The 57671-nt window shown below is 45.4% G+C and carries 56 protein-coding genes (2 of these 56 running past the window's edge); 33 read left to right on the forward strand and 23 right to left on the reverse strand.

Features of this window, described 5'->3' with window-relative positions:
* The 3 genes in view from OJ16_RS16715 to OJ16_RS16725 are tightly spaced (at most 9 nt apart) and all read right to left on the reverse strand, a layout consistent with a single transcriptional unit that may run on beyond the window.
* On the reverse strand, positions 1–125 hold the 5' portion of the coding sequence (locus OJ16_RS16715) for a lysophospholipid acyltransferase family protein (protein ID WP_040992368.1). Its footprint begins 523 nt before the window's first position; only the first 125 of its 648 coding nucleotides appear in the window; it begins with the start codon at positions 123–125; the stop codon falls past the left edge of the window.
* Between the two features lie 9 nt (positions 126–134).
* Entirely contained in the window at positions 135–1067 is a 933-nt protein-coding gene (locus OJ16_RS16720; RefSeq protein ID WP_040992369.1) for a phosphatidate cytidylyltransferase, read from the reverse strand.
* Positions 1060–1797 (reverse strand): CDP-alcohol phosphatidyltransferase family protein, encoded by a 738-nt coding sequence (locus OJ16_RS16725; RefSeq protein WP_040992370.1) that lies wholly within the window; start codon positions 1795–1797, stop codon positions 1060–1062. The genes OJ16_RS16720 and OJ16_RS16725 overlap by 8 nt, the downstream gene beginning before the upstream one ends.
* Positions 1798–2254: 457 nt before the next feature.
* Between OJ16_RS16725 and OJ16_RS16730 the strand changes: the two genes are divergently transcribed.
* Together OJ16_RS16730 and OJ16_RS16735 are read left to right on the forward strand one after the other, a co-directional pair.
* Positions 2255–2614, forward strand: coding sequence for a hypothetical protein (locus OJ16_RS16730; RefSeq protein ID WP_040992371.1), 360 nt, complete (start codon positions 2255–2257; stop codon positions 2612–2614).
* A 232-nt stretch (positions 2615–2846) separates the two neighbouring features.
* Positions 2847–3272 (forward strand): lipoprotein, encoded by a 426-nt coding sequence (locus tag OJ16_RS16735; RefSeq protein WP_040992372.1) that lies wholly within the window; start codon positions 2847–2849, stop codon positions 3270–3272.
* Positions 3273–3677: 405 nt separating this feature from the next.
* Here OJ16_RS16735 and OJ16_RS16740 read toward each other — a convergent pair whose 3' ends face one another.
* Positions 3678–3953, reverse strand: coding sequence for a nitrogenase-stabilizing/protective protein NifW (locus OJ16_RS16740; protein ID WP_040992373.1), 276 nt, complete (start codon positions 3951–3953; stop codon positions 3678–3680).
* Positions 3954–4373: 420 nt separating this feature from the next.
* On the opposite strand from OJ16_RS16740, the gene OJ16_RS16745 reads away from it, so the two are divergent.
* The 5 genes from OJ16_RS16745 (at position 4374) to OJ16_RS20140 (ending at position 9457) form a co-directional block, all read left to right on the forward strand.
* Positions 4374–6050 (forward strand): DUF342 domain-containing protein, encoded by a 1677-nt coding sequence (locus tag OJ16_RS16745; protein WP_040992374.1) that lies wholly within the window; start codon positions 4374–4376, stop codon positions 6048–6050.
* Between the two features lie 61 nt (positions 6051–6111).
* Positions 6112–6648, forward strand: coding sequence for a dihydrofolate reductase family protein (locus tag OJ16_RS16750; RefSeq protein WP_040992375.1), 537 nt, complete (start codon positions 6112–6114; stop codon positions 6646–6648).
* A 382-nt stretch (positions 6649–7030) separates the two neighbouring features.
* A complete protein-coding gene (locus OJ16_RS16755; protein ID WP_040992376.1) occupies positions 7031–7756 on the forward strand; it encodes an IclR family transcriptional regulator in 726 nt (241 codons plus the stop codon).
* 5 nt (positions 7757–7761) lie between these two features.
* Positions 7762–8595 carry an arginase family protein gene (locus OJ16_RS16760; RefSeq protein WP_040992377.1) on the forward strand — a complete coding sequence of 278 codons (834 nt, stop codon included), beginning with the start codon at positions 7762–7764 and terminating at the stop codon, positions 8593–8595.
* A gap of 709 nt (positions 8596–9304) precedes the next feature.
* Positions 9305–9457, forward strand: coding sequence for a hypothetical protein (locus OJ16_RS20140; protein WP_173425021.1), 153 nt, complete (start codon positions 9305–9307; stop codon positions 9455–9457).
* A gap of 106 nt (positions 9458–9563) precedes the next feature.
* Here the strand turns inward: OJ16_RS20140 and OJ16_RS16765 are convergent, their stop codons facing one another.
* The gene (locus tag OJ16_RS16765; RefSeq protein ID WP_040992378.1) at positions 9564–10481 is read right to left on the reverse strand and encodes a LysR family transcriptional regulator; all 918 of its coding nucleotides are present in this window, start codon (positions 10479–10481) and stop codon (positions 9564–9566) included.
* A 313-nt stretch (positions 10482–10794) separates the two neighbouring features.
* Between OJ16_RS16765 and OJ16_RS16770 the strand changes: the two genes are divergently transcribed.
* A complete protein-coding gene (locus OJ16_RS16770) occupies positions 10795–11550 on the forward strand; it encodes a phosphatase PAP2 family protein (RefSeq protein WP_040992379.1) in 756 nt (251 codons plus the stop codon).
* Between the two features lie 125 nt (positions 11551–11675).
* On the opposite strand, the gene OJ16_RS16775 is transcribed toward OJ16_RS16770, so the two are convergent.
* Positions 11676–12758, reverse strand: a complete 1083-nt coding sequence (locus OJ16_RS16775; RefSeq protein WP_040992380.1) for a permease — start codon at positions 12756–12758, stop codon at positions 11676–11678.
* Between the two features lie 195 nt (positions 12759–12953).
* Between OJ16_RS16775 and OJ16_RS16780 the strand changes: the two genes are divergently transcribed.
* From OJ16_RS16780 to OJ16_RS16790, 3 genes are all read left to right on the forward strand, one after another.
* A complete protein-coding gene (locus tag OJ16_RS16780) occupies positions 12954–13247 on the forward strand; it encodes an ArsR/SmtB family transcription factor (protein ID WP_040992381.1) in 294 nt (97 codons plus the stop codon).
* The gene (sigZ, locus tag OJ16_RS16785) at positions 13234–13806 is read left to right on the forward strand and encodes an RNA polymerase sigma factor SigZ (protein WP_040992382.1); all 573 of its coding nucleotides are present in this window, start codon (positions 13234–13236) and stop codon (positions 13804–13806) included. Before OJ16_RS16780 ends, sigZ begins: the two co-directional genes overlap by 14 nt.
* A 229-nt stretch (positions 13807–14035) precedes the next feature.
* Positions 14036–14953, forward strand: coding sequence for an ROK family protein (locus tag OJ16_RS16790; protein ID WP_040992383.1), 918 nt, complete (start codon positions 14036–14038; stop codon positions 14951–14953).
* Between the two features lie 139 nt (positions 14954–15092).
* On the opposite strand, the gene OJ16_RS16795 is transcribed toward OJ16_RS16790, so the two are convergent.
* Positions 15093–17006 (reverse strand): methyl-accepting chemotaxis protein, encoded by a 1914-nt coding sequence (locus OJ16_RS16795; RefSeq protein ID WP_040992384.1) that lies wholly within the window; start codon positions 17004–17006, stop codon positions 15093–15095.
* Positions 17007–17467: 461 nt separating this feature from the next.
* Here OJ16_RS16795 and OJ16_RS16800 point away from each other — a divergent pair, with 461 nt between their 5' ends.
* From OJ16_RS16800 to OJ16_RS16810, 3 genes are all read left to right on the forward strand, one after another.
* A complete protein-coding gene (locus OJ16_RS16800; protein WP_040992385.1) occupies positions 17468–17947 on the forward strand; it encodes a GNAT family N-acetyltransferase in 480 nt (159 codons plus the stop codon).
* A gap of 69 nt (positions 17948–18016) precedes the next feature.
* Positions 18017–18277, forward strand: a complete 261-nt coding sequence (locus tag OJ16_RS16805; protein ID WP_040992386.1) for a DUF5062 family protein — start codon at positions 18017–18019, stop codon at positions 18275–18277.
* A gap of 336 nt (positions 18278–18613) precedes the next feature.
* Entirely contained in the window at positions 18614–19030 is a 417-nt protein-coding gene (locus tag OJ16_RS16810) for a GFA family protein (protein ID WP_040992387.1), read from the forward strand.
* Positions 19031–19173: 143 nt separating this feature from the next.
* On the opposite strand, the gene OJ16_RS16815 is transcribed toward OJ16_RS16810, so the two are convergent.
* Complete coding sequence (locus OJ16_RS16815) at positions 19174–19491, reverse strand: hypothetical protein (protein WP_040992388.1); 318 nt, start codon at positions 19489–19491, stop codon at positions 19174–19176.
* Between the two features lie 139 nt (positions 19492–19630).
* Here OJ16_RS16815 and OJ16_RS16820 point away from each other — a divergent pair, with 139 nt between their 5' ends.
* From OJ16_RS16820 to nqrM, 5 genes are all read left to right on the forward strand, one after another.
* Positions 19631–19948, forward strand: coding sequence for a helix-turn-helix domain-containing protein (locus OJ16_RS16820; RefSeq protein ID WP_040992389.1), 318 nt, complete (start codon positions 19631–19633; stop codon positions 19946–19948).
* Positions 19949–20028: 80 nt separating this feature from the next.
* Positions 20029–20625, forward strand: coding sequence for a hypothetical protein (locus OJ16_RS16825; RefSeq protein ID WP_040992390.1), 597 nt, complete (start codon positions 20029–20031; stop codon positions 20623–20625).
* A gap of 180 nt (positions 20626–20805) precedes the next feature.
* Entirely contained in the window at positions 20806–21417 is a 612-nt protein-coding gene (locus OJ16_RS16830) for a 3'-5' exonuclease (RefSeq protein WP_040992391.1), read from the forward strand.
* 113 nt (positions 21418–21530) lie between these two features.
* The gene (locus tag OJ16_RS16835; RefSeq protein ID WP_040992392.1) at positions 21531–21998 is read left to right on the forward strand and encodes a NifB/NifX family molybdenum-iron cluster-binding protein; all 468 of its coding nucleotides are present in this window, start codon (positions 21531–21533) and stop codon (positions 21996–21998) included.
* Positions 21995–22210, forward strand: a complete 216-nt coding sequence (gene nqrM / locus OJ16_RS16840) for a (Na+)-NQR maturation NqrM (RefSeq protein WP_040992393.1) — start codon at positions 21995–21997, stop codon at positions 22208–22210. Before OJ16_RS16835 ends, nqrM begins: the two co-directional genes overlap by 4 nt.
* A gap of 18 nt (positions 22211–22228) precedes the next feature.
* Here nqrM and OJ16_RS16845 read toward each other — a convergent pair whose 3' ends face one another.
* Positions 22229–22516: a DUF134 domain-containing protein gene (locus OJ16_RS16845; protein WP_040992394.1), complete on the reverse strand. Its 288-nt coding sequence runs from the start codon at positions 22514–22516 to the stop codon at positions 22229–22231.
* Between the two features lie 65 nt (positions 22517–22581).
* Here OJ16_RS16845 and OJ16_RS16850 point away from each other — a divergent pair, with 65 nt between their 5' ends.
* Both OJ16_RS16850 and OJ16_RS16855 read left to right on the forward strand, forming a co-directional pair.
* Positions 22582–22992, forward strand: a complete 411-nt coding sequence (locus OJ16_RS16850) for a PaaI family thioesterase (protein WP_040992395.1) — start codon at positions 22582–22584, stop codon at positions 22990–22992.
* 105 nt (positions 22993–23097) lie between these two features.
* Positions 23098–23784 (forward strand): MOSC domain-containing protein, encoded by a 687-nt coding sequence (locus OJ16_RS16855; RefSeq protein WP_040992396.1) that lies wholly within the window; start codon positions 23098–23100, stop codon positions 23782–23784.
* Positions 23785–23870: 86 nt separating this feature from the next.
* On the opposite strand, the gene OJ16_RS16860 is transcribed toward OJ16_RS16855, so the two are convergent.
* The 3 genes from OJ16_RS16860 to OJ16_RS16870 are packed head-to-tail and all read right to left on the reverse strand — an operon-like array spanning position 23871 to position 27736.
* Entirely contained in the window at positions 23871–24878 is a 1008-nt protein-coding gene (locus OJ16_RS16860; protein ID WP_040992397.1) for a LacI family DNA-binding transcriptional regulator, read from the reverse strand.
* 33 nt (positions 24879–24911) lie between these two features.
* A complete protein-coding gene (locus OJ16_RS16865; RefSeq protein WP_040992398.1) occupies positions 24912–26354 on the reverse strand; it encodes a glycoside hydrolase family 32 protein in 1443 nt (480 codons plus the stop codon).
* A 38-nt stretch (positions 26355–26392) separates the two neighbouring features.
* Positions 26393–27736 carry a PTS transporter subunit EIIC gene (locus OJ16_RS16870; protein ID WP_040992399.1) on the reverse strand — a complete coding sequence of 448 codons (1344 nt, stop codon included), beginning with the start codon at positions 27734–27736 and terminating at the stop codon, positions 26393–26395.
* 226 nt (positions 27737–27962) lie between these two features.
* Here OJ16_RS16870 and OJ16_RS20080 point away from each other — a divergent pair, with 226 nt between their 5' ends.
* Positions 27963–28100, forward strand: coding sequence for a hypothetical protein (locus tag OJ16_RS20080; RefSeq protein WP_160289872.1), 138 nt, complete (start codon positions 27963–27965; stop codon positions 28098–28100).
* 102 nt (positions 28101–28202) lie between these two features.
* Here the strand turns inward: OJ16_RS20080 and OJ16_RS16880 are convergent, their stop codons facing one another.
* On the reverse strand, positions 28203–29105 hold the full coding sequence (locus OJ16_RS16880; RefSeq protein WP_040992401.1) for a LysR family transcriptional regulator: 903 nt from the start codon (positions 29103–29105) through the stop codon (positions 28203–28205).
* 131 nt (positions 29106–29236) lie between these two features.
* A complete protein-coding gene (locus OJ16_RS16885) occupies positions 29237–29956 on the reverse strand; it encodes a GntR family transcriptional regulator (protein ID WP_040992749.1) in 720 nt (239 codons plus the stop codon).
* Between the two features lie 325 nt (positions 29957–30281).
* Between OJ16_RS16885 and mngA the strand changes: the two genes are divergently transcribed.
* From mngA to manA, 4 genes are all read left to right on the forward strand, one after another.
* Complete coding sequence (mngA, locus tag OJ16_RS16890; RefSeq protein WP_040992750.1) at positions 30282–32222, forward strand: PTS 2-O-a-mannosyl-D-glycerate transporter subunit IIABC; 1941 nt, start codon at positions 30282–30284, stop codon at positions 32220–32222.
* A 169-nt stretch (positions 32223–32391) separates the two neighbouring features.
* Positions 32392–35031, forward strand: coding sequence for a mannosylglycerate hydrolase (gene mngB / locus OJ16_RS16895; RefSeq protein WP_040992402.1), 2640 nt, complete (start codon positions 32392–32394; stop codon positions 35029–35031).
* 123 nt (positions 35032–35154) lie between these two features.
* A complete protein-coding gene (locus OJ16_RS16900) occupies positions 35155–36315 on the forward strand; it encodes a glycerate kinase (protein ID WP_040992403.1) in 1161 nt (386 codons plus the stop codon).
* Positions 36308–37501, forward strand: a complete 1194-nt coding sequence (manA, locus tag OJ16_RS16905; RefSeq protein ID WP_040992404.1) for a mannose-6-phosphate isomerase, class I — start codon at positions 36308–36310, stop codon at positions 37499–37501. The genes OJ16_RS16900 and manA overlap by 8 nt, the downstream gene beginning before the upstream one ends.
* 211 nt (positions 37502–37712) lie before the next feature.
* Here the strand turns inward: manA and OJ16_RS16910 are convergent, their stop codons facing one another.
* Both OJ16_RS16910 and OJ16_RS16915 read right to left on the reverse strand, forming a co-directional pair.
* Positions 37713–38948: a sensor histidine kinase gene (locus tag OJ16_RS16910; protein WP_082030285.1), complete on the reverse strand. Its 1236-nt coding sequence runs from the start codon at positions 38946–38948 to the stop codon at positions 37713–37715.
* Between the two features lie 81 nt (positions 38949–39029).
* On the reverse strand, positions 39030–39725 hold the full coding sequence (locus OJ16_RS16915; RefSeq protein ID WP_040992407.1) for a response regulator transcription factor: 696 nt from the start codon (positions 39723–39725) through the stop codon (positions 39030–39032).
* Positions 39726–40005: 280 nt separating this feature from the next.
* Between OJ16_RS16915 and OJ16_RS16920 the strand changes: the two genes are divergently transcribed.
* Together OJ16_RS16920 and OJ16_RS16925 are read left to right on the forward strand one after the other, a co-directional pair.
* Complete coding sequence (locus OJ16_RS16920) at positions 40006–40791, forward strand: efflux RND transporter periplasmic adaptor subunit (protein WP_040992408.1); 786 nt, start codon at positions 40006–40008, stop codon at positions 40789–40791.
* The gene (locus OJ16_RS16925) at positions 40791–43808 is read left to right on the forward strand and encodes an efflux RND transporter permease subunit (protein WP_040992409.1); all 3018 of its coding nucleotides are present in this window, start codon (positions 40791–40793) and stop codon (positions 43806–43808) included. The genes OJ16_RS16920 and OJ16_RS16925 overlap by 1 nt, the downstream gene beginning before the upstream one ends.
* A 107-nt stretch (positions 43809–43915) precedes the next feature.
* On the opposite strand, the gene OJ16_RS16930 is transcribed toward OJ16_RS16925, so the two are convergent.
* On the reverse strand, positions 43916–45217 hold the full coding sequence (locus OJ16_RS16930) for a serine hydrolase domain-containing protein (RefSeq protein WP_040992410.1): 1302 nt from the start codon (positions 45215–45217) through the stop codon (positions 43916–43918).
* Between the two features lie 103 nt (positions 45218–45320).
* Here OJ16_RS16930 and OJ16_RS16935 point away from each other — a divergent pair, with 103 nt between their 5' ends.
* Positions 45321–46208 carry a LysR family transcriptional regulator gene (locus tag OJ16_RS16935; RefSeq protein WP_040992411.1) on the forward strand — a complete coding sequence of 296 codons (888 nt, stop codon included), beginning with the start codon at positions 45321–45323 and terminating at the stop codon, positions 46206–46208.
* A gap of 158 nt (positions 46209–46366) precedes the next feature.
* Positions 46367–47758 carry an MATE family efflux transporter gene (locus OJ16_RS16940; protein WP_040992412.1) on the forward strand — a complete coding sequence of 464 codons (1392 nt, stop codon included), beginning with the start codon at positions 46367–46369 and terminating at the stop codon, positions 47756–47758.
* Between the two features lie 176 nt (positions 47759–47934).
* Here OJ16_RS16940 and OJ16_RS16945 read toward each other — a convergent pair whose 3' ends face one another.
* The 5 genes from OJ16_RS16945 to OJ16_RS16965 all read right to left on the reverse strand — a co-directional run bounded on the left by OJ16_RS16945 (position 47935) and on the right by OJ16_RS16965 (position 52652).
* Positions 47935–48684, reverse strand: coding sequence for a DeoR/GlpR family DNA-binding transcription regulator (locus OJ16_RS16945; RefSeq protein WP_152613863.1), 750 nt, complete (start codon positions 48682–48684; stop codon positions 47935–47937).
* A 43-nt stretch (positions 48685–48727) separates the two neighbouring features.
* Positions 48728–49123, reverse strand: coding sequence for a VOC family protein (locus OJ16_RS16950; RefSeq protein ID WP_040992413.1), 396 nt, complete (start codon positions 49121–49123; stop codon positions 48728–48730).
* Between the two features lie 17 nt (positions 49124–49140).
* The gene (locus OJ16_RS16955) at positions 49141–50652 is read right to left on the reverse strand and encodes a xylulokinase (protein WP_040992414.1); all 1512 of its coding nucleotides are present in this window, start codon (positions 50650–50652) and stop codon (positions 49141–49143) included.
* 56 nt (positions 50653–50708) lie between these two features.
* Positions 50709–51416 (reverse strand): deoxyribose-phosphate aldolase, encoded by a 708-nt coding sequence (gene deoC, locus OJ16_RS16960; protein WP_040992415.1) that lies wholly within the window; start codon positions 51414–51416, stop codon positions 50709–50711.
* A 252-nt stretch (positions 51417–51668) separates the two neighbouring features.
* Positions 51669–52652, reverse strand: a complete 984-nt coding sequence (locus tag OJ16_RS16965; protein ID WP_040992416.1) for an aldo/keto reductase — start codon at positions 52650–52652, stop codon at positions 51669–51671.
* Between the two features lie 352 nt (positions 52653–53004).
* On the opposite strand from OJ16_RS16965, the gene fucP reads away from it, so the two are divergent.
* A complete protein-coding gene (gene fucP / locus OJ16_RS16970; protein ID WP_040992417.1) occupies positions 53005–54339 on the forward strand; it encodes an L-fucose:H+ symporter permease in 1335 nt (444 codons plus the stop codon).
* Between the two features lie 81 nt (positions 54340–54420).
* On the opposite strand, the gene OJ16_RS16975 is transcribed toward fucP, so the two are convergent.
* On the reverse strand, positions 54421–55068 hold the full coding sequence (locus OJ16_RS16975) for a MurR/RpiR family transcriptional regulator (RefSeq protein ID WP_040992419.1): 648 nt from the start codon (positions 55066–55068) through the stop codon (positions 54421–54423).
* Positions 55069–55242: 174 nt separating this feature from the next.
* Between OJ16_RS16975 and OJ16_RS16980 the strand changes: the two genes are divergently transcribed.
* Positions 55243–56646 (forward strand): PTS fructose transporter subunit IIC, encoded by a 1404-nt coding sequence (locus tag OJ16_RS16980; protein ID WP_040992420.1) that lies wholly within the window; start codon positions 55243–55245, stop codon positions 56644–56646.
* Between the two features lie 96 nt (positions 56647–56742).
* Positions 56743–57671 carry the start of a glycoside hydrolase family 38 N-terminal domain-containing protein gene (locus OJ16_RS16985; protein ID WP_040992422.1) on the forward strand. The gene runs 1720 nt beyond the window's last position, so only the first 929 of its 2649 coding nucleotides appear in the window; it begins with the start codon at positions 56743–56745; its stop codon lies beyond the right edge, outside the window.

Here is a 57671-nt window from a genome sequence, read left to right on the forward strand (position 1 = left end):
TTGGCGGCGACCACCATCGGACCATTAAGCGGTAGATTTTGTCGATTAATCACATTAAGGCCCAGCCCAACAAAGACCAGTGGCTTTACAAACAGCAGTACGAATAACACCTTGAATATTTTCATGTTATCCCCTTAATAGTACAGGTAATAGATATAGTGGAAAAACAAGGGGGCGGTGAACATCAGGCTATCAATACGATCAAGAATGCCCCCATGACCTGGGATAAACTGACTGGTGTCTTTGATGTTCAGGTCGCGTTTTACCGATGAAATAACCAAGTCACCAATAAAACCACTAAAAGCGATGATCATACCTGCGACAAGTCCTTGCATGGCCGTCAGTGGGGTGAGGTAAGGTGCAACAAAATAGCTGGTGATGATGATCGTTGCGGCCCCGCCAATGAATCCTTCCCAGGTTTTATTCGGGCTGACTTTAGGCACAATCTTGTGCTTGCCAAAACTCTTACCCCAAACGTATTGGCAGACATCGTTAAATTGCGTAAAGACCAATAAGAACAACAGCATTCCCATCGAACCCGCTTCAGGATTCTTACTCGGTAGTACCAAGAGATACGCCATATGACTGACGCAAAAGACCGTTAACATCAGCGCCCAGTGAACGATCCCTGCAGACCGTATAAAGCCTTTGGTATCGCCAATCAGTACAGCCACCATCGGCAGGTAAAGGAACATGTAGACCGGGATAAAGATGATGTACATGCCATACCAGCCGATCGAGAGCCAGTAGTAATGGAAGGGGATCGATAGATAAGCCCAAAAGATCACGCGTCTATCCGTCATACGGATCGGTACGATCGAGAGAAACTCTTTGAGTGCCATAAAACTTAAGAAGGCGACAAAGATCAGCGTGTATTGGGTGGGCAGATAGAGCACCACAAAGACGATCCCAATCATCCACCACCAAGAGCGGATACGCAGTTTTAGCTCATGGTAATCTTTATTCGGATGGCGACGCGATAAGTAGAGGTAGACTAAGGTACCGATAATCAGCACTAAGGTGATTGCGGCCATCATGTGCAGTGAGTGGATTGGAATACTAGTCATGGTTGTGCTCACTCACGATGGATTCGCGGGTAGGGGCTGAGGGGCTGGCGGGGGCGATTTGGGATTCTTGCTCTTGTTGTGCTTTGGTATTGAAAATAAACACCAAGCGACGCCAACAGGTTAACACACAGCCGAGTACCATTAGCACGAGCGTACCATCCATCAGGTACAAGCTTAGGCTAGGCAACCACTCAAACCACTGACTAAACGCCATGACAACTAATGTGATGGTTAGCAGTGCCATGCGATGTTGCTTGGCCATTGGGCCTCGAAAATCAGCAGGGCAACCCATACTGAAACCCAGCACACGTATATAGGCACTCAATATTGCCAGCGAGGCTGCAACCCAAGCGAATGAAAGCCCAAGTTCTGAGCCCGTCACGAAACCGGCCCCCACGATTAAGAGCGGATCGGCAACTCTATCGGGCACATCGTTAAACAATTCGCCAGCCGGGGTTTTCTTGCCTCCTTCAACAGCCACCATGCCATCAAACAGATTACACAACAGACGCATTTGAATCGCCGTAGCGAACAAGATTAACCAGATTGGGGTGGGCCAAAAATGCTCACCCGTAGCAAAGGCGAATCCCATTGCGGCGAAGGCGATGCTCATAAGTGAAATTTGATTGGGGGTGATGTTTTTCTGGCTAAGCCAAACGGCAATACGTTTGGCCACCGGTATATTGCGCACCGCGAGTGGGCGGCGATTTGATTCTTCTTGATGCTCCATGCAATCACAGTCCTTTTTGAATGAAATTGCATTATAACGACTCGGAACTAATTGAAAATAAAGTCACAAGAGTTTGATTTATGAACACCAAATATGCGGGTCACCCCTAGAAAATTTGATGCATTTACCTAGCGCGAGGCTAGGAAATATGAATAGCCTCTCTTGGAAGGCAGAGGCCTTTCATTGCCACCTTATGGAGTGTGATATTGGGCAAAGTTCTTACTGATGAAGTGCGTTATTTCCTTTAAAGATCGGCGTTATGAGATGCAGGTCTGTGCTGTGACCGAACCGGTTAAGTATAATTACAACCTCTCTAGGTTTATGTTTTTATTAAAATTTAAAGAAATTGATTAAACCAGTCAGTTCACTCTATTTCGGTAACGTGAACACATGTTGTTATTGGTTGTAGGCTGACCTTTTAGGTCTCATTGACGCCTTATGCTCTAGGAATTGGCATATGAAAACATCACTTTTCTACCACTGCCCAAAATGCGCAGCGAACACGGTTTTACCCGCGAAAATCATTAATAAAATTACTGATGATGGCTGTTTCAGTTGTCATTGTTGCCACTCTGTACTGCGTCTAAACGACGAGGGCATGAAATCATTGAATGGTCGACGCGCTGAGCTGAAAACGTTAATGCCCTATCAAGTTGGCGGAGTTGCCATGATGATTATCGCGACGTTTATTCATCTATTTGGTGGCATGGCCGCCGATACATTATTGCTGTGTAGCATTATTGCCACTACCGCTATTCTTAAAGCCCATTCAACGTTCTTCCTTGACTCTCATCTTGCCTTCGATGAAAAAGCCTAACCGTTGAACGGTTCGAGAGTTGGGATGAGCCTACGAGATCCCAACTCTCCTGAGCGGTTTACCGAATACATTTGTGACGTTGTCACCTTGATCGTCTTGATAATGTAGACGTCGGCCCGAACCCTTAGCTTCTGGCTAGCGCTGAACTTTTCATTTGCGGGCTGCATTGGTTGATTTAAAATAGAGATAGGGCATATCCGATTATGTCACTCATTCTTTTTAAGAGGTCAATATGAAAAAATATCTTACGGCACTGATGTTAGTGGCTGCTTTAACGGGTTGTGATGATGCCAGCAAAGCTATTGAACAAGCACAAGACGCGGCAAACGATGCAGTAGATAGCCTTCAAGAAAAAATTGAATCGGTTGATCTTAATGCGCTGAATCTTGATCAGTTTGGGGAAGCGGCAGATTCAGCCGAAAAACTGGCTGAATCGGTACAAGCAGCGTTAGAAGCGGATTTTAGTAACCCTCAAGCGCTCAATGATGTGAAAGAACACATTGCCAATGCCTACAGCTGCCTAGTTGATGTTTCATCTGAGTCTGCAGCAGAGAAATTAATGGATAAAGTGATGGAAAGCATCAGCAATGAAGAAGCGCAGTCTTTGATTGAGCGTGGGGTTGAGAAGGCTAAGGAAGCCCAAGAGTGTGTCATGTAAACACCCTGCTTACTTGAAACGGTGGCGTTGTTGGCTGCGTTCTCTCACTCTAATCACATAGTAACCTATGCTCATAGAGATTCGCTCATTTGCCGCCTAGCCACCGTTCCAATTAATTTGGGTGTTGATGGATTTATCGCTACATGGATGAGAGTCGTACTTGAAGCGGTGGTGTTGTTGGCTGCGTTCTCTCGCTCTAATCACATCGTGACCTATGCTCTAGAGATTCGCTTATTTGCCGCCTAGCCACCGTTCCAATTAATTTGGGTGTTGATGGGTTTATCGCTACATGGATGAGCGCGACTTGAACGAGTCGTACTTGAAACGGTGGCGTTGTTGGCGGTATTTTGCCGCAGCCGCTTCGCCATCGGTTCTTTTATCTAGTCCGTTTCAATAAAAATCGATTTAACGCCGTTGGCAGGTTGTACAGCCACGGCATGCTTGCCTTGTCATCTTATCTAAACGTGAACGCTGAACCTTGCAATAGGCGTTTTTCAATGCTCTTCGTGCTTCAAACCAATCCTCAGGTTTTTGTAAAATCAAATAGCCATTGAAACGCTTAACGATTTGCGTGCCGTACTGCGCAATGAATTGGCTGTCATAACCAATATCAAAATAAGTCAGTGCTTGTTCGATGGAAGTGAAGCTGGCAATGGTTTTTTGAATGTCTGTCTGGCTCATATCTCTGTCCTACTTGAAGTGGCAGCAGTGTTGGCTGGCACTCTTAAACCTCATCACATAGCGCATTGATACTCAGAGGCTTTGTATGCTTTTCGCCGACCGGCATCTTCAAGTTGTTTGGGTATCGCTGTGATATTTTTAGTTTAAAGAGTGCGTGCAGGCCTTGAGCTAAAATATCAAAAAATGGTTGTGTTTGTCGTGATTTCACCACGCTTCAAATGGAAAACCCATTCATTCGCGCCGCGGTGAATAACCTCCCCCGTAGAAGCGCTACGCAGGATGACTTCGTTCGTTATCACATTTAATGTATTTTTTTTAAGATCTGTCTCTTGTTCTAATCAGAAAGTGCTAGCTCATTCATACTTCCAAAATATGAATTTATATACACTAGCACGGAGAATTGACCAGGATTGATACGCTATGTGGAAGGATATCGTCTCGTTGTCTGACGATAAAAATCAGGTGATTGCACGCTTACCAAAAGATATGACGTTAAAGCGTGATTTTAACCAAAATGGACTCCGTGCCATCTTATCTGAACTTAATGCAGGCGCGTATTTCGTAAAGGAAGACGCCGTACAGCGTTTTGTTGCACTGGCAAAAGAAGGGAAGTCGGAATCTTTCCATGGGATTGTCATTGCTGAAATACGGGATGCCAGCGTTGAAGTCGTTGTGACAGACAACGATATGCTCGCCAGTATGATCGTGACGGGTGCTTATGGCGGCAAAGCGCCTCAAGGTCTGCAACTTATCCATGCGCTTGCCCGAGCTTCAGTGACAAAAGGCATCAATAAACTGGCTCTAAAAAAAGCGTTAGCGATGGGAGCAAAATTGTCCGCAGGTGAGCAATTTACTCAAGCTGTCGCGATAGGACGAAAGCCGATTGAAGGTAAAAACGCCAAATTTATTGCTCTAGTAAAAGATATTTCCAAACAAGTGCTGGCCCCGGTTGAAGATGCGACAGGGAAGGTTGATATGCTCAACCTGGGTGAAACGATTAACGTCGCGGTAGGGCAACCTCTCATGCGTCGAATTCCCCCAACAGCAGGCACTCCGGGTCTGACGGTTCAGGGAAAAGTACTCCCTGCCGGTGACGGTAAAGATGCCCCTCTTCGAGAGGGTAAAAATTCGGCGATTTCAGACAGTGATCCTGACGTGCTGGTGGCCCTTATTTCGGGCATGCCTATTTTGCATGCCGCGACGGTGGATGTGGACGAAGTGTTGGTCATGAATTCGATTGGTGTCGCGACTGGGCATGTCAAATTCAAAGGCAATGTGATCGTTCGAGGCAATATTGAGTCAGACATGATTGTGCGAGCGACGGGTAATATCGTCGTCTCAGGTTTCATTGAATCGGCCAATGTACAAGCGCAAGGCGATATTGAAGTAGCAAAGGGAATCATCGGGCACAATGTCTCTGATGGAAAGCCAAAATCATGTTCGGTGAAAGCGGGTGGGTGTATCAAAGCAAACTATGCCCAGTTTAGCGAACTTCAAGCGGGCAATGATATTCTGCTCGCCCAGTACGGCATGAATAATGAAATGCGTTGTGGCCAGAATTTAACGATTAGAGATGAGACCGGGCGAACGGGCACATTGAGTGGGGGCACAACAAAAGTTGGTGGAAAGGTTTCCTGCGTCAATTTAGGTGTTGAAGGGGACACCGCCACACATGTCCATGCTTTTGCTCGTTACAAGATGTACAAAGATCGCCAAAACAAATACAAAGCCCACTATTTAATGGCGCAAGAAGCCACGATGAATGCGGTGCGTAAAGAGCTCGAATTTAAAAAGCGGCCAAAGGCGGAAAGAAGCGAAGAAGAGCAAGATCAAATCGCACGGTGTAAATTGGCCGCCAATGCCAATCTAGAAAAAATTCGCCTAGCTCGTGATGAATATAGTGCGGAGTTCACGCGTCAACTCGATGAAAATGTCATTGAAGTCACCAGCAAAGTATTCACACACGTAACGATACAATTTGGGGAAGAACGAATCACCACAAAGCGCTCGCATGGCGCGAGTTTTTTCCGCTTTAATCAATTTGAAATTAAGTGCTCAACAACGTTGAATGAAGATGCGTTAACGCAAGATTTCTGATCTAGAATAGAGGCTTGTAACAGACGAATATTTTAAACGACGTAACTGGCGAGCAATTCACATGACAAATACCGTTTATATAGCAACGAGCCTAGATGGCTACATTGCGGATAAAAACAATCAAATCGATTGGCTACATGATATCCCTAACCCTGATGGGCTTGATTTTGGTTTTAGCCAGTTTATGGCAGGCATCGATGCCTTAATCATGGGAAGAAACACACTGGAGATAGTACTCAGTTTCGACTGTGAGTGGCCATACAATAAACCGGTGTTTGTCCTTAGCAATACCATGACAAAAGTGCCGTCAGGTTATGAAGATAAAGTCTTTTTAATCCAAGGCGATCTTTCTACGATTCTTTCTGATCTTCATCAGCAGGGCTATCAAAACCTCTATATTGATGGCGGCGTTACGATCCAAAACTTTTTGCGAGCCGATCTGATTGATCAGCTGATCATCACGACTATTCCGGTTTTGCTTGGCGGAGGAATCCCTCTGTTTGCAGATTTGGAGGCGCCACTTAAATTTAGACACGTTAAGTCTGAGCAATTCGTTGATTGCCTAGTCCAGAACCACTTTGTGCGAGAAAGAGAATAAAACAGGCTTGGGATGAAACCTTATGCATCTATAAAGGTTTCATCTTGATTCTCGTTGAGATTCAAACATTATTTTTCTTACCAGAAAAGAAAAGTAGCAAGAAAATTCCCGCTATTAGAACCATTCCGCAATACCCGCAATAAATCACTACGAATCCCGTTATTCGCTAGATAAATCACTCATAAATGCATAATAAACCTTTCTAAATCTAAGTTATACGATCATAAACGCACAGATTGTATAAAAACGTCTAGGGTTTTGAGTTTTTTAACATTCTCACTCGGTGGTAATTAGTAAACTTTATTGTTTATAATTTCTCATCGTTTAGGAATACAATTTGCGCAACTCTTCTAGGAAAAGATAAAACATAAGTGTGAACTCGATGAAGCAGAACTCAGGACAGGTTAACGAAAAGCTCCTACAGCTTTTAATGCAAGTTGCAGTGAATGAAGAGCCGGTAACAGCGAAGACGCTGAGTGAGCAGCTAGGCACGCCGATTAGTAGTCTATATCGTCATCTAAAGTTGCTTAAAGAATGGAACTTGATCGAAGAAAGTCCAAGTGACAAAACCTTGATCATCGGTCCGGCAGCTTTGTTGCTTATGCGCAGCTATGAAACCAGTCAACATGATTTAGATTCTGTTGATGCGGTACTCAACCGTTTGCAAAAACAAACGGGTGAAATGGCGGCTTATATGGTGCCTGTAGGCTACCGCGCGTTGTGCGTCAGTCGCAAAGAGAGCATGCAAGCACTGCGTTGTAGCTATGTCCAAGGGCAAAGCCAGCCTTTACTTAGAGGTGCGTCTTCTAAAGTGATGCTTGCGTTTATGCCAGCACAGCGCCGAGAAAAGATTTTACGCTATTTTGGTGAAGCTCATCTGATTAACGAATGGCAACAAGAGTTTGATGTAATTCGCTCGCAAGGATATGCGGTGAGTACATCTGAAATTGATCCGGGGGTTTCCGGTATCAGTGCTCCTGTTATGAAAGGATCAAAGCTCGTGGGAGCAATCTCTGTGATGGCGCCAGCACACCGAGTGCAGCAAAATCAACAACGGATCATTCTCCACGTGCTTCAAGCTGCGAGGGCTCTGCCCCCAGAAAGGTGATACGTATGTTTGGCCTATTTCGACGTAATAAAATGCTTAATCCAGTGGCTTTACCTCCGCACTCAATGATTTTGATGAGTGCGTGCCAATCTATTAAGCCTATGAAACGTATTGAGTTCGAAATGGCTGACCAAAGTTTAGAAGACGTCTTTGAGTGGCTCACCGAGCAAGACCATAATCAATGGTGTAACGGTGGCCACTATTCACTTTCCGATCAAATGATCGCGCACTATCAATTAAACTTGAGCCGTTATTTAGACTCAAGCAACCTCCCTGTTGTGTTTTCCAATTGTACTGAGACTCTCTTGCATGCTTTGCCTTTGCTGCACGCTAAGCGTAAAGAGCTTGGTATCGTGCATGTTGGCAATCAATTTGAAATTAAGCCGACATTAGAGCCCGAAGCGGGGTCGGTTTATCATTTTTCCTTGGCCAGATTCAACGAATGTCGTTTATTTTGTATGGGAATTGATGCGACTTCTCAGACGGAAAAAACATTCGAGTACGCGGAAGATTTAGGTTTGAATTGGCTCACTCTGTCAGAGTGTCAGTTTGGGCATCGTCTACATGTTAAACAGCAATTGGCGAACTACCTTTCTCATTGCGATGAAATTGTGCTGAATATTGATCTCGCTTCTCTATGCCCTAAATCTCGTCTAGAAAGTGAGCATTACTTAGAGGTGCAAATGGTGACGCGGATCATTCGCCAGTGTTTGCTGTCAGAAAAAGTGAAATTGGTCCAATTGGTCGGTTGGAAAGATAAGCATATCTTCGCCAAATCAACACTGAGTGTATTGCAAGAGTTGGTAAGCTTGATCCCTCACAATGACAAGGTTGCCTGATACACTGCGCTGTACATTAGAGGGGCGCAGTAGAGTAAACCTTTGTGATGGGACCTAAAAATTCAAAAGCTGGCTAATGAGCCAGCTTAGACGTTTAAAACAGCACATTAATCAGCTTTATTTGCCTGTTTATTCGTATCTTTCCAATATTGGATACGAACTCGATGTAATTGTGCCTTTCTCATTTTCTTCATGACATTTCCTCACGAAATGGCGCTCTCATATGAGCATGTTTGAATACGTTCTTCATGAACTCTTTGAATGTAGCGTTGATTGCTTTACATAGCTAGGACCTTGGTCACATTTTCATGCTCAAAGCCTGTTACTTAAAATCGGTAATGTGGATGACATATCACTTTAATTTTTTTGACAATTAAACGTCAGAAAAAGTTCACAAAAACCAAGTTTAATTAAAACAATGTGTTAACTTTATTTTAATGCTCAATATTGTTTAAGCATGTTTGATGCCAACAATGTGCTTCAGAAAAAACCGTACCATCGCTTGTAAACAGTGACTTAACGCAAGATTAAGCCTGATTATGTGATAAATTTCTAATCTAATGAAATTGGTTAAAAAGTGAGCCCTCTTTAAATTGAGTATTGGCATAATTTTTGTGACATTGTATCGATTTTGTTATTCACTTGGTTGACTAATGCGGTGTTGAGGCATAAATTTAAAGCATCAATCCCACTCAAGAGAGGTAATGCTATGTTTATGCTGGCAATTTTTTCAGTCGCTATTGCGGTTTTTTTAGGCTCTTGGGTATGTCATCACGGTTTGCCGATGATGGGGTTACATGTTGATATTGAAGACGCTTTGCTGCTGTGTGAAGTGACCGGACAAGGCGTGCTAGAAGCATAACTTCTGATTTATCCCTTTTTTATCCCTTTTCAATTTCGACGAAAGAGCCCTAAGGCTCTTTTTTGTTTTCTACCACCCATTTCTTTACTGGCTTAGCCCATTTCCATTACGATTTTTTACGCGCAAGTGCTTGTTCTATCTCATTTATCACAGTGTTGAAGCGTTTTGGCATACATGGACGCTGCTTTGCAATTAAATACAATGTTTCAGTAATTGCCTGCTTAGGTTGATAGATAGCAATCTGCTCTTTATGAGGAAAATTCTCTAACGCACTCAACGGGAGAATGGTAAAGCCCAACCCTTTTGCGACCGGTAATAAGATCTGGCTGAGCTGGTTGACGTAACCGGTGATCGGTAATTGATCAAAACGTAAATCCACAAAATCAGGATCGTCGCTATGGGCGCAAAATCGGGCGAGGTAGTGCTCGGCATCCGGATGATTGATCAAGCCCAATTGCTGTAAATCGGATTTTTTCAGTTCGCCTATTTTCAGCTTGATGAGCGGTGCGTATTGGGCTGGGTACATTAAGCATAAGGGCTCTTCGCTTAATGGTTGGCTAAAATAGCGTCGATCATTTGTTTGACTGGTGACGATGCCAAGATCTGCGACGCCGCTGAGTATGTCCGCTTTAATTTTGCGATTGGGTGCCGCTTCGACGTGGGTGATGAGCTTTGGGCATTTACATTGTAAATCTAGTAAGCGGGGATAGAGTAGAAGCGCAAGTGAACCAGAGCATGCCAGTTTGATGTTGCCATGGTAGGCAGAATCCGGTTCAAGGCTGGCTAATAACTGTGCTTCACGGTTTTGTGACTCTTTTGCATAATCAAACAGCATCTTACCTTGTGGTGTGATTTCAAAACTCTTTTTATTACGTTCAATCAGTGGGTGACCACAGGCTTGTTCAAGTTTTTTGATATGTTGACTGACGCCTGGCTGTGTCATAAATAAGCGTTCTGCAGTGCGCGTAAAATGACCCGTTTCAATTAAGGTCATAAAGGTTTTTAGCCACAGTGGGTTAAGCATGCTATTTCTCTCGGATTCTCTCGGAACAATAATAACGAAATATTATTAACACTAAGTTAAATGATAATTTATCACAACATAATATGGGTGCCATTCTTTTTGCGACTCGTCGAGGCGAGATAGGGATAAATTTTCGCCAAATTGACAGCAACTTGATAATTTAGTTATATCGGTTCGGCTAGTATATCGTCAGCCGTGACAAGGAGTGATTCTACTCTTTGCCGATTCCCTGCCTATTCTATCCAGTTGACACGCATGTAAAGGTTATCTCTTTCCTGCGTTGGTGGTTGCTGACAATAGAGAGCTGAATTTTATGAAAGATTATCTATGTGCTAAGCGCGATGGCCTTACCGTATTGGCTGTGTTTCTTTTGCTGATCGCTCCAATGAGCTTGTTCGTGAGTCATATTGAACTGTTAGATTCAGTGAGTGATAGTGAAGGGATGTTCTACGGTGTACTGACAAATTCAGCGGGTACGCAAGGCTTCCTGATGACCCTTGCTGTGCTGCTTATCGGCAGCATGACCATCGGTATGACGCCAAAACAGCGTTGGGAAAAATTCGTGCAGCTCGGTATTATTTTGGTTATCGGCTTTGCTGCTAAAACAGGATTAAAGCATGTGACGGAAAGTCCTCGCCCTTACACCGAAGTGCTTACCCATCAATTGTTGATTCCGAAACCTGCCCATTTTTATCAATTGACGTCCAGTCAGCAAGATCAACTGATCGAACAAGTCTCAGAACAAGTCAGCCCGTGGCGAACTCAACATTGGCTTGGCGAAACGGATTACTCTTTTCCTTCAGGGCACACCATGTTTGTCGCGATCTGCTTAGTCTGTTTTGGGGGGGTGTTCATGGAAAACAAGCGTTATGGCTTAGTGGGGATATTGCTTATATGGGGCGTGGGTGTCGCGTATAGCCGTTTGTGGATTGGTATGCATCGGCCTATTGATTTGGTGGGGTCAGTGCTATTCATCGGGTTGGTTTATGCCGCGATGCCCAATCTTTCTATTTGGTCAGATCGCGTCTTTGAATGGCTAAAACTCCACAAACGATTATCGACACAGTAAGAGTCAATGAGAACAAAAAAGCGAACCGATAGGGTTCGCTTTTTGCTTTTTGCTTTATGCTCTATATCGAGCTTGGCGTTATCAATTAACGCATTGATTTATAACAGTCTATTTTATGGGATGAGTTACCCAAAAATAATGGTGTAAAGGTAGCCCGCCCCCATTGCCATGGTGAGGATCACCACCAAGAATGCCGCAATCATCTGATTCTTGAAGATTGATTTCAGCAAGATCACTTCGGTCAAACTTGCGCCCGCGCTACCAATGATCAAAGCCATTACCGAGCCAAGAGCCATCCCTTTTTGTACCAGCGCTGCGCTGAGTGGGATAACCGCTTCTGCACGAATGTACAATGGAATACCAATCACCGCCGCAACTGGGATTGCGTACCACTTACCTGCACCTGCGTATTCAGCAATCAGTTCCGTTGGAATGAAACCGTAGATGAATGAGCCGATCGCGATACCTAGCATTAGGTAAGGCAGAACTTGTTTAAAATCTTTCCATGTTGAAAGCCAGATACGCATCCAACGGCTTGGTTCTTTTGTCTCGACTACTGTCGCCGTTGCGGTGCCGTCAGTTGAGCAGCAAGAGATGTTCACTTCTGGCTCTTTCTTCGTACTTGTGCAGCAGCTTGTTGGTGCAGCAACCGGTTCTGGTTTCGTGCAGCATGAGGTTGCAGCAGGCGCTTCGACAGCGGGTTTGCTATCACCACAGCTTGATTTGCTTGAACAGCTTGATGCATTTGCTGATTCATACGCTTCTGGTTTTACGTAACGCTCAAAGCCCAGCTTTTCAAGTACAAAGCCTGCAATTACTGACACTGCCATTGCAATCGCAAAGTAGAACAAGGCGACTTGCCAGCCAAATGTCACCACAAATAGACCAATAATCACAGGGTTAAGCAGTGGGCTGGCAAATAGGAATACCATCATAGGGCCAAAGCCAGCACGAGCACGAAGTAGACCTTTTAAGAAAGGAATGGTCGAGCACGAACAAAATGGCGTGATAGAACCTAGCAGCGCTGCCACAAAGTACCCTTTACCGTTACGCGAGCTCAAGATCGACTGAATCTTTTCTGGCGTTAGGAACTCTTGCAAAACCCCCACGATATAGCTGATTGCGAGAAATAGAATGATCAATTCCACCGCTAAGAATGCGAACATGTCTAAGGCTTCGCGTGCCATTGTCATTAATTCATTACTCATGTGTACCTCAAAGATGCCTTTAATTTCGAATATTCTCGAATTATAGAAACATCTGAGTGAGGATCAAGTTTTATTTCCATAAATGTCGAAATATTTTTTCCGTCGCTTTTGCCCGACTCGAATGGAGAAGGAATGAGATTGATCTTTTTTCACATTTCCATTATTTTGGAAATATATATTTAGTGGGAGAATATAATGGAATTAGAATCCGTTGCTAAGGCACTCAAAGAGCTTGGGCATCCGACACGTCTATCTATCTACAAAAGCGTGGTAAAAGCGGGCTACCAAGGCATTGCCGTTGGTGGGTTACAAGAGCAGTTAGATATCCCGGGCTCAACGCTATCACACCATATAGCGAGTCTTGCTTCTGCGGGTTTGATTAGCCAGCGTCGTGAAGGACGTACTCTTTTTTGTGTTGCCGAGTTTCAATGCCTGGACAATGTGATTGGGTTTCTTCAAGACGAGTGTTGCGCTGATGAAGCCTGCTAATAACGCCCTCAATTTCGATGAGGTTTGGGGACAATACCAACATTCATTGAAAGCGTTCCTACGCAGTAAAGTGTCAAATGAGGCGGATGTTGAAGATCTTCAGCAAGAAATTTTGCTTAAGACTTATCAAAATCTCGCGGAAGTGCAAAATAGCGGCAGTATCAAAGCGTGGCTATTTCAACTCGCTCAGCGCACGATCATTGATTTTTATCGCAAGCGTGCGCGTGTTAAACGTGATCATGAGTTATTGGCGGAAGACCTTTGGTTTGATGAGCCTTCTGAGAGCATTGAACAAGAGATGGCCAGTTGTATCGCCCCATTTATTCAGGCGTTGCCTGAAAAAAGTGCCGATCTGTTGAGTTCTGTCGAGTTGGAAGGCATCAGTCAAAAAACACTGGCAGAGCAGCAAGGTGTGAGTTATTCCACCCTGAAATCACGTGTTCAGAAGAGCCGTGGAGAATTAAGAAAGCTGTTTGAAGAATGTTGTGATCTGACATTAGACAAACATGGTTACGTGATCGATTATCAGAAAAAGCCGGAAGGGTGTTCGCGCTGCTAAGTGGCGAGAGAGCCGTCGTGTTCGGTGCCAACGTCACACTGCAAAGTGCCTCACAGAGCCAAGCGAGATTTGTAAAATGAGTGCGTGGTTTATGGCGGTTAACTCGTTTTTGAACTCTTGGCAGTGATATCATGCCATTGTTATTAAACGTGATTTTAACTGTCATTCAGATGCGCTCAATGAATCCATTAGCGCTCTAGAATCAATCGAAATTTGTTGAGGTAGGCTCATGTTAATCGGTCTGGATATCGGCGGAACTAAAATAGAGGGGGTCATTGTTGCCCCTAACACTGCCCAGGTGGTTCATCGCTTACGTGTTGATACACCAAAAACAAACTACATGGCGTTTTTGGTCGCAGTCAAAGAAGTCATTGCCACATTATTGGAAAAAGAAGCAGTTCAATCAATTGGTGTTGGTTGTTGTGGTTCGATTAACCGCGCTACGGGTAAGATGCAAGGCGCGAATATTCTCTACCTTAATGGACAAGATTTCTTAGGGGATTTACGTGCAAGCTATGCCATTCCAGTGGCTTTAACCAATGACGCGAACTGTTTAGCAATCTCAGAATTTAAATCTGGGGCCGCCAAAGAAGCGACGAACTCATGCTTAGCCGTCATTATTGGCACCGGTTGTGGTGGCGGTGTTGTCATTCATGGCGATATTGTCGATGGTCAACACGGTTTAGGTGGCGAGATTGGCCATAATCCACTACCGGGTTTTGATTCGCGCATCGATGGGCCAGCGGTTAAATGCTATTGTGGTTCAACTAACTGCAATGAGTCTTTTGTTTCAGGAACGGGGTTTGAGCGTACTTGGGCCATTAAACATGCGCCATTATCAGCCAAAGAGATCTTTGCCGCGTATGCTGGTGGTGATGCTGAGGCAATCCAACACGTTGAGTATTACGCCGATTGCTTAGCTCGCGTGCTGGGTACCATCGTCAATATTATCGACCCTGAAGTGATTGTGCTTGGTGGTGGTGTATCCAATCAAGATGTGATTTATCCATTAGTCACCCAAAAATTGGCTGAACATACCTTTAGCAACAGCATTACCACGCCAATTCGCAAGGCCTTGCACGGTGATTCGAGTGGGGTGTTGGGGGCAGCTTATTTGCCTGTCATGAAGGGATTAGTTGAGTGCTAACACGCTAGATTATGCACGCGTAATGTTTTCGCGCAGTGTTTTCGCGTAGTGTTTTCGAAAAATGTATCCGTAATTCATTTCATGGTACTCAATTAGGCTCTGCCCGAAGGAGTACCATGAAACTCTTATGCTCTATCTCTTACAGCTTAAAGCTGCCTACCATGGTATCTAAGCGCTGTGACAAGTCTTTCAGCTCAGCACTGGCGAGTGCCAATTCTTCTGCTGTACTGGTTGTGGCTTCATTAATCGCGTTGATTTCTTCAATATTGTGGTTGATGGTGTACACCACGGTCGATTGCTCTTCAGTCGCGGTGGCGACTTGGGTGTTGCGATCGGCAATATCATGAATACGCTCAGAGATCGTCGATAATACCTCTACCGCCTCATCGGATGAAGAGACCCCTTCTTGCGTCAGTAACTTTCCAGACGCCATCGCCACGACCGCATCTTTCGCATCATTTTGTAGCTGATTGATCATTTTTTGAATTTCGTTGGTCGAGTCGGCAGTGCGACTGGCCAGATTACGAACTTCATCGGCAACAACGGCAAAGCCGCGTCCTTGCTCTCCGGCGCGAGCCGCTTCAATCGCCGCGTTTAACGCCAGCAAATTGGTTTGGTCAGAAATGTCGCGAATAACATCTAAGATAGAGCCAATCTCTTGAGTAGTAAGAGCTAATTTTTCAACCACATGCCCAGTATTATCAATATCATCAGCGAGACGATTGATCATCTCTTTCGCATTGATGACGACATTTTGCCCCACCTGAGTATTGTTGGATGCGAGTGCCGCGGTATCGGCTGCTGTCGAGGCATTCGACGCGATTTCACTGATGGTGGCGCCCATTTGGTTAATCGCGGTCACGACTTGAATGGTTTGATCGCGTTGAAGTTGGCTATTGTCGTAAGTGGAATGCGCTCGACTTGAGACGTTTTCAGCGGCCGATTGCAAGGCGTGGCTTGTCTCTGCCACTTCGGTCATTGATTGATGAATTTTTTCAATAAAGCCATTAAAGCCTTCAGAGAGTTGACCGATCTCATCGTGGTTTTTAATTTCGATACGTTGTGACAAATCACCATCGCCTTTGCCTAGGTCACTAAAACGCATGGCAATAGCACGAATGGGTTGGGTAATGCTATTGGCAAGTAAAACACCCAAGAAGATAAAGATGGCAGCGATGATAGCCGTTGTCAGGATCATTTGTTTCGCGACCGCCGCTAACTCAGCAAACACTTCCGCCACTGGCACAACGCCGATGACGAACCAATCCATCGAAGGCACATAAGTGCTGGATACAAAAACGCGTTCGCCTTGGTATTTCGCTTCAATGAGGTTGAAACCAAACTTATTGAGCAACTTTGATGCTTCGGCCCCATAAAGGCGGTTCAGAGAGGCATTGGATGTGTTGCGGTCGCGGTGAATTTTAACCTGACCATTCGCATCGGTAAGAAACACAAATCCGCTTTGTTCTATTTTGAAATTGTTGAGCAGCGACACCATATCATCCATCGATTTAGACAGACCCGCCATGGTTAAACCGTGCAATAGCTGGAAGTTAGTGAACATCTTTACGTCACCATTTGGCTCTTGAAAGATGCTGACTGAGGTTTCATTACCCGATTGAGTAAAGCCAAAAAACCAACCATCTTGCTGGGGGTTAAGCTGACGTAAGAAGCCATCTTGGTTCCAATAGTACGCGGTATGACGGTTTGCGACTGAGGCATCGTTGAGGCTGTATTGTTGACGAACGTTATTGAGTTCTTTGACCAACATCGCCTGTACATGAGGATCGATTTCAGTGCCATCGACCGCATGTTTAATAAATTCGTTATTCGTGATTTGTTCAGCCGCAAGCTGCATTTCACTGACTTCACGGTCGATTTGGCTGCTAATGTCATCAAGGATAGAGGGCAGCTCAATATCGATAAGGTGGTGCTCAAGCAAGCGACGAGATTGCTCCTGAGCGATGATGCCCATAATAATCGTGGATGCAAGCACGGCAAAGGTGATGCCCGCGACCACCTTCTGTTTGATGCTAATTGAACTTAATTTCATTGGTTGATCGGCCTTTTTATAGCATGTCGTTATTGTGAGGTTTACGCGCCGGCTTACCTTAATTGGCGATGACTTCCATTCGTAGAGAGGTTCAACACGGGTAACATATCGACTGTTGTTTGCATTTCTTTACAAAAAAGTGAGATTTCAATCAAATTTATTGATGGGTTTATCAAGGTGTGTCGTGAGAATTTTACAAACGATAGTCAAGAGGAGTTGGAGAGGGGGAATGTCTTAGGGCAGGGATATTGTAAAGCGTCACAGCACGTTAATGTTTTCTGGCCTACTGTGACGGCAGACATGAGGCTTGCTCAGTTTCAATGTAGTACGGTTATTTGCAATAAAGTTAGTCACTTATGCCTAACCCATAGAAAAGGCAAATGACAGAATCGTGACCCCATTGCCTGCGATACGCCTCTCGTTTTAGCCTATGTGATGTTAACATACCGAATACGCATGGAATGACCTCTAATATACTGATGAACGACAATATGACCGTTACTTATCGCGCAATAGAACAAGATGAATTTGCCATGATGGCGCAGCTAGAACAGCAATGCTTTGGCGCTCATGCTCTGCCGGATTTCTTTTTTCGTCAGTCTTACGATTGCTGGCCAAAAGGATGCTTTGCTGCGTTTCAAGAGCAAAAGATGCAGGCGTTTTTGATCCTCGCACAAAGTGAAACGCAAGATATCGGTTGGATTCTATCGGTGGCAGTGTTGCCTGAACGGCAAGGTCAAGGCATTGGGCGAAAGCTACTGACTCAATTACTGGAGCGGCAGAGTTACGCTCGCGTTCGCTTAACGGTTGACCCTGAAAATCCCGCGGCGCTGTGTCTATATCAATCACTTGGTTTTAGTAAAATTGCGGAAGAAGCTGATTACTTTGGACCTAACCAAACGCGCTGGGTGATGGAATATAGCCCTAACTTATCAATATGAGAGCTTACTAACACGCGGCTTGTGACAGTTAAGGTATTCTAAGTGCAAGCGAAGAAGAGGATTCTATTCATGTCAAAAAGCACCAAGCTTCATAACGAAGATAAACTGGTTAAAAAGGCACTTGAGATTGGCGGGAAGATGGCAAAAATGCAAGGTTTTGAACTTCCGCAATCACCACAACCGCTAAGAGTAAAAGCGATTTATCTATTTTTGGTTGATGCCAAACAGATCACGCCACTGCCTGAAAGTAAGCTTGATGGTGCGAATATCAAACACAGGCTAGCACTTTGGATTCATAGCGCGTTACCGGATAACGAGCCGTTGAAGTAGGCATTTTGGTTAATTGATGCAAGGCGAATCGAATAGGTTCGCCTTTTTGTTTTTGGTTGCCGTTAACTGAGCTGGTATGTCCCATTGATCAATCTGCTAATTTCTTCGCGGTGCATTCTCGTGATGTATCACAAGGTAAATTTGACCTATCACAGAATACTTCTACCTTTGCATCTATTTAGCTGGATTTCGTAGTTAAGTTTATGTTTTTATTTAAAAATACTCACTAAAGTTGAACTAAAGAAAGAGCGAGACAGAAAATGTCGGTATTTAAATATAGAATTTTTTAGTCTAATAGCTGTTAGTTGCTATCCATGTTCAGAGGAGGAACGATAAATGGACTATCCACTTAAAGGTGCATGTCAGTGCGGGCAAGTTACCTATGAATTACATGAAAAACCATTAATGGTCTTTGCTTGTCACTGTACAGAGTGTCAAAAGTTATCTACTAGCCCATTTAGCATCACAGCAGTTGTCGATGCCGAGAAAATTGAGTTTTCTGGCCAACTGAAAAGTTGGGAGCGTTTAGCTGATAGTGGTAATCGTAATTGCGCGATGTTCTGTCCAAATTGTGGAAACAGAATTTATCATTTCAACCCAGATGCTCCTGAAACAGTAAAGTTAAAGCTAAAACCAATTGATATATCGCTAGCTGATATTTTCGAACCTCAAGCACATGTTTGGGTTAGCGAAAAACTAGATTGGTATCAAATACCAAATAATGTAAAGATCTTTCCTAAGCAGCCGGGCTAGCAGCTAACCAATAAGGATTAAGCGCTGCGTAGCCTGCGTTAAATCCCGGGTGCTGAACAAGCCCGAAGCCTCCTTATTATTAATTCCTACTGACACCTACCCAATTAAAAAAGCCGAGTTGACTCGGCTTTTCTGTGACTAGACTATCGAGCGAGCGTGACGTCTAACTCGTCGATGGCAACGGTTAGTGCTTCAATGCCGAACTTGGCAATCTGCTTTTCATTTTTTGATAGCTCGGTACGAGCAAAGAACAGCTCGCTCTCATCAATGTGCGGTAAGTGCATTAACAGTTCTTTGTACTTTAATAAGCGGTATTGAGACTTATTGATTCGAGCGTAAAACTCATCACTTGAGCCATTCGCCATTTTCTCAATATCGGCGATTAATTTTCCGATAAGGAGTTGCATATTGCGAAATGATTCATCGCATTCTGCATCATAGCGTTCATTATTTTTGTCCATTACTACCAACCGTTCGATGCTAACTGTTTAAAAATCAGAGCATTGTGTGAACTGTTTCATGGAGGGTAAATATGACCTGGTCAACATGGTCTGCTTATTGCGTTAATTAGGTCAAACCTGTCCTTTTTAGGAGCTGACTATGATTGATCCCATTGTGACCGTGTTAACGACTCGACGTAAATCGGCCAACATGACCCGTGCGGAAATGGCTGAAATTGCAGGCATGAGTTTGAAAACCTATCAAAGGATTGAACGAGGAGAATCCGACATGAAGTTGTCGCAGTTTCGCGCCATCATTCGAGCGCTTGATTTAACGGAATTGGATATCGCGTTGGATATTAAAGGCATTCAACCGGCTACCGCATCTGATCTTGTCGCGGCTTGTCGATTGTTAAACCATGATGCTCAGAGATCGTTGATGCGCTTCTTACTCCTGATTGCAAAAAATAAATTTTAGCGATTTGAGCGTATAACGGCGTATTTTCACGCTACCTTTAATAGTCAAGTATCAAAAGAATAGAGAAGGTTAGCTTGGTTATGCATCGACAATGGTGGCTAGCAATAGTGGTTATGTTACCGGTTTTAGTTTGGGCTGAAACCGGTCAGGAAGGCGGGGATGAACCCGCAGGGCAGGCTCTTGTTCAAATCAATATGTCGCTTGAACTCGAGGGTATAGAGCGCTCTATCGATGCCACGAAGCAGTCCCTTGATTCGATCGGCGAAGCGCTTCAGCGCATTTCTCATAGCGATACTCTGACCGATGAGCAAAAAGAGGTGTTGGGCCATACACTCAATAACCTTGATCAACTCACTTTACTTTCACAACAGTCGATGGCGAAATTGCCACAGGCTTTCAATCAAACCAGCGATAAACTGGTGACGACAAGTCAGCATTTTCTTGATGATATCCAACTCAAACTGCTATTGATTGTTGGTGCTATCGCGGTGATTTTGTTGGCGGCTTTGGCCGGATTGTACTGGTTTGTTGTACGCCCTTTACAAGCCACGTTAATTACCGCATCAGGTAATGTCTCTTCGATGGCAAAAGCGATTCAGATTACGGCGCAGGCCTTAGAAAATAGCACCAATAAACAGCAAGAAATTATGCAGAAGTTGGATAAAAACGCGGATTAACGAAGGGGAATCGTTGCGATGTCGTCATTTCTGGTCGTGCTTTATCGATTGAGTTGATGTGCACGAAAGTGCGCTTTGGCCGGTTTGATATTTGAAGGAGATAATCTTTGGGTTTGCTGTAGTGAAAGAGTAGAATGCGTTTTTTTTACCAATACTAGGTGTTCCGTGTCTATTCCTTCTATGGCAGATTCAATCATTGTGCTCGATTTCGAGACCACGGGCCTTTCGCCTCAGCAAGGCGATCGAGCAATTGAAATTGGTGCGGTGAAACTGCATCAAGGTGAAGTGGTTGATCGTTTTCAGCGGTTAATGAATCCAGGCTTTCGTGTGAGTGGTTTTATTGAAGGTTATACCGGTATCACGAACAATATGCTCAGTAGCGCAGCCAGTTGTGCCGAAGTTATGGATGAGTTTGCCGACTTCATTCAAGGCAGCAACCTACTGGCGCACAATGCCTCCTTTGACCAACGTTTTTTGGATGCTGAATTGGCACTGATTCAGCGTGATTATGCGGGTCGTTTCGCTTGCTCTTTATTGGTATCACGCCGTTTGCACCAAGAATCATCTTCACACAAGCTGGGTGATCTGGTGCGTTATCATAATATTGACAATGATGGTGTGTTTCACCGTGCGTTAGCCGATGCCGAAATGACGGCAAGATTATGGGATGTTCAGTTAGCCACATTACGCGATAAATATGGCATTGCGCAGCCGAGTTTTGAGTTGATGACCAAGATCGCGAAAACGCCTAAGGCATCCGTCGATAATCTACTCAAAAAAATCATTCGTTAATTACTCCTCTCTTAACGCATGACTTTCACAATCTAATATTTCGATTTAGTTATTGGCATATGCCAATAACTGGCGATATAGTGTGCTTTTGTTCTTCTAGGGCAGGAGCCACTATGATCTACGCTATCCCTTGTCTTGATAATCTCGTCTCTAACCATTTCTCTCGCGCACCGCAAATCGTGATCTTTGATCAAGCGGCGAACACGCACAAAATCATTACGCTCACCGAGACCCCCTCTCACTGTGGAAAGAAGAAGCAGTGGATGGCATTGATGGCAGAGCAGCGAGTTGATGCCGTTGTCGTACGTTCTATTGGTAAGAAGATGCTGCGCGCTTTGTTTGATCTCAATCTCCTCGTTTTAGCCGCGCCACCCAAAGCGGAGATTAACCAATTGGATTACACCGCACTCATGCCGGTAACGAGCTTGGATTACGGTAAAGATCCGAAAAAATCGACTCGCGGTTGTGGCAGTCAAAAAGCCTGTGGTGGCAAGACAGCTAAGACTGCTGCGGGTACGAAATCGCCGTTGATGAGTTCATTGCAAAAAGGCTTCACCATGATTACAAGGATCGCCAAATGACCTTTTTTTTGACTTTAATTGGCTTCGTTACCGTGGTGGCGTTAATGGCCATAGGTGTGGTTTTTTCTCGCAAGCCGATCGCAGGCAGTTGCGGTGGCCTAGCCAGCATTGAAATTGAACGGGAATGTAATTGTGAAGAAGTGTGCGATGAGCACCGCAAGACGTTATATCAAATTAGCGAGCCTCAGGCGAAAGCGCTGAGAACGCCCTGACATAATAGCGGCTGAGGTTTATTGCTCTTTTTCTGTGGCTAATATCAGGGCGTGGCCGTTGACTAGACAATGCGCCACTTTGCTTCTCGCTCGTTTGACGATGTTACCAAAGGTTTGACGTGAAACCTGCATTTGCGTGGCGGCATCCAGTTGGCTCAAACCGTCTTGGTCTGCCAAGCGAAGTGCTTCAAGTTCTTCGGCGTGCAATTCAATATGTTCCAATTCAGTCATTGGAACACCATTTGGCTTGAAGCAAGAATAAGGTGCACGAGCACAGATTTTGCGTTGTATTTTCGGTCGAGCCATATTGCTTTCCTAGGGTTGTGTTGCCATCACCGAGTAGCACAACACATTGAATTTAACGAGGGTGCATGATACTTCCATCCAACCCCCAATCACACTGTCAATGTGTGGTTTGTTGCCAACCTTTTTTCTCAGAGCACTGCATCGAGTATGAGGCGAGCGGTGATCATAGCGTGCAGGCAATCATTGTCGCAACACAAAAAGTGCAGGGTTATGCGGGTGTGATGCAAGGTGGCCTTGTGACCGCATTGCATGATAGCGCAATGCTGCATTGCTTATTTTACCGTGATGTGATGGCGATGACCGCCAGCTTAGAAGTGCGTTTTCATCATCCTGTACCGCTTGAATGCGAATTGCGTGTGCAAGCGCAGTGGGTGAAGAATAACCGCCGGATCCATTGGTTGAAAAGTGAAATTTGGTGTGATGGCGTCTTGTATTCCTCCGCGAGTAGCCGATTTATGTCTCTTGCTGATCATTAATCTAGACCATCGCCTTTATCATTGCTGTTGGGCATTAAAATTGATTCTTTAGGCTGGTACACTCTTTGTTATTTTCATCAAAATCTGAATGAACAAGGAGTCTCGATGACAACGTCAACCTATCCAATTGCCGGAGTTTATCGCGGAAAAGTCGCCCAATTTCAGGGTATGCAAACAGCCATGAACAAATCATCGGTGACAGGTGAAATCGCTCTGACTTTAACAGGATTAGAGGGCGATGAGTGTTTTGAGACCAAATTTCATGGTGGAGCAGAACGCGCCTTGCATCAATATCCTGCCGAGCATTATGACTATTGGGCGAAGAAATACCGCAGTGACTCAGAGTGGTGTGCGCCAGGGATGGGGGAAAACATCAGCACATTGGGTATGACAGAAGCGGACGTCTGTATTGGTGACCGCTATCAGTGGGGGACGGCGATCATTGAAGTGAGCCAACCGCGCTCACCATGCATGAAGTTGAGTCAGCGTTGGGGTGTCGAAAATTTCGCGGTGGATATGCAAGACATCAGTCGCTGTGGTTGGCTATATCGAGTGATACAAGCGGGCAAAGTGAGTGTTGATCATCCTCTTGTTTTGATTGAGCGAGTAGAAAATCCACTCTCGATCCTTGCCGTTTGTGAGCGTTACTTTGGCGATCCGCTTAATCGTGTTGGATTAGAGGAACTGCTCGCGCAAGATCGCTTATCGAACAACTGGCGAGCCAATGTTGAAAAACGCCTTGTTAGCGGTGACATTGAAAACTGGAATTTTCGTTTGCTTGGCCACGCTTAATGGTGTGTCTAAGCGGCGTTTAAAAAAGACAGTCGCAGCATAAGAAAGCCAGTCATTGAGACTGGCTTTTTGCTTTTAATTCGGGGTTATTTTTGTTGTGTACTGTCGCGCTTAGCTAAAGAGTAAGGGACAAAACTGACGTGGTTTTTGGCAATGGTGTGCGTTTTTTCAATCAAACCATGCAGCAGTTCGGCGGCCATGCGTCCAGACTCGTGAAAGTCATAAACCAGCGAGGTGATTTTTGGGTTGTAGTAAGCGGACATCGCGCCACCACCGACACCACACACACTAATGTCTTGTGGGATGCGATAGCCATTTTCTAATAGATAGTTGATCGCACCGATGGCCATCTTGTCATTCACGGCAAAAATGCTGTCTGGTTTCGTTTGGCTATTTTCAAACATCGTTTGGCAAGCTTGATAACCGCTTTCTACCGAGAAATTCCCCATCGTCATCCACTCAGGATTGACGGCCATAGCATGGTTAGACAGCGCCTCTAAGTAGCCTTGCTTACGCTTTTGACCTACCGATATATCCAATTCAGACACGCCAATAAAGGCGATACGCTGGTGGTTGAGAGCGACTAAATGCGCCATCATATCTTTCGCCGCCGACACCTCATCAAATAATACACTGGGTGAACCATCGGTTGCCGTTTGGCCCATGACGACCAGAGGAACGCGGAGTTTTTTGATTTTTGCTTCGTGCTCAGGGGTAATGGTCGTGGCAATTAAAATGATGCCATCCACCTGCTTTTCCGCGAACAGATCCAAGAACTCGACTTCTTTTTCAATCGAATGATTGGTGTTGCCCAAAATGATGGAATAGCCTTTGTCCGCATAATATTGATCGATACCGGCAATATTTTCGCCCGATGAAGTAGCATTGATTTTTGGCAGAATCACACCAATGGTTTGGCTGCGTTTGGAGTGCAAGGCTTTGGCAAGGGCGTTAGGGCGATAGCCGGTTTCATCTAAGACTTTTTGAATGCGCTTTCTTGCTTCTTCACCCACATAGCCGGAGCTATTAATCACGCGGGACACGCTCGATATCGAAGTTTCTGCTAATTGCGCTATTTCTTTGATGGTTGGCATGTCCCGTGTCCTTTTGTGCTAGGGCGATGTTCCCTAGTAGTCGTATCGAATAAGCTCCTTGATTATACACGACTTAGTGCTCGTCACAGTGGTGTTTGAAACCGGTTGAGAAGGAAATACTCGACCAGAGAACACTTCTTCACCGTTATTGATGAAAATTTCTAGAACAGAGCGATCGAAGAAAATGTGTAACGCTAAGGAATCGGTATTATTCAGCGTACATTCGCGGCTGCCTGTTTGATGGAGGGCATGACTGCGATCGAGTTTGAAAATACCGGTTGATGAATCAAAGCTGATGTCGACATAGTGCTCATCGACTTCGGCTAAACGTAGAGAGAACACGCCTTCAATTTGCTCGACGTTGAGTACCAACTCAAAACAGTTCTCACTACTAAAGGTGAGAGGTTGCGTGGCATTTAAAGGTTGCTCAGGCCACTGTTGTTGGCTTTGACGCAACGATTGATGTTCTTCGACTGGGCGTTGATGCACCTTGCCATCGATAAGATGCAAACTGCGCACGAGCGACAATGCATGAATCCAATTGTGCTCAACCGTTGGTTGATCATCTTCATCAGGAATCCCTAGCCATGCACTGAGTAGACGGCGACCGTCATCGGCGAGTGTGGTTTGTGGGGCATAGAACTCAAATCCGCGATCAAGCGGTTGAAACGCGCCATGGTTGTACTGTGCGCGGGTGCAGTCGAGTTCACCCACAAAGTAACCGTTGTTATGGCGGTTATGGAAGTTCATACCTTGAGGCTTGATGCCTTGCGGGCAGCCAATCAAGACATCTTGACCATCCAGTGGGAACAGATCTGGGCACTCAAACATGTAACCAAAATCCGTCAACCCGTTGATGCCATCTCCTGCGATGGGTGCCATGTACTGCCATTGCTGTGCATCTTCTGATGTGTACAGCAGCACTTGGCCAGTCAACTGCTCCGTTTGTGCGCCGAGCACACAGTACCAGCGGTCATCATGTTGCCAGATCTTAGGGTCACGAAAATGCGCAGTGTAACCTTGTGGCTGGCTGTGGATCACCGGACCAAGCTTTTGGTAGCTCTCAAGCTCGCCATCGACCGCTTTTGCTAAACACTGGGTTGATACGCGTTGGTTGGATTCATCCTTTAAATTACCGGTATAAAACAGGTGTAACTCATCATTGAGAACAAACGCGCTGCCGGAATAGACGCCATTTTTATCGTAGCTTGCATCGGGTGCTAGGGCTGTGGGTTTCAATTGCCAGTGAACTAAATCTTGGCTGGTGCAGTGCGCCCAAAACTTTGAACCATGCTGGCAAGCAAATGGGTGCCATTGAAAGAACAAATGATATTGACCATCAAACTGAATAAAACCGTTGGGATCGTTGAGTAAGCCCTCTGGTGGCGTGATGTGAAACTTAGGGCGCCAATGATCATCAGGCGAGTTAGTCGCTTGATTCAGGATGGTGTTTGCTTGATTTAAAAGTGAATTCATAGGAGTAAAGAGAGCCCATTGCTGAGCTCTCTTGATAGTTATGCTTTTGCTGTTTTAAGAAGAATTTTGGTTACGATCATTGCAGACCCCATACCAATGGCAATCATAGCAATGTACATCATTAGGCCGTTGCCTAAGTATGCAGGGATTGCAGGCAAGTAAGTTACGCCCATGACTGAAGGCGCGATGTGCATCATGGTTGCAAATGCACCCGCAATCGCACCGCCGACCATACCGGCGACAAACACCTTGCTGTTGGTTAGCGTAATACCAAACAGAAGTGGTTCAGTGATGCCGAAGAAACACGGTGCAATGGAAGAGTAGTTAAGTGCTTTTTGCTCTTTGTCTTTCAGTGACATTGTGTACGCAATCGCGGCGCCCGCTTGGCCAGCCATTGAGGCGGTGATCAATGCGTTCAGAGGGTTCACTTTTAGCGTTGATAGGAAGTTCAGTTCCACCACCATTAGGCTGTGATGTAAGCCCGTTACGGTGAGAACTTGTTGGAATGCACCGAAGATTGCGCCACCAATACCAAATGGTAAGTTAACGATCGTTTCAGATGACACCATTACACCGTGTTCAACAACGTTGAAGATAGGACCGATGATCAGCAAGCCTGCCAACATACCAATAGTGATGGTCAAAAAGGGTGTGAAGACTAAGGCAACCACCGATGGCATCCATGATTTGATCCAGCGCTCTAAGCTCGCGCCAAAAATACCGACGATCAGGGCAGGAATGATCGTACCTTGGAAGCCTTGAACTTGGAAAATACCGAATGAAAGACGCTCAGCATCCCCCGACGCGACCGCCCATGCGTTAGGTAACATTGGGGCAATCAGCATCAGACCTAACACCATCCCGACCACTGGCGTGCCGCCAAAGCGTTGGAACGCTGACCATACAACGAGCGCTGGTAAGAAAATGAAGACGGTATCGGTCACGACTTGCGTCATGATCAGAACATCAGGTGAGAAGTTCACCCCCAGTTGTTGAGCAAAACCGCGTAAGCCCATGAAAAGACCCGTCGCAACCAGCACCGGAATCAAAGGAATGAACACGTCAGCAAGTGCGCGTAGGCCTTTTTGGAATGGGCTGAGATTCTCGTAAGCGGCGCCTTTGGTGCTTTCCAGATTGCCATCCACCAGTTTGGTCATCTCAGTATGTACGGCGTTAACTAACCCCGTTCCTAAGATCACTTGGTGTTGGCCTGATTGTAAGAAGTAACCCGCAACCTTGGCCGTTTTCTTGATCGCCTCTGCGTTGACTTTTTCGTCGTCTTTTACCACAACACGTAAGCGTGTCGCGCAATGTTCGAGTGCACGAATATTATCTTTACCACCGAGAGCGTCGAGTAAACTCACTGCTATTTTGTTATTCATTGGTTTCACCCTTAAAATGTGAAAAGGTTTTCATGTTTCATTGTGGTAAGGTTTTCACATGTTTGGAAATTCATCAAGTTTCCAGCATTATTGAAGATCAAAATTATAGATTGCATCACATTCTGTGAAGAGTTGGCTCGTTAAAGAGCCGGTAAATTTGAGCTATTCTTTCGCCATTCAGAGCGGATCCGCCCAATTTTTGGACCAATGCAGCCTGTATTACGAGGTGGCTCACCAGAGTTCGATTGATATTGCAGAAGAGGGCCGTTTTGAGCCACAGAGTGGCGTTGTCGCGGGGGAGGAAGCAGCAAGGAAGCTGCAGCAGGAAGGAAACAACAAGCAACAAGCAAGCGTCTCCATTTAAATCACTATTGGGCTATTCTTGCTTGTTTAAAGGCGTGATAACGCTGGTATACATTGGGTAATCAGATCCACCAGTTCAACTTAGTGGGCTCGCATTCTAGGTTTACACTTGCAGGTTATTCGCCAGTCTTTCACACAAAAATTCTCGCAATGCGTGTAAGGCAGGAGTGAGTTGGCGTTTATCCGTAACCACCATATTGAGTGGAATCAGATCCCCTTGCCAATCATCAAACAACGGCACTAAACGGCCTGCGTTGATATCGGGTTGAGTATCAAGACGGGTTTTATAACCAATCCCTTTACCTGCGATCATCCAACGTCTTACCGCATCGCCATCATTGGCAAAACGGTTGCCAGTGGCGATCACTTCACACACTTCACCATCTTTGCTGAAACGCCATTTAGTGTGGTACTTCACGAGCGTAATAAAGTTAATGCAGTTGTGGTTGACTAACTCGGAAGGGTGAGCGGGCTTGCCATATTTGGCAATATAGTCAGGTGACGCACAAGCAATACGATCGTTGGTTGGGCTGATGGGCAATGCCACCATGTTTGAATCTGGCGGTAGGCCATAACGTATCGACGCATCGATCGGACGAGTATAAAGATCGACCACCGTGTCACACAGCTCTGTTGAAAGAATCAACTTCGGGTGCATATCCAGAAATTCATCCAGTAAAGGCAGAAGAATATTTCGACCTAAATCAGAGGGCATCGCGAGTCGTAAGTGCCCAGTAATTTGGTTAGGGTCATGTTTGACCGATTCAACGCCTGACTCAATTGCTTCAACCGCTTGTTGGCACTTTTCTAACATAAGCTGGCCTTCACTGGTCAGGCGAATGCTGCGCGTTGAGCGAATAAAGAGCACGCAATCAAATTGATTTTCAAGACGCTTGATCGTCGCGCTGACTGCCGCGGGCGTCAGGTTGATGACATTCGCAGCCTGTGTAATGCTGCCTTGTTTAGCGGTTTCAATAAAAACAGAAAAGTCTTGCAGCACTTTCATGGCGATTCCTTAGCGAGCATCTTAATAAATGCACGATTTTAATGGTCACTCTTGATTCTATTGCTTTATGTCATCGAAAAGCAAAGAAACGACATCGGCACGTTGCGCAGACAAACTGCGTTGGCGTCAGTTTAGGGATGATGACGCTTGGCCACTAACGTAAATTTGTAATCGCTCGATTTAAAGTAGTTGCGGCTGTATTCAAAAATGGTGTCATCCACCAAATGGCTACGAGTGCGTTTTTCGATGATCGGCTGGCTAGCATCAATACCCAATAACTCCGCGACATCGAGCGGTGGCAATACCGGAATGATTTCCTGCTCACTGCGATCAATCTTCATGCCTTTTTGATTTTCGATAAATTCGTATTTAGAGCCTTGCATCACTTGATAAGACAAATCAGGGAAAAGTGAAATAGGCAGCCAAGTCTCTTCTACTGTGATCGGATTATCATCAACATATCGAACTCGCTTGACGTAAAAAATCTTATCGCCTTCAGCAATATCCAGATTTTCAGCCATGGTTAATGATGCGCTGCTGACTTCAAAGACAAGCACTTCACTGCGTGTGACGGAATCAAGGTGAGACCATTTTTCTGCAAAGCTACTTTGTTGGTAAATATCGTAATTTACTTTGCTTTCTTTGACGTAAGTTCCACTGCCTTGCTTGCTTTCAAGTTCATGATTTTCAACTAAAAGCTTAATAGCTTGACGCACGGTGACTCGGCTGACAGAGAACTCCTCACGCAATTGTGCTTCGGTGGGTAATGCTTCGCCTACCTTATAATCACCAGAGCTTATTTTTGCGCGAATGGCATCCGCAATTTGTCGGTACATCGGCAATCTTGTCATGGTTTTCTCTTCTTCATGATGATGGCGTTCATCTGTTTTTTTGGTTTTGTTGAAGCGGCGGTTACGATGATTGAGCTCACGCAGCCTTAAAAACAATGTAAAGATGATCGTGGTAAATATACGATGATATTGTTCATCGTATGATACGAGTTCGATTCAATATGACAAGTAGTTGTTTGGTCTATTTTTGAAATAAAACAATACAACAATAATACATTTATTGATTCAAATGCGATCTGCGTCGCGGTTTATTTGTATTTAATAGGTATTATTTGTCTCGTTGTTGTACCGACAATGATGAATAATGGACAATGGGACAAACGTTATGAACCTTACCTCTCTAACCCACCCATCGCTGATTAACCTCCAAACGACATTTAATAGTCGTGACGAAGCGATTCGTGCTCTTGCTGATCAATTAGAACAACAAGGCAAGCTGCATGATAAAGAAGAATATCTACAGGCGGTATTTGCTCGTGAAGAGCAAGGACCGACTGCACTAGGTGAAGGCCTTGCGGTACCGCATGGCAAGACGGATGCAGTAAAAGAAGCGGCATTTGCGATTGCAACGCTGAAAGAAGACATGAAATGGCAAGGCTTGGATGAAGAAGAAGATGTGAATCTGATCTTCTTGATCGCCATTCCAAATGCAGAAGCCGGTTCTACGCATATGCAGCTACTGACTGAGCTGACGACGACGCTTGTTGATGATGACGTGCGTGAAGCCGTATTGAAAGCGACGACAACCGATGAGTTGTTAGCACTATTCAATAAGCAAGATGAACCAGAAGAGAAACAAGACAACTTTGATACAAATGCGCCAACCGTGGTTTGTGTGACCGCGTGTCCTGCGGGCATTGCGCATACATATATGGCCGCTGAATACCTTGAAAAAGCAGGTAAAAAACTGGGCATTAATGTTCATGTTGAAAAGCAGGGCGCAAATGGTATTGAAGATCGCCTAACGGCTGAGTTGTTAAACAAAGCGGATGCGTGTGTGTTTGCCGCTGAAGTTGCGATTAAAGAGCTAGAACGTTTTAACGGTATTCCACGTGTTGAAGTGCCCGTTGCTGAGCCAATTCGACATGCTGAGCGCATTTTGAATGAAGCGCTGGAAGCGGCAAAAAATGGTTCAGGTGCCGATCGCGCGGTTGCAACCGACGCACCAAAGAAACGAAATTCTTGGAAAACTGACGTAAAGCAAGCGCTACTGTCGGGTATTTCGTTTGCTGTCCCACTGATCGTTGCTGGCGGTACAATGCTCGCGATCGCGGTACTCCTTTCTCGTATCAACCCAGAAATGTTGGCGCTTTACAATGAAGCCGGCACTTGGTTGAACATGTACCGTAAGCTTGGTGGTGGTCTACTGGGCGTCATCATGGTGCCTGTACTGGCGGCTTACACAGCTTACTCATTGGCGGATAAACCGGCATTAGCACCCGGTTTTGCCGCCGGTCTTGCGGCCAATTTGATTGGTGCGGGCTTCCTTGGTGGTGTCGCAGGTGGTTTGCTTGCGGGTTACTTCATGCGTTGGGTGAAAGAAAACATTCGCGTAAGCCCATCATTTAATGGCTTCTTAACGTTCTATCTTTACCCAGTACTTGGCACTTTGGTTGTGGGTTCATTGATGTTGTTTGTCGTGGGTAAACCGGTCGCATGGTTGAACCAAGGTCTGACGGACTTCCTAAATGGTCTCTCTGGCACCAATGCCATCATCCTAGGGGCGGTAATCGGTTTGTTTGTTTCATCTGACCTTGGTGGTCCGATCAACAAAGCGGCGTACTTGTTCTGTGTGGGTGCGATGGCGAACGGTAACTTTGCGCCTTATGCCATCTTTGCTTCTGTGAAAATGGTCTCCGCCTTCACGGTGACTTTCGCAACAATGATTCGACCTCGTCTCTTTAAAGATTTTGAAATCGAAACCGGTAAATCAACATGGCTACTTGGCCTTGCGGGTATCACCGAAGGTGCGATTCCAATGGCGATTGAAGATCCAGTGCGAGTGATTGGTTCATTCCTAGTCGGTTCAGCGGTGTGTGGTGCCATTGTTGGTGCTGCGGGTATCGGTCTACAAGCGCCGGGCGCAGGTATCGTATCGCTATTCTTGTTGGATTACAGCGCTGAAATGGGTGCATTCGGTGCCGGTGCAATCTGGCTTGGTGCGGCATTAATCGGTACGGCAATCTCTACGACGATGCTGCTTGCATGGCGAGCGCACGCAGTAAAAAAGGGCAAATTTGACGTCCAGGTTGCGACAGCGAACTAAGGCTTAAAGCGCAGGGCACAGTACGCTGTGTCCTCGCCTTTCGCTTGGCTGCTCTCGGAGCAGCAACAGATTTATAAATTAGTACTATCAATCCCCAATTTGAATTTCGAGCCTCTTTGCTCATTAGCCCAATGGCTTGATCAGCGAATCGCTCAATAGGTAAACAGTTATGACTACATCACGCGTTCATATTACTCCACACATGCACTGGGATCGTGAATGGTATTTCACTACTGAAGAGTCACGCATTCTTCTAATCAATAACATGGAAGAAATCATGCAGCGTCTAGAAAATGACCCTGCATACAAATACTACGTTCTAGATGGCCAAACCGCGGTATTGGAAGACTACTTTGCCATCAAGCCAGAAAACAAAGAACGTGTGAAAGCGTTGGTACAATCGGGCAAGTTGATTGTTGGTCCTTGGTACTCACAAACGGATACGATGCAAGTATCGGGTGAGTCGATTGTGCGTAACATGCTTTATGGTATTCGTGACTGCCTAGAATTGGGCGAAGCGATGAAAATCGGTTACTTGCCAGATTCATTCTCAATGAGCTCGCAACTGCCGATGATTTATAACGGTTTTGGCATTGATCGTGCGATGTTCTGGCGCGGCTGTTCTGAGCGTCACGGCACGGACAAAACGGAATTTATTTGGCAATCAAACGACGGCAGTGAAGTGACTGCGCAAGTATTACCACTAGGTTATGCAATTGGTAAGTACTTACCGCAAGATGAAAAAGGCCTGCGTGATCGTTTAGACAAATACTTCCCAGTGCTAGAAAAACCATCGGTAACAAAAGATATCTTGCTACCGAATGGCCACGATCAAATGCCAATTCAAAATGACATCTTTGAAGTTATGGACACCCTTCGTGAAATCTACCCAGATCGCGAATTTGTGATGAGTCGCTACGAAGAAGTGTTTGAGCGTATTGAAGCGATGCGTGATCAATTAGACACGGTGAAAGGCGAGTTCAACGACGGTAAATACATGCGTGTTCACCGCACTATCTCTTCAACGCGTATGGACATCAAACTGATCCACGCAGAAGTAGAAAACAAGATTGTTAACATTCTTGAGCCACTGGCGTCTATCGCTTGGAGCCTAGGTTTTGAATACCACCATGGTCTCATCGAGAAAATGTGGAAAGAGAGCATGAAGAACCACGCTCATGACTCGATTGGTTGCTGCTGTTCAGACAAAGTACACGCAGAAATCCTCAACCGCTACATCCTTGCCGATGACATGGCGACCAACCTAATCAACTTCTACAAACGTAAGATTGTTGACCACATGCCAGCACGTGAAGGTTGTGACAAGCTAGCGCTATTTAACCTGTCGCCATACGCTCGTGAAGAAGTGATCAACACGACGATCACTATCCGTGCAAACGACTTTAATCTATTTGATGATAACGGCAACGCGATTGAATACTTCATTCAAGACCAACGTGTGATTGACCCAGGTAAAATCGACCGTCAAATCGTGCACTACGGTAACTATGACCCATTCATCGAATACGATATTCAAATTAAGCACACTGTACCTGCAATGGGCTTTACTACGCTGCACATTGAAGCCAACAGCAAAGGCAAACAAAAAATCGCTGAGCAAGGCGAGCACGTTCTAGAGAACGACTTCTACCGTATCAATGTGAATACCAACGGTACGCTAACGATTTTTGATAAAGAAACACAGCATACTTACGACCAAGCCCTGCGCATCGAAGACGGTTCAGACGATGGCGATGAGTACGATTACTCACCATCACGTCAAGAATGGTTACTGTACTCAGACGAATTTGCTGCGCAAACCGAGATCAAGCACGAAGGCTTCCAATCGGTTGCAAACATCAAACTACGCATGGCGGTACCAGCGAACCTGCAAGAGCGTGAAGAGCGCACAGGTCAAAATGGTTTCTTAGATGTCGATTGCCAAGTGGTTCTGAAACAAGGCCGCCGTCGCATTGAAGTGCGTATGGAGCTAGACAACCAAGCGGATGACCACCGTGTTCGCGTACTTATCCCAACACCATTCGTTTCAGAAACCGTGGTTGCGGATAACCAATTTGGTTTGATTACTCGCCCAACCAACGATCCAGCAATGGCAGTGTGGGAGCAAGAGGGCTGGAAAGAAGCGCCAGTGCCGGTTTACCAGTTGATGAACTTTGCTGCGGTTGAAAACGCAGCTGGTGGCATGGCATTGATGACGAACGGTCTGCGTGAGTTTGAGATTATCTCGAGCAAAGATAACGAACAACGTGACACGTTTGCCCTAACGCTACTGCGTGGTGTCGGCACACTAGGTAAAGAAGAGCTGCTGCTGCGTCCGGGCCGTCCTTCAGGGATTAAGATCCCAACACCAGATTCGCAAACTCGCGGCAAGATTGTTTGCCAGTTTAGCTTGTTCGGTTACCAAGGTGATCACATCAGCGCGAACGTGATGGCGGAAGCACGTGACAATGTCACGCCAATTCAGTGTTACAACAAGATCCCATACAACGCGATGAAGCTGAATGTGGGTGAGCAAAACAAACCACTGACTTACAGCTTGCTAGAAAAAGAGCAACGCGGCGCGGTTCTGAGTGTGTTGAAGAAAGCGGAAGACGAGCAAGGCTTAGTGATTCGCGTCTACAACCCGGCGGAAAGCGGCGATGTTGAAGATGCGGTGCGCTTCACTCAAGCGACAACGTCATGGCAGCAAGTGAGCCTTGATGAGAACCCAATCGCGGAGGCACAAGCCGATACCCGCTTTGGTGTGCTTAAACCTTGCCAGGCGAAATCTTTCCTAGTGAAGTTCTAAGCCTAAAATTAACTCCGCACATTGCCTCATGAATGTGCGGAGTTTTTTTTCGTATTGTAAAACGGCATTGCATAAAAAATCCTACATAAGAAACCTCCCATATAAAAAGCGAGGATGAACAAGATGAAAATTGTTATCGCACCTGACTCATTTAAAGAATCGCTCAGCGCAAAGCAAGTCTGCCAAGCGATCGAAAATGGCTTTAAAGAGACTTTCCCGCACGCAGATTACCATCACTTGCCATTGGCCGATGGTGGCGAAGGAACGGTTGACGTATTAATGCAAGGCTTAACCGGTGAGCGCAAAGCGTCATTGGTAGAAGGCCCGCTAGGCGAACGTGTTTATGCACATTGGGCATTGCTCGATGAAGGCAAAACGGCATTGATTGAAATCGCGGCGGCATCTGGCTTGGACTTAACGCAACCAGAACAGCGTAACCCGCTGATCACCTCGACTTACGGGACGGGCGAGTTGATTAAAGAAGCGCTCGATGCGGGTGTGGATAAAATTCTACTCGGGTTAGGCGGCAGTGCCACTAACGATGGTGGTGCGGGTATTGCTCAAGCATTGGGCGCACGTTTACTTGATGCTCAAGGCAATGAATTGAGCACAGGTGGCGCAGCCCTTGAGCAGATCGCCTCGATTGATCTGACAGATATCCATCCTCGTTGCCAAGAGGTTGAACTCATCGTGGCTTGTGATGTGTCAAATCCACTGTGCGGTGAGATGGGCGCAAGCTCTGTGTTTGGTCCGCAAAAAGGGGCATCTCCTGAAATGGTGGCCATGCTCGACAGCGCATTGGCACAATTTGCCATGATCGCCGCCCCTTACAATGGCATGAATCACCAACAAAGCCCGGGTTTCGGTGCTGCAGGCGGTGCGCCGCTTGGTTTGTCATTACTGTTTAACTTGCACCTGCAATCGGGTATTGAAATGGTGTTGGATGTGCTCAATGCGGATGAGTTGCTTCATAACGCCGATTTGGTGATCACCGGCGAAGGGCAAATGGACAACCAAACCCTGCAAGGAAAAACGCCATTTGGGATTGCTAAGCGTGCGAACGCGCGCGGTATTCCCGTGATTGGCATCGCCGGATCATTGGGCCAAGATGTTGAAGCGCTCTACGAGCGAATGGATTCCCTGTTTGGCACGGTACGTTCACCACAAGCATTGCCACAGGTTCTAACTGAGGCGGAAGCCAACTTAACCCGCACAGCACGTAACATCGCGGCCACGCTTTACTTAGGCCAAAAGCTAGCAAAGAGAGAGAACCATCATGACTAAGGCGCTATTGAAGCTCGATAACGTTATCCAAAATTATATTTGGGGCAGCAAAACTGCGATTGGTGAGCTGTTTGGTATTGCCAATCCAACCGATCAACCTCAGGCTGAAATTTGGATGGGAGCCCACCCAAACGGGTGTTCTCGTGTGGCTGAAACGGGCATGCTGTTGTCTGATTTGATTGCGCAAGATCCACATGGCGTACTGGGTGGCTATACGGTTGAGCGCTTTGGTGAATTGCCTTATCTCTTCAAAGTCTTGTCGGCGGAAAAGCCATTGTCAGTTCAAGTGCATCCTTGCAAAGCCAAAGCGATTGAGGGGTTTGCGAGAGAGAATGCGCAAGGCATTGAGCTTGGGGCTGGAAACCGCAATTACAAAGATCCCAACCATAAGCCTGAGCTGGTTTATGCGTTAACCTTTTATAAAGCGATGAATGGTTTTCGTCCTGTCGCGGATATCGTCTCCCTATTTAACCAAGCCGGAGTAGAGACGCTGCGCACGGAAATTGATGCTTTGCATGCTAATCCTAGCTCGGAAGCATTATCCGCCTTTTTTACGGTCGTGATGAATCTGTCTGGTGAGCGCAAACAGCAGGCGATCGCAGAGTTATTAGCCACGGTTAATCGCGCGGCAAAAACCGCACGCGCGCGCGAGGCGTTTGAGCTGATCAAAGAATTTAGCCAAGAGTACGCGGATGACATCGGTTTATTTTCGCCATTACTGCTAAACGTAATAGAGCTTGAACCGGGCGAAGCAATGTTCTTGCATGCTGAAACACCACACGCTTACGTGAAAGGAACGGGCTTAGAAATCATGGCCAACTCGGATAACGTATTACGTGCCGGCTTAACGCCGAAATATATGGATGTGGCTGAGCTGATTGATAACACTCTGTTCCATTCGATTGCGCCGGACGACATCAAACTCGCCCCTTATCAAAGCGACAACAAATTGAGCTACCCGATCCCTGTCGATGACTTTGGTTTTGACATCATGGCGGCGAGTGCACAGAGCAAATCGCAATACGTGCGTGGTGCCGAAATTGTCATGTGTATTGATGGCGATGTGGTGTTGCAAAGCGGCGATGAAGAAGTGCGTTTGATCGCGGGAGAATCGGCGTTTATTTGCCATCATGCCAAGGTTTATCACTACCAAGGTGAAGGTACATTAGCGCGAGCATTTAACTGATCGCGTGACTTTTACTGATGAAGCCCCCAACGGTTTCAGCGTGTTTGAACATGAATGTCGTTGAAGCCGTTAAGCATGAACACCACGTTCCCCCTCGTGTTGTTTTATGCTTGAAAGAATTTAGCCCGTCTTTATGAAGGGCTTTTTTTGTCTATTCTGGCTTAAGCGCATATCAGCGCTTTTCACACTATCCGCCTTTTTCGCACGGCGCTTAGCACTGCTTTTCAAACAAGGCTAAGCAGCCCGGTTGACCTGTTACGTCACGATTGTTGAGTAAGCTTGATTGCCAGCCATAACTCTTACCAATACGACTGACAATGATGAGCCCAAGACCATGATCTATTGTCGTGTCACTGTGCAAGCCAATGCCGCTATCACAGACCGAAATACGCTCTGAACTGATGCGTACAGTAATGCTCCCTTGCACGGTAAAGCGAATGGCATTTTCAATATAGTTTTTGAGCACCATGTTCACGAGCGTGAGCGGCATATTAAGGCGGGTGTTGGGGGCTATTTCTAAGGAGAGCGTGACGCCACTGGCCAACATTTGTTGGTATTTTGATAAGTCGATACAGGCTTCATCGATCACCGTTACAATGGATTCTGTTGACGCGTTTTCCTGTTTGACGATATTCAGCAAAGCCTCGACGGTCTCTTTCATGCCATTGGTTGCGGAGAGAATACGCTGGCGCTGCTTCGCTTGAAAGTCTTTATCATCAGGTTTCATTGCTTGCAATTCTGCGGCGCTAAGGACGATAGATATCGGTGTTTTGAGCTCGTGGCTGGCGTATTTGGCAAACATCAATTCTTGCTTGGCGACACGATCTTTCATGCTTGAATATTGGTTGAGGTGGTCGGTTAACTGTTTGAGTTCATCAACCGAGTGCGCAGGCACCGTAAAATTTTCCGATGCTTGTTCACGTAGTTGGTGGCTGAGATCTGAGATTGGTAACATGAGTCGATCGAACACGCGCTTGAGTGCAATACGCAAGACAATGATCAAAAACATCATGAGCAATGTCGAAATCATCATCAGTACATTCCAGTTGTCATCCCATAAGTCCATTTTAAACGAGTTGATAGTGATGTAGGTTTGAATGTTATTCCCTTGATAGTCGAAGGCAAAATGGTAGGCCACCACGCCCGGCTGAATAAAGTGTTCGGCACTAAACTTGAACTCATAATTCAGCCGGTCAACGCTATTGAGCGCGATTGGCGCGAGCGCACGCAGTTGCTCGGTAAAGTCACTCTCACCGTAGTAGACGGTCACATATTCAGAGATCTCTAAACGGGTGCGTGGAGAGAGTCGATAAACTTGTTCAGCAATGCCTTGAAAGGATTTTAGGTGATCTTCAGTTTGGGCTTCTTCTTGCCAAACAAGCCGCAGTGAAAAGGCAAAGAAGACAAAAAATGAAGAAATCAGAGCAATCAGCGCAAATATGCGCATGGTGCGGATTCTGACCTCTTCAATTGAATTGCCAAGCTTAGCGAAAATATTCATACAGGGGATGGCTCGCAATGAGAGTCGTTAATCATCACGACTCGGTAAAACTAATTGAAAACCAGTTTTGGGAACGGTTTTCAGCATGGCAAACTCGAACGGTTTATCAAGCACATTGCGCAGCAAGTAAATGTGGCAACGCAGCACGTCGTTATCCGGGATTTCATCTCCCCAAAGCAGGTGGCTCAAGTACTCTCTTGAGACCACGTCGCCCTTCGCTTTTACCAGAGTACAGAGGATTTGGTGCAGGATGGGCGTGAGGATTAGCCGTTGACCGTTGCGAGAGGCGGTTCTTGTTTTCTCATCAATGGCGATCTCGCCATAGCTCAGCGTTGTCTTAGCGACTAAGCCCTTATGGCGTTTGATGAGAGCGCTCAGGCGAGCCTCAAGTTCAAGGAATTGAAACGGTTTAGAGACGAAATCATCCGCACCACAATCAAAGCTATTTAATAGATCTTGCTGCCCATTCAAGGCAGTTAGCATCAAAATCGGCGTTGTTATGCCGTTTTTACGCAAATTTTCTGCTATTTGCATGCCATCCATTTTGGGCAGCATTACATCCAAAATAATGGCATCAAAATCATGATGCATGGCCAATTCAAACCCAAGCTCACCATCGGCCGCAAAATCGGCAATCGCTTCCTTAATGTCTAGAAAATCGGCGAGGGTGCCTTGTAATTCGAGATTGTCTTCAACAACCAGAATTCGACTTTGTTTGAGCATCGGTAGTGTCCTTGTTAAAGCGATAGCGCGGTTTTAATGCCGTTAGAATACGGTTTGTTTTGTCGAATTTACGTCAAATGGGCGCTCTCTTTCCGAAATAAAAACGGGCTGACGTTCTTCCCTCGCCATTCGTTCTTTCTCGCGCTCAGACTGTGGGCTATTACAGCATAAAATACACCGCATTAATTTCAGGTAACGCATAGATTTCGACTTAAATTCGACAAATAGAACGCCACAATGATCGCATTAAAATGGATCGCACAAAATGCGGGGCAAAATAATGAAAACGACAATGATTGCGCTTATCGGACTGGTGTTTGCCTGCACAATTCAAGCGGCAGACTTGATAGGTTATGTGCAAGGGTTAAATAAACAAAGTGTTGTCGCTCAAGTGAATGGTGTGGTTGAAGTCGCCAATTTAGAGGTGGGTGATCGCGTGACTCAACATCAAATGCTTGTCCAAATTAAACCCAATGATTTTCAATTCAGTGTCAATAAAGCCAAAGCTCATCTCGCACTGGCTGAGGCGGATCTTGCCCTGCGCGAGGCGACATACCGCCGTTACCAAGCGTTGAGTAAAAAGAACAGCCTATCGATTGGCGAATTAGATACAGCGCGTGCGGCGTTTTTAAGCGCTCAAGCCTCGGTGATGGTGGCAAAAATCAATTACGACCAATGCCAACAAGATTTGGCGGATACGACCGTTGAAGCTCAGCTATCCGGTTATATCGCGAGTAAGCCAACGCAGGTTGGTGCTTGGGTCAGTGAAGGGGAATTACTGTATGAGATCATCAATATCGATAAGGTGACGCTGTCTTTCATGGCGAGTGAGTATGATCTGAAATACTTTACCGTTGAGCAGAAAGTGGTGGTGTGGTCTGAAACAAACCCTGAAATAAAAATGGCAGCGAAGGTTCAGCGTATTGGTGTGGAAAAACACAATCAAACGTACCCAATATTGGTCGAAATTGACAATCACAATCATCCGTTCAAACCGGGCATGTCGGTTTATGTTTCAACACAAATGTCGTTGTTAACTCATCCGCTGACAAAAGAGGTATGGTAATGAATGTTTTGGCCTACTTTGCCCGCCGTCAATTTTTAGCCCGCATCATTTCCGTGATGGTCTTATTTACCGGCGCCATGTCGTTAATGCAGCTCAATTTACAAGAGTACCCTGATGTAACGATGGGCAGCGCGGAAATTGACACGTTTTACGCCGGCGCAACGGCGCAAGACGTTGAATTGAACATTACCAATCCTATCGAGAAAGAGCTTCGCTCTGTCGATGGGCTCGCCTATTTTATTTCCGAATCCTCGGAAGGGCGATCTCATATCGAGGTTGAATATCTTCCAGGCGATGATGCCAATGTGATTTTACGTGATATTCAACAAGCGGTTGATCGCGTCAGAAACTTACCGAAAGACATCGATGCGCCGCCAGTAGTGACTCAACAAAAAACCACTTCTTTGGATGTGTATCGTTTTGGTGTCAGTGCCTCGGATAACAATCACGACGCAGCCTCATTGCAGCACTATGCCTATCAGCTTGAAAAGAAAATCAACACCGTAAGTGGGGTGGGTTCTGTCACGCTATCTGGATTTAATGACCGCGAGTTTTGGGTTGAGGTTGACCCGCAAAAAGCGCATCGCTATCAAGTCACGTACAATGAGATTGGCGCGGCGATCGAACAGCATAATTTGTCGCAATCGGGTGGCTTTGTTGAGTCTTGGAGCCAAGATCAGAAAATAGTCACGATGACGAAAGTGCAATCGACCGAGGATGTGGCCGACATCGTCATCAAAGCGCTCGATTCAGGTCAAATTGTGCGAGTCTCTGATGTGGCGACCACTCGTGATACTTTTGCTCGGGCGACGGAATCGCCGGTGATGAATGGTAAACCGGCGATTATCTTTTCGATTACGAACAGCGGTAGCGCCGATGTGGTGGCGACCATCGCCAATATTGAAGCCTTGTTAGCGAAAGAAAGTGGGCGCATCGGTGATCAATTTGTTTTCCAGACGGGGCTCGATCTTGGTCAAGATATGAGCGACAAGTTTACGATTGTCGCCACCAATGGCGCGATTGGGCTTTTGCTGGTGCTGTTGGTATTAAGCCTGATTTTGCAACGCCGCGTGGCATTTTGGGTGTCGATTTCGATTCCATTTTGTGTCTTTGGTGTGATGATGGTTTTGCCGATCATGGGGCTTAACCTCGACAGTATTACGCTGGCAGCATTACTGCTGGTCATCGGTATTATTGTGGATGACTCAGTGATCATCGCCGAAAGTATTTTCCAAGAAAAAGAAGCCGGAAAAACGGGTGTGGATGCGGCCGTATCGGGCACGATAAAGGTGATTAAACCGTTGATGGCCAGCTTGGTGACGACCACACTGGTGTTTATTCCGATGTTTTTTATCCCAGGCACCATGGGGAAAGCGGTAGCGGTTATTCCCGTTACGGTGATTGCCGCACTGCTGTTTTCTTTTTTGGAATGCACGTTGACGTTACCGGCACACTTATCGACAACGAAATCCGCAACAGAAGCCAAACCGAGCGCAATGCAACGCGATAAATTTCAATGGCTTTCACACCATTATTTACGGCTGATCAATAAGGCTCTGAACTACAAAAAAACCGTTATCGTTTCGGCGGTCATCCTTTGCGCGGTGTCGGGTATGCTGGTGTCTACCTTAAAAGTGGATATCTTCCCCACAGAAGCGGGGAAATACATTGAAGTGTATACCGAGGTAGCAGCGGGTACACCACTAAACAAAGTGCGTGATACTCAGCAGCGTATTGAAAAAGCCATTGAATCACTCCCCGAGTCAGAGCTGGTGAGCTATGAAATGGTCTATTCATCGCCAGTATCGCACGGCATTTTGACGCTAACGAATTATGACCAGCGAGCTCGTTCGGCTGAGCAAATTATCGCCGCGTTGAATGATCAACTGAGCTCGATTTCTAAGGCCGTTTTTATTAAGTTTTCGATTGATGCTGGTGGACCTCCTCCCGGTGAACCCGTCGAAATTCGCGTGCTTGGCGGTACGGGTAGCGAGCGTAATCAAGCGGTTGAAATGGTGATGGCATGGTTGAACAATGATGCGGGGGTGACGAGCGTTAACCACAGTGAAGCACTTAAAGATCCTCAGTTGAATATCGTGCCGCAATATCACTGGCTAGCCAAATACCACTTAACCGTGACGGATCTGTCAAATGCGCTGCGAGTCGGGTTTGATGGTAGCAACGTGACATCGACTTGGCTTGGCGATCAGGAAGTGGATATTCGCGTTGTACTTGATGGGCGCTTTCGCGAATTGGCGCAGCTAAAGACCACTAAAATCTATACGGCAGATGGGCTAGCGATTCCTTTAAACCGCGTCGCCACCATTGAAAAAATTGAAATCCCTCGCTTGATCAAACATTACAACGGTGAGCGCGAAGTCACCGTGTCTGCGGCTTTGTCTGATGCTTCACTCAGTCCGCTGGCGCTCTCGAATCAATTACTCAATGAACTGGCGGGGCAATATTCAGAAAATGTGACGATAACAATCGGTGGTGAAGCAGAAAGCACCAACGAAACGATGAGTGGGTTTATGGTGGTTTTTCCTGCGGCCATGGTCGCGATCTATTTTGTTTTGGCGGTGATGTTTCATTCGCTGTTACAACCGTTACTTGTGATGGCCGTAATACCCTTTGCGATCATCGCCTCGTTGATGGCGCTAGTGGTGCACATGCAGGCCATGTCGCTGTTTGGCCTAATTGGCGTGTTGGGAATGACCGGTGTGGTGGTGAATAACTCGTTAGTGTTGATCAATCGGATTAATGAACTGCGTAATGAAGGAGTGCTTGTGCAAGAGGCCGTCATTCAAGCATCGGTCAGTCGATTGCGCCCAATTATGATGACATCGATCACCACGGTGGTCGGGCTACTGCCGCTGGCTTATGGGCTCGGTGGAACGGATGTTTTCATGGGGCCAATGTCATTAACCCTCGGCTATGGGTTGTTGTTTTCGCTACCCGTTGTTTTGTTCGTTATCCCTGCGATGTACGCGTTGTGTTTCTCCAAAACGAGACCGTGAGCGAATGTCTACGCCACAATGACGCCTTTGGCATTGTTGAGGCGCAGACACGGAGGGGTTTTGAGTTGGGTGGCGATTGCCACCCAGTCGTTGTTACTGCGTGTGCGTTAGAGTGATTTCGCCAAAGACTCAAAGGCTTCCATGCGCACTTTTGATGTCTCTCTTGCAGCATTAGATGCGCTGTCTGCGGAAGAGAAGGTCGCAATCACGACATTCTTGTCTTGGTTTATGTAGAGGAACTGCCCGAAGACCCCGCGGTAAGTCGCGATGTTTTTCTCTGAGTCATGTACCCATAAAAAATTCTTATACCCTTCTAAGTGCGCATCATATACCCCTGTGCTTTGATCCTTATAAACACTGTTCATCATGTGCTGCTTTTCGGCATCTGTAAGGGTAAAGCTCTCTTTTACCCACTTTTCGGAGAAGACTTGCTCACCGTTGTATTGACCGTTGTTGACCATGGCAAGACCAACACGTGCAAAGTCTCTGAGTGTTGTGTTAAAGCCGCCGGTTGCAACTGGGTTATAGTTCATGTCGGTAATAAAGAAAGCATCGTGTTCAACACCCAATTTATTCCAAATATTATTCGCAATAAATTGATTGAGTGGTTCACCGCTCACGCGGGCAATAACCCAACCAATCACATCAACGTTAGGGCTGTGATATTCAAACTTATGGTTAATATCTAATGCTTCAGCCTGTTCAAACATCGCGGCAAAACTGAGCAAATCGCGCGGGGTATCGGCTTTTGTCGGATCCATCGCCATCAAGTCATAGGCCGGTATAAAGCCAAGTCGGCGGAAATATTCATAATGCACATCACCGGGCGCCATATTGACGTAATCTTCGCTGTAATCGATAGCGGAAGTCATATTGAGCAGGGTACGCAGTGTTTGTTCACCAAAATGCGTGCCTTTTAACTCGGCGATGTAGTGACTGACTTTCTCATCTACGTCCACTTTGCCTTGCTCTACGAGTAATCCAAGCGCCTGTCCAACCAGCGATTTAGTGCTTGAGGCCCATAGATGGTGATCCCTTGCGTCGAAATCACCAAAGTATTCTTCGTGGAGTACTTTGCCATCTTTAATGATGATGTAGCCGTCGGTATGATCGTTGATCATCGCGTCACGGAAAGTCAGAGTTTGGTCGCCATAAGCAAACGAGTGATTCACGACGTTAGGATTTAGATTGGCAGGAATGCGAGTGATATCACCATCACGAGGGACCATCACAGAGGGATGGATGCCCATATTCTGGAATGCCCATTGATTAAAAGGCGCTTGGGTGTAGTTGCTCAATGTCACTTGTTCGTCCGCTTGCGCAGGCACGGTAGACATAGGCTGAATATCGGCAAGCGCGGCCGTTGAACAAACGCTAGTCATGACCGCTGCGATTAATGTTTTTTTCATCTGAAATCTCCGTTAATGATCTTGAGTGTACGCCGTTAGATTAACGTGATAATTTCAAACAGATAAATTCATAATGTACGCCTAAAGCGTACAAGGAGACGTTATGATTTCGATAGAGCAGGTGGCGTGTTTTTCCGTTGTCTATGAACTTCAGAGTTACAGTGCGGCCAGTAAAAAACTGGGTAAGGCGCGTTCTACCGTGAGAGAGCGCATCTCTGCTCTTGAAGATATTATGGCGGTTGAGTTGTTTGTCATGGAAGGCAAGAAAGCGATTCCAACCGAGGTTGCGCATCGGCTGTATCCCCGCGCAAGGTTGTTAACACGTCAATCGATAGAGTTTGAAAACATTGCGTTGTCAGCTTATCAAGGCTTACTCAGCAATATCACCATTTACTATGACAGCCTGATACCCAGTCAATTGCTTTTGGCCATCGAATCAGAGATTAAAGCTCAGCAAAAGGGCATCAGCATTAATTGGTTGCAACGAGACCGCAATCATTGCTTAGCGCAGATTGAAAAGGGGGAAGCGCTGCTTGCGATCATGCCGGGAATGGGAAAACTGCACCCCAACGTTGGCATTGGTAATATTAATCTTGGGTCATTCCCGCTTGGCATTTTTACCTCGGTTAATTCATCCATTCCCAATCACCCGGTCTCATTGGCAGAAATCGCCACTGAGCAACAGCTCATTTTTGAAAATGATCTCACCAATGAACTGAGGCACAGTCAATTAAGCAGTGAGTTTGAGGTGGTCACATCCGAAAAAATAGTGATTGAGAAGCTTAAATTGGGTGGCTGGGTTGTCGCCAATATTGATGATATGCAGCGCTATATTCGTGCGGGCGATGTTCGAGAGGTCGCATTGATTGAAGCGCCTTCATTCATCCGTCAAGAGTGCATTATGTTCTACAACATGTCGTCGGAAATCTCACCGCAAGAATCGCAAATTCTCGACATTGTTGCCAAGGTGGCTAAGCGCTTAAAATTATAAATTTGCGTACTGGTTGGCGGGCGTAAAGGCGGAAAAATGGAAAGCTTGACCGTATAACTCAAGCTGTTTATATTATCGCCGCCCCACGGGCACACCCTAAAATGCACACCCGCTATCCTGCCATCATTGGTGCATTTATATTGGTGTTTAGAACCTTAATGCAAACGAATCTTCGTCCTTTTTCCCGTTTTACTCGTGAATCGGGTGCTTTGATGCACCTATCGATTCCTATTATTTTAACTCAAATTGCGACTCAAGCGATGGGCTTTGTCGATACGACAATGGCCGGTCAAGTCAGCCCTGCCGATCTGGCGGCGATTGCCCTTGGTGCAAGCCTTTGGATCCCTGTTTTGCTGCTACTTCGTGGTGTGATTATGGCGCTTACGCCAGTGGTCGCTTATCACCGTGGTGCGCGAAATTTTGAGAGCATCTCCGTTGAGTTTTTCCAAATGGTGTGGCTTGCACTGATTGCCAGTGTTTTGCTTATCGCTTACCTCGTGAGTGCTCAATCGATCTTAGAGTGGATTGGAGTCGCTTCTGAAATCATCCCGATTGCCAGCGATTATGCCTTTGCGCTTGCTTTTGGCGTGCCGGGTATTGCGTTGTTTTATACCCTGAATGGTTTTTGTGAAGGGATGAATAACACCAAAGCCCCCATGATTATTTCGATGATTGGTTTGTTGGTGAATATTCCGGTCAACTACGTGCTGATTTATGGCCATTTCGGTTTTCCTGAAATGGGTGCGGTCGGTTGTGGTTGGGCAACCAGTTTGGTTTATTGGTTGATGTCGGGTTTATTGTATACCTACATTAGAGCGCATCATCATTACAAAACCATCATTCACTTTACGGACGCGAAACCAAGAGCCAAGGAGATGGTTCATTTGTTGAAACTTGGTTTTCCGATTGGTATGAACATCGCTATCTGTGGCAGTATTTTTGCCGTCATCGCGCTGTTGATTGGTCGTATTGGGGCTGAGAATGTTGCCGCGGCGCAAATCGCGTTAAACATATCGAGCATGACTTACGTGATTCCGATGAGTATTTCGTTTGGTATCACGATTCGCGTCGGTTACGCATTGGGCGAAAATGATGAGTTGGGTGCGATTGAGCGCAGTAAAATTGGTATCGTCGTTTCTGCGATGGTGTCATTAATTGCCGTCGCCACTTTCTTGTTGTTCCCAGAAGTGATCATTCGCCTTTATACCACCGACCCTGTTATCAGCGCGACGGCTGCTACCTTGCTTGCCATGACGGCGCTGTATCAATTTAGTGATGCGCTGCAAATTGGTGCCAATGGTGCGCTACGCGGCTACAAAGACACCAAGATTCCGATGCTTTTGGCGGTCGCTTCCTATTGGGGTTTGGCGTTGCCACTGGGCGTGGTGTTGGGACTGACAGATATTATCGTTCCTGCAATGGGCGAGAAGGGCTTCTGGGTGGGTATTTTGACGGGTTTAACCGTGGCTGCTGTGTTGATGCTGTTGCGTTTGCGTTATGTGATTAAAAACCGCTCAATACTTCCTACTGATACAGTAACTGCAAATTAATAAGAAGCGCGTGATGGTTTCCCATCACGCGCTTTTTTGAATGATGTTTTTGCTCGCTGAAGTGATGAGTTCGCCGAATGTATGCTTTTTAGGCGTGTTTGGAGCTACAAATTCCTTCAGCATTGTTATGATATTTGTCATTTCACATTAGCGGGCAAGTTGTCATTACCGGTTTCTTATTCAGCTATTAAAAACTCAATATCATTGTATTCGTAGTAGCTGGTTGGTAATCGACTGGTTACGATTGAATCAACGCTTTTTAAATCAGAAAAACAAGAGAGCGATTTTTTGTTGAACTTCTCGCTGTCACAGCAAACGACAACACGGCTTGCTTGTTCACACATTAGCCGTTTCGTTTTACCCAAAGAAATATCCGCAGCAAATGCTCCTTGAGGGTTGATAGCGTTAACACCAATAAATGCTATATCGACATGAAGGCTTTTTAATATCGCATCATAGTAATCATGGTAGGTGCAGTGATATTGATTCTTGACAAAACCACCAAGTAAAAACAGTTTGATGCCATCGAATAGCTCTAAGATTCTGGCGATCTCAAAGTCATTTGTTATAACAGTAAGATTTTTTTTGTCTTTTAAATTGTTGGCAATATGAATAGTGGTGGTTCCGGTATCGAGCAATATAACTTGGTTATCTTGGATAAGTGTTGCGCATTTTTTGCCAATTTTTATTTTTTCGACTTTGTTGGTATCGCTGCGAGAATCAGAGTTCACTTCAATTTGAATTTTACTTTTAGATATAGCCCCACCATAGGTTCTGTCTAACAGTTCTTTGGATTCAAGTTTTTTTAAGTCATTGCGGATCGTTGCTTTTGTTACTGAAAACTGACTGGCTAAGTCATCGACGGTCACTTTTCCAAATTGTTCTATGGCTTCTAGAATGTGTAAGTGTCTTTCTTCTGCAAACATATCAATACCGAAAACAAAGAAAGTGGGCGAACCCACTTTTTAATTATTTAAATTGATCAAATTCTATCATTTCGCCATTTGGACCTTCAATCATAATGTAGGTCACGCCATTATTGGCAAAAGGTAAATCAGTATCGGGCACAGATAATGGGATGCATTTACTCGATAAATTTGATTTTATTTCTGTAAGGTCCTCGACACTTAATGCGAAATGATGGATCGCGCCAGCTTTTCCTACTGTAGGTTCTTGGTCTAGTTGGTAAAGCTCAATCAGTGTTTTGCCAAATGCTAAGAAGGCAATATGGTTGGTGCCTCCTTTACCTGAATCTAAATTGTGACGTTCAATAACGTTGAAACCAATATCACGGTAAAACTTTTCACTTGTGGCGATGTTGGAAACAGGAATGCCTATGTGGCCAGAAAAATCAGTTAGCTGCATTTTTTCACCTTTTTCACTTATGCGATTTCATCATTGTTGTTGAAAGCGTCTAGATTATCTAACGCATCATAGAAGTGTTGGGAATGCTCATAGAGAGAATTAAACAGTTCATATTCTTTTGCGTAGAATTTAGTCCATTCTGGGTTTGGTAAGATTTCTCGTTCAAATTGGACTGTTTTTTTAATTGCTTCTTCGATGGATTGAAATAGACCAACCCCAATTCCACCAATGATCGCGCAACCTAACACACCATTTTCATCGGCTTTAGTTTTCACTATGGGTTTGTTGTAAATAGATGCTTTTATTTCCAGCCAAAAATCATCTTTAGCGCCACCACCAGAAGCAATAAAATAATCGATATTGCTGCCCATTAGGTCAATATTACGCTTGGCCGCAAATGCAACTCCTTCCATTACAGCGCGGTAGAGATCTTTCGCTCGGTGTTTACGCGATAATCCAAAGTACTGTGCTCGCGAGTTGGTTTTATTCGAATTACGTTCACCAGTAAGGTAAGGCAAGAAAATAAGAGAGTTAGATCCAACAGGAGATTGTTTTGCGAGCGCCACTAGTTCTGAGTAGGATATGTTATTGTCTTGCAATGCTAATCTCGCCCAGCGCATGGCATCGCCACCTGCGTCCAATATACTAAATGTGCCCCAAGCAGGATTTGCTAAGTGAAGATTATTGAGCAGTAGATTGTCTGAAGGTGTATCGGTCACAATAGTGATTAAAGTTGATGTCCCTGTGCTGTCAGAGGCTTGCCCCGACCGATAAACACCAGAACCAAGTAATGTTGCTGCAAAATCAGAAGTTCCAGCTACGACAGGGGTTCCCACAGGAATCATTGTTTCTAGTGCTGCTTGTTCGTTCACGTAACCGATGACATCTGATGCGAGGTGAACTGTTGGCAAAATACTGCGTGGAATGCCCATTAATTCAAGAACGGAATCATTATAGTCACGAGTGCTTTGGTCCATCAGATAGAAACAAGAGGCTTCGCTGTAGTCAGTAGTAAGGCTGCCACTTAGCTTGTAGTTGATATAGTCCTTAGGCATCACAACTTTGAATATTCTTTGCCAAACATCAGGTAGGTTTTCTTTGACCCACATGAGCTTAAAGCCCGACCAGGCACTGGTAGGGGGGTTATTAACGATCTTCGCTAGTTCCTCCGCTTGCGTTCGAGCTTTGAATTCTTGAACAATGCTCTCTGTTCTTTTGTCATTCCAAAGAATGGCACTATCAATGGCCAACTCACCATCTGAGTCAATCAGAACTGTGCCGTGCATTTGGCCGCAAGAAGCGACAGAGGCGATACGGGAAAGTTTTTCAGGATGTTTCGATAGAAGCTCATTGGTGCAGGCTTTTGCTCCTAGCCACCATGAAGAGGGGTTTTGCTCCGACCAACCAATATGCGGGGTAATTTGATCATGCTCTTTTTGTACTATATCGATGATGTTTCCAGTGTTATCGACTAAAGCTGAGCGTACACTGCCAGTTCCGACATCTATCGCAAGAATGATATCTTTCATATTGACCTACCTTAATACATCTTAAAAGGTGCGATTCTTCGCACCTTTCGTCACTATTAGTAATCTAATTCAGGGAATAGCTCTGGGTTCGCATTTAATTGATCTAATACTTCTTTTGCTGTGCTAAGGCTAAGGCCAAAACGACGAACACCCACAGCATAAAGTTGTTTTACCAGTTCAAGAGAACGGATGCCGCCCGAAGCTTTGACTTGTGTTGCTCTACCATTGATTTGGTTAACAATGATCGCACAGTTTTCGACTGTTGCCCCGGTTGAAGTCCAACCTGTTGCTGTTTTTACCCATGCCATACCTGCTTTAACGGCCAGTTCTGATACCTGACGGATTTGTTCTTCATTTAAATAATGGGTCTCAAGAATCGTTTTAATTGGGGTTGGGTAAGCGGCTTTTACCGCAGCGTTAAGTTCTTGTTCTACATAATCATAGTCGCCAGAAAGTACACGCCCAATGTTACATACCATATCAATTTCACTTGCGCCATTAGCGATGGTTTGATGTATTTCAGCAATTTTTGTGCTTGTAGCGACGCCTCCTGATGGGTAGCCAATCGGCGCACCAATTAAGACATCTGGGTAGTCGACCAACTCTTCACGCAGCATAGGTACCCAGTTAGGCAGCACATGTAATGAGATAATGTTGTATTGCTTAGCAAGTTCCGCGCACGCGATGATATCTGCTTTGGTACTCTGTGCTTGCACTGCACTTAGGTCAATCATTCTGGCTAGGTTACGACAAACGTTGTTCATTGGAATTTCCTGTTATGTTGAACTGATAGGTGCATTAAAATGCATCCACTCAGTTGAATAAACTGACGAAAATATCCTTCGTGATAGCGATATATTATCAATGCCGAGATTGTTATTTTTAGTGATGTCGGTCACCTTTATTTTTGTTATTTAATCTTATTTCTGTAAGTTCGAAAGAGAAAGCCATTAAAAAGAACGCAAACAAAAATAAAGGTCGTTTTATTTAACGACCTTATGCGTGAGCCTGGTAGGCTATTCTAGCTGCCATTTTTTAACGATGGCTTCTGCATTATCAAGTAATTCTTGTGAGTAGGGGGATTGAATGAACATTGCGTTTTCGCGGATTTGTTGCTCTGTGTACGCGCCCGCAATAATAGAACCAATTTCTTCTTGAGCGACTAGCCAATGCAATGCGAGATGAGCTATCGGTATATTAGCCTCTTGCGCAAGGTGTTTAAGTTCTTCTACACAGTTAAAATAAGGCTTGAATGCGGCTCCATTGAGTTTTGGATTTGCTGCACGAGAATCATGTTCGTCCCAGTTTCCTTCGAGCTTTAAAGACCCAATAAGTAATCCTTGCATCAACGGTGAGTATGGTAAGTATTTGATATCGTGTGTCTGGCAAAATGGTAAAGCTTCATCGCGAGCGCGATATTCTAGCGGTATATTGTGATAGTGGGTTGGATTCTGTTCGAGGAGGTTATATAGCCCTTGGAAGGTCGCAATTTCAACATGTTTTTGTATCTCTAATGTCATTTCTAATGAGTAGTTTGAAACGCCAATATGTCGAATCTTGCCTGCTTCTTTTAGTAGTGAAAGTGCCGATGCGGTTTCTTCTATAGGCGTGTGAGGATCAGGCCAGTGTAACTGATAGAGATCAACATAGTCAGTACCGAGCCGAGTCAGTGAATCTTCGATTTCTTTTGTGATACTTGCTTTGCTTAGATTGTTTTTTGGTGTTTTACTTAAGTCATTTACATCCCAGATTAACCCACATTTGGTTGCGATATTGACAGAATCTCTACTTTCTCCTTTCAATGCTTTACCTAAGACTTGTTCCGCATTACCAAATCCATAGATAGGAGCTATGTCGAAAAAATTAATGCCGACATTTAGGGCTTCTTTAATTGTTCGTATCGATTGATCTTCCGTTACGTTATTCCAGGTTCCGCCAATTGCCCAGCAACCTAATCCCATTACTGATGCATTGAGATCTTTGATTTTTTTATACTTCATATTTCCGCCAAGGTTAGTTATTTAAGTCAGAGGAAAAGTTAAGTCCATATGAGATAAATAAAAATAAGGCAAAATGGACAAGTTGATGTCAATCACAGCGGACTCTTAGCATAAATAGAGAAAGTGATTTTTATCACTTTGTTTTCTCTCTTTTTCGAAAAAAATGCATTTAGGCAGTGTTTTTTCCCAAATTGGGGGTAAAAGTGCAAAAAGTAAGAGATCGAAATCACATTTGATTTTTTTTGGTTTGCATTAGGATGAAACGGGTCACGTTCAGAATTGACTCGAGTTTCTTTGTCGACGCCCTTGTTAAAGAATCATAAAAAATAAATTCATTTAATAAGGGTTGAATATGGAATCTGTTTCAAGAAATAACACCACTTCGAATGAAGTAGAAAATGTTGGAGCTGAGTTAGATACCAGTTGTTATCTACCTAAAACACCATGGGTTAAGTTTATTTTGGTTTGTTTGGTGTTCTCTGTTTGGGGCATTGCCGCAAGTCTAAATGATGTCTTGATTCCTCAGTTCCGGAAGGGCTTTGAACTATCTGATACACAATCAGCTTTAGTTCAATCGGTATTTTTCTTTGGTTATTTTGCTTTTGCTTTACCTGCTGCGACCATCGTTAAGAAATACTCCTATAAAACAGCCATCGTAGTAGGTTTGAGTTTGTACGCTTTGGGATGTTTTATGTTCATTCCAGCAGCAAATACAATGACCTATGTGGCATTTTTAGGTTGCTTATTGATTATATCTTCGGGTTTGGCATTCTTAGAGACCTCTTGCAATACTTATTCTACGCTGATGGGTGACATCGGCACATCAACGCAGCGCTTAAACTTTTCGCAAGTGTTTAACTCTGTTGGGGTCTTTTTAGGTATTTTTATTGGCCAGCAATTAGTTTTCAGTAAATCAGATGCTTCCCATGAAGAGTTAATTGCTATGGCGCCTGAAGTAGCTAACGCGATTCGCATGGAGATGGTTGAACAGGTTGTATCACCTTATATCTATATGGGTATTTTCTTGCTGGTACTTGCCGTCATCTTCGCTTTTGTTAAATTTCCAGCTTGTCGACCTCAAGAGACACAAGCTGAGGAAAAAGTGGATGTAAAAGCATCAATCGCACGTCTTTTCCAAATCCCTCATTTTCGTAAAGGGTTAATGACGCAGTTCCTCTATGTTGGTGCGCAAGTGGGTATTTGGTCATTTACTATTCGTTTTGCACAAATGATGTATCAAGGTCTGACAGAGCATGCTGCGGCAAATTATTTGATGGCTGGTTTGGTTATTTACGCAGTTGGTAAGGCGATTGCGACGGTAATGATGAAGCGTATTGAACCATCAAAGTTGCTTGGAATTTACGGAATCATCAACTTTGTATTAATTACTTTTGCGGCACTTAATCCATCAGAAATTTCTTTGTTTGCAGTTATAGCTTCTAACTTGTTTATGTCGCCGATGTTCCCAACAACTTATGGTTTGTGTATTAAAGGATTAGGTAAGGATACATCATTTGCAGGTTCACTAGTGGTGATGACGATTGGTGGTGGTGCTGTGGTTCCGCCGTTAATGGGACTTATGTCAGATTCGCTTGGTGGCAATATGCAATTAGCCTTTATTTTACCAGCGCTGTGTTTCGCTTACATTGGTTACTATGGAATCTACTGCAATAAACGCGGTTTGTAAGCGAGCCGTGAACTCTTCTATGTAAATGATGAACGGAAGGCGTGAGCCTTCCGTTTGTGCGATGTGTCGTTTTTTGTTCACTTAACCTTCCAGCAAGTTTTTTCCAATCCAATCAATAATCTTCAAAATCTGAATCTGCGATTCGCGGCTGTAGGGAGAAATACCATCCACTTGTTCTTCCAAGTCTAAGTTGGTATTGGCGATCGCCGCCAGTGTTGAGCCAACGTGGCTGATCGCCAGAACCTTCAAACCTTTGCGCTTAGCGTTGTGCGCCATCTCCACCACCGCTTGTGTTTCTCCGGATTTACTCACTAACATCACGGTGCCTTTTTCGGCGCGTGCGAGCTGGTGGATATCGGTGATCACCAAGTGCGGGATATTAGCGAGCGAGAGAAAACGCGATAGATAAGTGACGCTCACAATCGATGCGCCACGCGAGTAAAGGTACACCACCGGTGAGGCGTTAAGCGCTTGTGCGACAAGCATAATACGTTGCGATAACGAGGCTTCATCTTCGCCCACTACCGTCTGTTTTCGCAGATCTTGCACCAGTTTGTAGCGCAATTCGGTATAGCTGGCATAGCCCATTTTCTTGCACACGCGATTAACCGAGGTGGTGGTGGTTAAGGCTTTATTGGCAATGGTTTTGGCGGCGATCTCGTGCAACTCACTGGCATGAGTAATGAGGTATTCGTAGATTGCTCGTTCAATGCCTTTGAAGGTGTTCATCGTATGACTTATTTAGAAAATGGCTAGGGCGCTATTAGGCGGGAAAATGCGGCCTATTTCCTTGATGAGCTTCACAAAAGTATCGTCATACATGGCTTGTACGATGAAACAGTATCTTGATACATAACGGAAAAATATACTGCGCGAGTCAAATAAATATAACGGTGAAAAACCATGGCAAAGAAAAAGATAGTTGCAGTGACCGCTTGCCCTACAGGCATTGCACACACCTTTATGGCGGCGAAGAAAATTCAAAGCTGGGCCGAGAAACACGGCTACGAAGTAAAAGTTGAAACCCAAGGCAGTGATGGGGTTAAGAACAAGTTAACCGCGCACGATATCGCCACCGCAGACGGTGTGGTGTTGGCGATCGATGTGCCAATCATGGATATGGAACGTTTTGATAACGCCAATCCATTAAAAGTACGCACTCAAGAGTTAATCAAACGCGTTGATGAATTATTACCAACCGTTTTTACCCGCGGCAAAGAGAAAAGTGAAGGCGGCGTAGAAGTCGAAGAAGAGAAACGCTCGGCGTACCAAGTGGCGATCGGTCATATCATGACGGGTATTAGCTACATGCTGCCAGTGGTGGTGCTGGGTGGTTTGTTGATGGCGGTGGCGAAGATCACCGGTGAGTTCATTGATATCTCCGGTACGCCAATCCAAACCCTAGATAAGCTTGGTTTCATGACCATCAAGTTTATGTACCCAATTTTTGCGGCGTACCTAGCTTATTCTATTGCGGGTAAACCAGCTCTTATCCCTGCCTTTATTGGCGGTATCATGAGTGATGAAGTGTACAAACGCTTCTTCGATCTTGAAGGCTGGGCGCCATCCGGCTTCTTTGGTGCGATCGCGATTGGTTTCTTGGTTGGTTACTTAGTTCGTTATCTCAACGACACCATCAAGGTGAAAACTGAGCTGACTACGCTGAAAACCATGCTACTTGTTCCTGCGATTACGGGCGTCGTGATGGTGCTGACGATGGAATACGCCATCAATCCATTCTTTGGTGCCTTGAACATTGCGATGATCGATTTGTTCACTCAAGCGGGTGATGCAGGCCGTGGCATTTACTCAATGGTGATTGCAGCCGGTACGGCGTTTGACTTGGGTGGCCCAATCAACAAAGCCGCAGGTTCAGTTGCGCTTGGCCTAAACGGCATGGGCGAAGGTTTTGACTTGCTGGCTCGTGAGTTGGGTATTGTTATTCCGCCAATCGGCGTGGGTATTGCCGCACTGTTGGATGGCAAATTCCGTAAACCGGTGTTCTCAAATGAAGAACGTACGGTGGGTAAAACGTCACTTATGCTGGGTTTGATCGGTATTTCAGAAGGCGCAATCCCGTTCATTCTAAAGAACCCAAAAATGATTCCAATCATGATCTTAGGTTCAATCATTGGCACTCAAGTCGGCGTGCTGCTTAACGTGTGGCAAAGCCTGCCGTTACCTGCGGTTTGGGGGTGGTTCCTATCGTCTGACCCACTGAGCTACACCCTTTCTGTTTTGATCGGTTCAAGCTTCATCGCGGCCGCCTTGCTGCTGTGCACTAAGCCTGATAACGCAAACGCATAACACGTCACTCGGGGCGAGTTGCTCGCCCCATTATTTGAATTGCTCACAGGCCACGCCTTAGAGCAACAAGCAATACCAAGTAGAAGAGATATTCCTATGGCGAAAGTACATGTCATCCCGCACACTCACTGGGATCGTGAGTGGTATTTTACCCAGCAAGACAGTGACGTGCTTGCCACTTACAATTTCACAAAAGTGATTGAAACGCTTGAAAAGCAGGCTAGCTACAGTTGCTACCATCTTGATGGTCAATCTTCAATTGTGGAAGACTATCTGAAAGTGTTGCCGCATATGCGCGAGCGTATGAGCAAACTCATCCGTGACAAAAAGCTGTTTGTTGGCCCTTGGTATACCCAAACCGATACCTACAACGTGGGCGCGGAATCGATCATCCGAAACCTAAAATACGGCATGCACATCGCGCAAGAGATGGGACACAGCATGACCGTTGGTTATCTACCGGATACCTTTGGTCATAACGCGCAAATGCCAACGTTATTCAAAGGTATGGGGATTGATAACATCGTTTTCTGGCGTGGTATTGATTACGACCAGCAAGTGAAAAAATCGCATTTCCACTGGCAGTCAGCAGGCGATGACACCATCTATGCGTACAACCTAGTGCATGGTTATGGCGCGGCGAAAAACATTGTGCCGGACGCCGATCATCTCGATAAAAAAATCTTCCCGATGATCGAGAAAATCAAAGCTTTATCTGGCTTAGATGAAGTGCTGATCCCATCGGGCGGCGACCAAGTGAACATTGACCCGAACTTGCCTGTAACCTTAGCCGCGGCGACAGAGCGCTCGCCAGCCGGTGATGTTTACACCATCTCTTCAATGGAAAACTTTGTTGAGTACTTGCGCCACAACAGCGACGAATTTGAAACCTATCGCGGCGAGTTTAAAGCGCCGCGCTATACCCGTATTCATAAAACCATCGGCTCAGTGCGCTACGACATCAAAAAGCTCAACTTTGAAATTGAGCAGTTTTTAGTGAAGAAGCTAGAAGTGGTGATTGCGAT

Source organism: Vibrio renipiscarius (assembly GCF_000827885.1).
Lineage (GTDB): Bacteria > Pseudomonadota > Gammaproteobacteria > Enterobacterales > Vibrionaceae > Vibrio > Vibrio renipiscarius.

Bases quoted from the DNA above. Each gene is read 5' to 3' on its own strand.
- OJ16_RS16950 (WP_040992413.1), bottom strand. From the start codon at position 49,123: ATGCAGCTAACTGATTTTTCTGGCCACATAGGCATTCCTGTTTCCAAC.
- fucP (WP_040992417.1), top strand. From the start codon at position 53,005: ATGGAATCTGTTTCAAGAAATAACACCACTTCGAATGAAGTAGAAAAT.
- mngA (WP_040992750.1), top strand. From the start codon at position 30,282: ATGAACCTTACCTCTCTAACCCACCCATCGCTGATTAACCTCCAAACG.
- OJ16_RS16900 (WP_040992403.1), top strand. From the start codon at position 35,155: ATGAAAATTGTTATCGCACCTGACTCATTTAAAGAATCGCTCAGCGCA.
- manA (WP_040992404.1), top strand. From the start codon at position 36,308: ATGACTAAGGCGCTATTGAAGCTCGATAACGTTATCCAAAATTATATT.
- OJ16_RS16935 (WP_040992411.1), top strand. From the start codon at position 45,321: ATGATTTCGATAGAGCAGGTGGCGTGTTTTTCCGTTGTCTATGAACTT.
- OJ16_RS16910 (WP_082030285.1), bottom strand. From the start codon at position 38,948: ATGCGCATATTTGCGCTGATTGCTCTGATTTCTTCATTTTTTGTCTTC.
- nqrM (WP_040992393.1), top strand. From the start codon at position 21,995: ATGACCTTTTTTTTGACTTTAATTGGCTTCGTTACCGTGGTGGCGTTA.
- OJ16_RS16755 (WP_040992376.1), top strand. From the start codon at position 7,031: ATGAAGCAGAACTCAGGACAGGTTAACGAAAAGCTCCTACAGCTTTTA.
- OJ16_RS16745 (WP_040992374.1), top strand. From the start codon at position 4,374: ATGTGGAAGGATATCGTCTCGTTGTCTGACGATAAAAATCAGGTGATT.
- OJ16_RS16945 (WP_152613863.1), bottom strand. From the start codon at position 48,684: ATGTTTGCAGAAGAAAGACACTTACACATTCTAGAAGCCATAGAACAA.
- deoC (WP_040992415.1), bottom strand. From the start codon at position 51,416: ATGAACAACGTTTGTCGTAACCTAGCCAGAATGATTGACCTAAGTGCA.
- OJ16_RS16845 (WP_040992394.1), bottom strand. From the start codon at position 22,516: ATGGCTCGACCGAAAATACAACGCAAAATCTGTGCTCGTGCACCTTAT.
- OJ16_RS16930 (WP_040992410.1), bottom strand. From the start codon at position 45,217: ATGAAAAAAACATTAATCGCAGCGGTCATGACTAGCGTTTGTTCAACG.
- OJ16_RS16725 (WP_040992370.1), bottom strand. From the start codon at position 1,797: ATGGAGCATCAAGAAGAATCAAATCGCCGCCCACTCGCGGTGCGCAAT.
- OJ16_RS16820 (WP_040992389.1), top strand. From the start codon at position 19,631: ATGATTGATCCCATTGTGACCGTGTTAACGACTCGACGTAAATCGGCC.
- OJ16_RS16815 (WP_040992388.1), bottom strand. From the start codon at position 19,491: ATGGACAAAAATAATGAACGCTATGATGCAGAATGCGATGAATCATTT.
- OJ16_RS16805 (WP_040992386.1), top strand. From the start codon at position 18,017: ATGTCAAAAAGCACCAAGCTTCATAACGAAGATAAACTGGTTAAAAAG.
- OJ16_RS16865 (WP_040992398.1), bottom strand. From the start codon at position 26,354: ATGAATTCACTTTTAAATCAAGCAAACACCATCCTGAATCAAGCGACT.
- OJ16_RS16770 (WP_040992379.1), top strand. From the start codon at position 10,795: ATGAAAGATTATCTATGTGCTAAGCGCGATGGCCTTACCGTATTGGCT.
- OJ16_RS16800 (WP_040992385.1), top strand. From the start codon at position 17,468: ATGACCTCTAATATACTGATGAACGACAATATGACCGTTACTTATCGC.
- OJ16_RS16730 (WP_040992371.1), top strand. From the start codon at position 2,255: ATGAAAACATCACTTTTCTACCACTGCCCAAAATGCGCAGCGAACACG.
- OJ16_RS16780 (WP_040992381.1), top strand. From the start codon at position 12,954: ATGGAATTAGAATCCGTTGCTAAGGCACTCAAAGAGCTTGGGCATCCG.
- OJ16_RS16965 (WP_040992416.1), bottom strand. From the start codon at position 52,652: ATGAAGTATAAAAAAATCAAAGATCTCAATGCATCAGTAATGGGATTA.
- OJ16_RS16920 (WP_040992408.1), top strand. From the start codon at position 40,006: ATGAAAACGACAATGATTGCGCTTATCGGACTGGTGTTTGCCTGCACA.
- OJ16_RS16795 (WP_040992384.1), bottom strand. From the start codon at position 17,006: ATGAAATTAAGTTCAATTAGCATCAAACAGAAGGTGGTCGCGGGCATC.
- OJ16_RS16955 (WP_040992414.1), bottom strand. From the start codon at position 50,652: ATGAAAGATATCATTCTTGCGATAGATGTCGGAACTGGCAGTGTACGC.
- sigZ (WP_040992382.1), top strand. From the start codon at position 13,234: ATGAAGCCTGCTAATAACGCCCTCAATTTCGATGAGGTTTGGGGACAA.
- OJ16_RS16765 (WP_040992378.1), bottom strand. From the start codon at position 10,481: ATGCTTAACCCACTGTGGCTAAAAACCTTTATGACCTTAATTGAAACG.
- OJ16_RS16750 (WP_040992375.1), top strand. From the start codon at position 6,112: ATGACAAATACCGTTTATATAGCAACGAGCCTAGATGGCTACATTGCG.
- OJ16_RS16720 (WP_040992369.1), bottom strand. From the start codon at position 1,067: ATGACTAGTATTCCAATCCACTCACTGCACATGATGGCCGCAATCACC.
- OJ16_RS16790 (WP_040992383.1), top strand. From the start codon at position 14,036: ATGTTAATCGGTCTGGATATCGGCGGAACTAAAATAGAGGGGGTCATT.
- OJ16_RS16825 (WP_040992390.1), top strand. From the start codon at position 20,029: ATGCATCGACAATGGTGGCTAGCAATAGTGGTTATGTTACCGGTTTTA.
- OJ16_RS16925 (WP_040992409.1), top strand. From the start codon at position 40,791: ATGAATGTTTTGGCCTACTTTGCCCGCCGTCAATTTTTAGCCCGCATC.
- OJ16_RS16850 (WP_040992395.1), top strand. From the start codon at position 22,582: ATGATACTTCCATCCAACCCCCAATCACACTGTCAATGTGTGGTTTGT.
- OJ16_RS16870 (WP_040992399.1), bottom strand. From the start codon at position 27,736: ATGAATAACAAAATAGCAGTGAGTTTACTCGACGCTCTCGGTGGTAAA.
- OJ16_RS16975 (WP_040992419.1), bottom strand. From the start codon at position 55,068: ATGAACACCTTCAAAGGCATTGAACGAGCAATCTACGAATACCTCATT.
- OJ16_RS16775 (WP_040992380.1), bottom strand. From the start codon at position 12,758: ATGAGTAATGAATTAATGACAATGGCACGCGAAGCCTTAGACATGTTC.
- OJ16_RS16740 (WP_040992373.1), bottom strand. From the start codon at position 3,953: ATGAGCCAGACAGACATTCAAAAAACCATTGCCAGCTTCACTTCCATC.
- OJ16_RS16980 (WP_040992420.1), top strand. From the start codon at position 55,243: ATGGCAAAGAAAAAGATAGTTGCAGTGACCGCTTGCCCTACAGGCATT.
- OJ16_RS16915 (WP_040992407.1), bottom strand. From the start codon at position 39,725: ATGCTCAAACAAAGTCGAATTCTGGTTGTTGAAGACAATCTCGAATTA.
- OJ16_RS16830 (WP_040992391.1), top strand. From the start codon at position 20,806: ATGGCAGATTCAATCATTGTGCTCGATTTCGAGACCACGGGCCTTTCG.
- mngB (WP_040992402.1), top strand. From the start codon at position 32,392: ATGACTACATCACGCGTTCATATTACTCCACACATGCACTGGGATCGT.
- OJ16_RS16855 (WP_040992396.1), top strand. From the start codon at position 23,098: ATGACAACGTCAACCTATCCAATTGCCGGAGTTTATCGCGGAAAAGTC.
- OJ16_RS16735 (WP_040992372.1), top strand. From the start codon at position 2,847: ATGAAAAAATATCTTACGGCACTGATGTTAGTGGCTGCTTTAACGGGT.
- OJ16_RS16885 (WP_040992749.1), bottom strand. From the start codon at position 29,956: ATGACAAGATTGCCGATGTACCGACAAATTGCGGATGCCATTCGCGCA.
- OJ16_RS16760 (WP_040992377.1), top strand. From the start codon at position 7,762: ATGTTTGGCCTATTTCGACGTAATAAAATGCTTAATCCAGTGGCTTTA.
- OJ16_RS20140 (WP_173425021.1), top strand. From the start codon at position 9,305: ATGTTTATGCTGGCAATTTTTTCAGTCGCTATTGCGGTTTTTTTAGGC.
- OJ16_RS16880 (WP_040992401.1), bottom strand. From the start codon at position 29,105: ATGAAAGTGCTGCAAGACTTTTCTGTTTTTATTGAAACCGCTAAACAA.
- OJ16_RS16810 (WP_040992387.1), top strand. From the start codon at position 18,614: ATGGACTATCCACTTAAAGGTGCATGTCAGTGCGGGCAAGTTACCTAT.
- OJ16_RS16835 (WP_040992392.1), top strand. From the start codon at position 21,531: ATGATCTACGCTATCCCTTGTCTTGATAATCTCGTCTCTAACCATTTC.
- OJ16_RS16860 (WP_040992397.1), bottom strand. From the start codon at position 24,878: ATGCCAACCATCAAAGAAATAGCGCAATTAGCAGAAACTTCGATATCG.
- OJ16_RS16940 (WP_040992412.1), top strand. From the start codon at position 46,367: ATGCAAACGAATCTTCGTCCTTTTTCCCGTTTTACTCGTGAATCGGGT.